We start from the raw sequence: 57671 nt of genomic DNA, 5'->3' as shown, positions 1-57671 counted from the left end.
TAAAGATGGTTACCACACCAGAATCCCAAAATGGTTTGAAGAAGGGAAACGTTTTGCTACAGCTAAGGATACGGTGCAGCTCTTCAACCTTAAAGACGATATTGGTCAAACCACAAATTTAGCAAGTCAATTTCCAAAGAAAGTCAAGGAATTGGCAACAGCATTGCACAAGGAACAAAAAACAGAAACGTTTAAAAATTAATTCTACAATGAGCATAAATCCAATAAAACACATTGTGTTAGGTGTCGTTCTTATGACAATGTTTTCATGCAACAACACTAAAAAAGAAGTTGTAGCAGCGAAAGAAGCTATAAAAAAAGAAGATTCAAGACCAAACATCATTTTTATTTTTGCAGATGATTGGGGTTATGGTGATCTAGGTGTTTATGGAAACACGGAGGTCGTCACGCCAAACATTGATAAAATGGCAGCTGAAGGGACACGCTATACGCAGTTTCATGTGACTAGCGGTGTGTGTTCACCAAGTCGAGCTTCGGTCTTAACAGGACATTTTCCAGCAAGGCATCAAGTTCATGCCCATTTTGCAGGTAACGAAGTGAATGCAAGACGCAATATGCCAAACTATTTAAATGATTCCTTACCTGTGTATTTACCGCAAACCATGCAAAAAGCAGGCTATAAAACCGCTCATTTTGGTAAATGGCATTTAGGAGGTGGTGGTAAACCGCATGGCGATCCTTCTGCACCAGAACCTAAAACATATGGTTATGATGAAACTAGAGTTTGGAACGGCAACGGACCAACTTGGAAAGGCGATCAAAAATGGCCAACCACACGATTTATGGATACAGATACCTTATGGGTACAAAGTTCTAGTAAAATTGCTGTAGATGAAACAATTGATTTTATTAAAGAAAATAAGGGTAAACAACCTATGTTTGTCAATCTATGGTTAAAAGATCCGCATACCCCTTTATGGCCTTCAGAGGAGCAACGTGAAGATTTTAAAGGCTTATCACCAAGTAAGGAAACCTATTATGCGGTTTTAAAAGATGCCGATTTTCATGTGGGACGCTTATTAGAGTTCATTTCAGAAATGGGATTAGATGACAATACTTTAATTATATTTTCAAGCGATAATGGCCCTGCAGGATGGGGACCTTCTAAAGAGGCCGGTTCTACAGCAGGTCTAAGAGGAAGAAAAGTAGATATTCTTCAAGGTGGTGTTGTGGTGCCTTTTATTGTAAAATGGAAAAATCATGTACAGGAAGGTAAAGTAGATTCTACCAGTGTATTATCTACAGTAGATTTATTGCCAACCTTTGCAGACTTAGCAGAAACAGAATTACCAAAAGACTATAGTATTGATGGAGAAAATATAACATCAATCTTAGAGAACAAAAGTTTTGAACGGACAAAACCGTTGTTTTGGGAATGGCGTTTTCCAAAAGTAAAAACAGATCATTGGGCTGAAGGTGCGGTTAGAGATGGCGATTGGAAACTCTTATTTAATGAAGACATTAATAAAGTAGAACTCTACAATATTTCTAAAGATCCGTTTGAGAAAAATAATGTAGCAGAAAGCAATAAGCAAGTGGTCAGTGAACTTAAAGGCTTGTGGAACGATTGGAAAAAAGAATTACCTAAATAGATTAGCATCAATAAATAACATTAAAATGAATAGAAAAATAATTGTATTAATGGCCCTTATGGGACTGACTTTTTCATGTACGTCTCAATCAACAAAGACATCTGAAACTAAAAAAACAGAACAACCTAATGTCATTGTTATTATAACAGATGACCAAGGTTATGGGGATTTAGGTGCTCATGGTAACACCTTAGTTAAAACGCCTGCTTTGGACGAACTTCATGACGAATCTGTACGATTAACAGATTTTCATGTGGGTCCAACCTGTGCGCCTTCAAGATCGGGTTTAATGACCGGACGATATGCGAATAGAGTTGGGGTTTGGCATACCATCGGTGGTGTGTCTATTTTAAGGGATGATGAAGTGACTATGGCTGATGTGTTTCAAGAAAACGGCTATGAAACCGCTATGTTTGGTAAATGGCATTTAGGAGATACTTATCCTTCTAGACCACAAGATAAAGGGTTTAAATACACTATTATGCATGGTGGAGGAGGTGTTGGACAAACACCAGATTATTGGGATAATGATTATTTTGATGATACCTATTTTAAAAATGGTGTGCCTACAAAGTTTGAGGGCTATTGTACTGATGTTTGGTTTGATGAAGCTATAAAATATATTGAAGATAAAAAGGATGAGCCGTTTTTCGCTTATATTTCTGCAAACGCACCGCACCTTCCATTCAACGTTCCTGAAGACTATTATAATCAATATAAAGATTTAGACATTCCTGAATTTCAAAAGATATTTTATGGAATGATTACCAATGTAGATGACAACGTTGCAAAACTTCAACAGAAATTGGAAGATTTAAATATTGCAGATAATACCATTGTAATTTTTATGACTGATAACGGAACGGCTTCAGGATATAAGAAAGTAGGAGGTGAACTTTACGGTTTTAATGCAGGAATGAAAGGCACCAAAAATAGTGAATATGAAGGTGGACACCGTGTGCCATTTTTCATTAAGTATCCAGGGAAAAATATTGAAGGTGGTAGAGATGTAACAGATTTAACAGCACATTTAGATATTTTACCAACCTTAGCAACCTTATGTAATTTAGAATTACCGGAAGGACAAAAAGAAATGGATGGTTCAGATATTTCGTCATTGATTTTAGGTGAAGAAGAAACCATTGGTAGAGATTATCTTATTACCGATTCTCAGCGTGTACAAAGTCCTATAAAATGGAGAAAAAGTGCCGTGATGTCAGACAAGATGCGATTGGTTAATGGTAAAGAATTATATGATATTTCTAAAGATCCAGGTCAAGAAAATGACTTAGCTGCTCAGTTCCCTGAAAAAGTAGAACAAATGCGTGGCTATTATAACGAATGGTGGAGTTCGGTCTCTACGGAGTTTAATCAGTTTCCTATTATCGTTTTAGGGTCAGATCAGCAAAACCCAATAGAGTTAACTTGCCATGATACACATGTGCACGATTCTAAAATTCCATGGAATCAGAATTTCATTAGAGAAGCAAAAAAGAACCCTGTTGGAGGCGAATTTACCGTAGCCTTTGAACAATCTGGAACGTATACAATTGAATTAAGCAGATGGCCTTTTGAATCTAATTTAGCCATTAATGCAGCTGTAGAAGGCAAAGAAGGTACCATTTCTACCGAAGCTATTGCTGAAGGTAGAACCATGAATTTTAAATCTGGTGGTGTAAAAATTGGAGCATGGGAACAAACTAAGACTGTAGACAAAGATGCTAAAGTGATAAGCTTTACAGGTAACTTTACTGAAGGCGAAACCGATATGAGTGCTTGGTTTACGACCAAGGATAATGAAGATTGGGGAGCGTTTTATATTAGAGTAACGAGAGTATCAACAGACTTCTCTTTGATAGACTAAGCGTTATAGAGATGACGCTTTACAGACACGTATTGCAAATCAGTTTATGATCTAAAAAAAGGGAACGCCAACGTTCCCTTTTTTTAGTTGTATATGTGAAAGATTAGGCTACTCTTTCGAGGCTAACATCTCTGGCGTAGCAACCGTTCTAAAGCCCATATGATCGGATCCAGAATCTACAGAAACGCCCATTTTAGCCGATATTCTAAAACTAGCACAATATGAGGCATGACATAAAAATGAACCACCTTTCATCACGTGTTCTACTTGATACGGATTATTAGGATTAAAATGCTTTTCAGCCCCTTTAGGATTAACAATTGGCTTAGAGGTATCTAATTCACTGTAATAATTCACATTAAAAAAATCACTGGTTATTTCCCATACATTTCCAGCCATATCGTAAAGTCCAATACTATTTGGAGGATACGATTTTACAGGAGAAATAAATTCAAACCCATCTTGAGACTCATTTTTAGTAGGAAAAACGCCTTGCCATGTATTGGCATTTGCATCTAATTTTGCCGCATCATTTCCCCAAGTAAAAATAGTATTTGTATTATTTCCTTGAGCTGCAGATTCCCATTCTGCTTCTGTTGGTAAACGTCTGTTTGCCCATTCACAATACGCTAAAGCATCTTGGTAAGCCACATGAACAACTGGATAATCATCTTTACCTTCAATAGTTGATTGAGGGCCATCAGGATGTCTCCAATTCGCTCCAGTTTTCCATGTCCACCATTGTCCATAATTCTGCATGTTTACAACGGCATTAACATCTTTATTAAAAATTAAACTGCCAGGTTGAAGAATGGAGTCGTGAGGCTTCGGTGTGTTTGGAGGCAATTCTTTTTTCATGTCTTCCCAATCAATCTCACGTTCTGCGATAGTAACGTAGTTGGTTGCTTCTACAAAGGCTTTAAACTGTCTATTAGTAACTACAGTAGCATCCATAAAAAAACCATCAACAGTCACCTTATGCGCTGGCTTTTCTCTTGGCATTGCGTATTGATCTGTATCTTTGGCACCTTGTAAAAACGTTTTCTTCTCTACCCAAACCATGCCTTCAGGAGCATCAGGTATTGCAGGTGTTTCTACAGGATTAATTTTATCCGTTTTGGTAGTGTCTTGCTTTACTTCATTTTTACAACTGAAAATTGCTGTAAGTATCAATAGTAAGGCAATATTTTGAGCAAATGGTCTTTTCATAAATTTTAGATACAAATTGATTTTGTTTAAATATAGTGCTTTGTTTGTCTGCATTGTAATAACATATTAAATATAAATAGCATAAGCAAAATAACTGTCATCAATTCTCAATAAAAGAAAAAACCGTAATATGAACAAGATATTGCGGTTTTTCTTTGATGTACTTAGTTTTAAAATTAGAAGTCTATCCTATTTTAATTTATTATAATTTTTTGAGTTCGGTGTTGCGTATTACTTGTTAACTCTACAATGTAAACCCCTGTTTTTATATTGCCAACATCAATAGTATTTGAAATGTTCGATGTATTTAATACATTTTGTAATACCATTCGACCTTGCATGTCATATAATTTAGCTGTAGTTTCGGAATTTAATTGTCCTTTAACCACTACTGTTTTTGATGATTGGTTTGAATAGATATGTAAACCATTTAACAAATTATCATCTACGGATAGCACATTTGTTGAGTAATGTATATAGAATCGTCCTGCTCCATTTAAATTGTCAGAAGGTGTAAATACATAATCTCCAGTATTTAATAAGGTCCATGTATTCGTTTCATTATCTTCAAGGTAAACATTAGCATTGGAAGGAATAGTAGCCGTAGTTGCATTTAAACCTATAGTTAATTGCGTGCCAGCTTCACCTGTAATACCAAGAGGTACCACTACATTATTGAAATCATTATAAGGCAATGCTTGAATTGCAAATTTTATGTCTTCATTATTATTTACAAGATACGTATATATTGGACTAGGAGAACCTGAAAAAGCAGCAGCATCATAACCTGAATCTAAATCACGTGTTTGATTTTCGGCAAAATAGATTTTAGTTGAATAACTAGATGATCCACTAGATAAAAATAACTCAGATAATACAAAGTTAGGTGTCGATGTTCTATTAGCAATAAAGTCATCGGAAGCACCAATGGTTCTCATATCAGGATTAAAAGTTACGTTCCCTCCATTTATCTTAGATCTAACAAAGAAACCTTGTCCTGGAGCAAGTTTATCAGAATTATTAAACCAATTCCAAATTGTGAAATTACTACCATCAGAATCGTCGCCATCATAACCATAAATAGCTTGGTAAGCTCCTGTATCAAATTCATCTGAGTTCTCAGTAAAGAAGGCACCGAAATCTAAATATGAAGGATAAGGATTGCCAATTAAGTTCCATCTTTTGTAATTTCCTGTACCTGTAGCTGTCTCATCTGTTATTGCAATGCCTACAGACTCAGTTTCAACAGCTCCATTAAACCTTACTGGGTCTCCGCTAATAGTTGCGGCTCTGTACCCTTTGCCAGAAATTAATTCAGTTTCATCATTATTATCGCCAGCATTATTTGAACTTTCGGTTAAGTAATTAACATAGGCACCAGTAGCATTATCGAAAGGTCCAAAAGCATATTCTAAAGGATCACTAGGATTAATAAGTATTCTATTTTCGTTTTGAGCAGCTGTAGAAAAATCACCAAATTCTAGTCCTGTTACAGGTGGAGAAACTAGGTCGTTTGTAGAAGATGACGCAACAAATCTATCATAAATAATATCGTTGTCAATAGTTCCATTTACAATTAAACTACTAAAGGCACTAGAATCTGAATTTAAAACGAAGTTATTACCAGCAATATTAGTTATATTATTAGCTGTTAAAGATTTTCCTGCGGCAATATTTATTCTCTCTGTTACACCAGCCTCCTTAAATAAAATATTGTTTACCACGACATCAGTAGTTATTTCAATGTTACCTTGTATTATTACATCATTAATAGCTGTAGGCACAATTCCTCCTATCCAAGAAGAGCCATTATCCCACGTAGACGGATTCGTTGTTGAAGCAATCTTTGGAACTCTAATATAACCGGATGCATCTTGCGTAATAGTACCATCAGCAGGTTCTACACCATCAATAAGCCATGTATCTAATATTGTTTGGGATACTTCAGTAGCTGTGGTTCCTATTCTAAGAACACCAGATGCGTAGTTTTTTAAGTCTACCTCACCTTCCGTACCTGAGGTTTCATATCCTGAAAAAATCACTACTGTTGCATCCACACCAAAGTCTAAAGCCAATTGCTCTGTTGCTACTGCAAGGCTACCCATGTTATCTTGGCTAGCGTTGAAAGTTACTGTACTAATTAAATCAGTTCCTCTAAAATTTCTGATAATATTACCTTCAAACGTATTGGCTACATTAATGGTAAATGACCCTGTATTTCTAAGTTGTACATTACTACCAATTATAGAGCTGGTGTTTGAAATGATTGGGTTATCAGTAGTGACAAAAGTACCTGAATAGCCTGAAAGATCTGAAGAAGCGCCAAAAATCATGCCGCCATTATTCCCCACACTTTCAACGAGAAAATTTCCAGATCCAGTTACGATTCCATTAAGTTCTAAAAGATTAGGTGAGGCGTTATATACATCCACCCTGTTGCTTCCTAAATCAAGGGTGTTTCCAGCAGCAAAAATAAGTTTAGAGTTGTTGGAGCCTCTTACTAGAAATTGCTTAGCGTTAGCATTCACAGCAACATTACAGTCAAACGTTGTTCCTTGACCAGCCCATTGTCTTATGATTTCATCATCAGCAGAACCATTAAGTATTAAAGTACCGTTAGAAATTGTACGTGCAGCATTATTAGTATCGATATTAATCTTCCCTACATTAACCGTACCGTCATCTAAAGATACGTCACTTTCTATTAATGCAATACCATTTGCATCTGCTATTATGCTCCCTGTCCAGTTAGTTTCTGTAGTCCATAAGCCATTTCCTGTGTTATTTTCATTTGTATAAGTGCCATCGGTCTGGGCATTTAATTGCAACAAACTGCCTAAGCCAAGAAAAGCTAGTAGTATAAGTAATTGTAATTGTTTAGTCATGATGTTAGTAGATTTTTTAAGTAGATTAAAAATATTCTGATAAAATTAAGTGTATACAGTATATATACGTTGCTTAATTCACCCAAAAACATACTCATTTCATGTAGAATACGCTGTACATAGCTATAAAGAAGTATATTATATTTTTAATTAGAATATGCTAAATAAATAGAAACAGAAAAAGTAGTTAGAAATGATAATCTTACTAATGTATGAATTCTAGGTTAAACGGTGAAGCACTAATTATGAGTAGTACTATTGTATTTTTTTGAACAAAAAAAAGAAGATGCCCTTTTAGTCAGCGTCTTTTATATTTTAAATAAAAAAAAGAATTAGGTTACTGTTCTTTTAAAAATCAAAGCCCATTCCGAAGGAGACTCTAACACCATCCTCAGAATTAAATACCCCTAAATTTGCAGATAATACATCCACGGCATTTATAAAAAAACCACCACCATAAGAATTGTGCCATTTTTCAGAAGTATCGTCTTCTAACCATATTCGTCCATAATCAAAGCCACCATAAAGCCCTAATTTAATTGGAATTAATTGTGTTTTAACACGGTTAAAACTATATCTCAAATCTGTATTTTGATAAAAGGCATTTTTTCCGGTAAAGCGTTGATTTCTATAACCTCTTAAACCATCAGTGCCACCAATTGATGCGGCTTGATAGAACTCAAACCCATCTCCAAAATTTAAATGGCTCTTAAATTTCGTTGCAAAAACTAATCGTCCGGATGGATTTAATTGTCTTGCAAAACCTATATCAGAAATTAAATAACCAAAATTACGATCGCTAACTTCTAGATTGTTTTTATACCCTGTTTCAATGGAAATATTCATACCATTGGTTGGGTAGGCGTTATTATCGTAATTTGAATAGTCATATTTTGCGTTTATACCACCGAAATGCTCTTCGTCAAATATATTTTCGGGTAATAAGTTGTTGTCCGAAACAAAGCGATTATCAGTATTGTGAATTTCATTGACTTCATAACTAACACCAAAATGTATAAGGCTTCCACGTCTAGAATTCCAAATAAGTTGTGGACTTATGCGAAAAATTCTAGTTTTAACTCTGTTGTAATCTAAACCGAAATCATCATCAAAATTTCCAGTTTCATTGCCGTAGCCAAAGAAGTTGACACTATAATTTGGACTTTGGAAATGCGCTTGGAATCCAAAATTTAAACCACCAATAACATTGGCGAACTCACCTTTATAACCTAATTCATAGCCATCAGTGGCAAAATAATATGCGGCTTTAATTTTATGTTGTGATGTAAACGGATTGCGTTCAAATCCATACGTTGTATAGGTGTCAGTAAAACCTAACTTTAGACCATCGTCTGGGTTAGCACCTAGTATAGGGATGATTTGATTAACATTATTTCTTATCTTTCTATAATTATACACATTGGTATTATAGTCATCCGTTAATTTAATTCGAGCTTTTTTAGCTTCTTTTAGGTCATTTTTCTTTGATTTGTAATCATAGATAACAATGTTTTTACCGTTTTCTACTTCGTAATCATCGTTGTTTTGTCCACCAATAAGACGTACTTTAATTTTAGAAATTTTTCCTTCAATTTTAAAACTATCTTTATCATCTAAACCATAAATCCAGATTTCTTTTGTGCTTTTTGGTTCGTAGATTTTATGATGAAAACGATCTTTAATGGTGTCATCTTTTTTGCGATATAGTGCTACTTCAACCTTACCATGTTCTAAAGCTTTCACACTTATATAGTCATCTTTATTTGTTCCTGTGATAACGGCATATTTGTTAACTAACTTCAAATAGCGATCAGAAATTTTTTGAAGATTAGCACGACGTTCTTTTAGAATTGTTTTTATGGCAGCAATGTTATCGGCATCTACTTCTTTAGGTGTATTACTAAAAGCGCGGTCGATAACATCATCCGTTATTTGAGATTGAATAAATTGTACTTGTTCATCCCAATCTAGCTTATTGGCTTCTGAAATAAAAGCGACATCCAATGCAAACCCCGAAATATTAAAACCCTTTACATCTTTTAAATCTGCTTCGTATTTTCTAAATTTCCTTGCCATAGGAATAAGTGTTACACCAGCACCAAACAAAAGGCCATCAGAGACTTTAGAAAAAGCAAAGTCTCTATCTCTTGGCAAAGGCTTGTAAATTGTGGTTCCGTCGTTTTCAAATACTAACCAACGCCATTGATCTTGATGTCTGTCAGCATCACCTATAAGCATATCGAATAAGCGTGCTTTTATAAATTCTTTTTCATCTATTATTTTAGATTCATCACTTAACACGTCTTGTAGCATATCTACAGTGCTTTCAATTTCTCCTGTAAAATTTCCTGTTCCTAATGCTGTATGACCGTCAGAAGGGTGTTCTTCAAATAGGTAAAGTTCATTTCCATAATCGTCATTATATGAATTTAAAGCTTCCTGTTTAGGAATATAATATAGTTTAGGATTTAAATGTGGAAGATTAATAGCTTCCGAGAGTGCTGCTAAAGTAAAAGGAGCATATGGGTAGGCACCTGCAAAAATATCTTCTAATAAGTCTTCGGTAGCGGTGTCTGTAAATTGCCCTTCTACATATTGATCTTTAAAAATGGCTGCTTGCATAAATTGATCCGCTTGCTTTTTCATAGCACGCATTACATAACGTTTACCATCTGCATCCTTTAAATGTAGTGTTTTTGATTGTGTGCCTCCACCTTTTCTAAATGGCTTTAGGCCACCCATTAAAGTGTCTAAGTAGGCCACTTTTGCTTTAACTTTAGTACTATAATCGTCGCGATACCGTTCGCCCCAAAGAAATTTATAAAAACCAGATTTTTTAGTGTCTTCTTTAGGATAGATTGAAGCACTTACTGAATCTAAAAGGACCTTAGGATAATTGAGTTCTGAAACCGGCTCAGGTTGTTTTATTTGTTTATAAAATTCAATTTCGCCAGCTTCAGTATTGAAGAACTGAACATCAACCGACTTATCATTTCCTATATTTAAAACGGCATAACCAGGAACGGAATGGCCATAATTATTAGGGTTTCGCATTCTTAATGGCGTACTTTTAGAACCTGAGCCACTAACAATTTGAGTAATATTGTCTGTTTCTAAATATTGCAAATTATGCTCGTGACCAGAAAGAAAAATCACATTATCATTTTGTTGTGCAGCAACCACAAGGTTTTTTCGGAGGTCGTTGTAAAATTGATTTGATAAGTCCGCATTTACGATTCCGGTAGAAGTTCTTAAAATATTTTTTATAGTACCAAGAATTGGTAGTGGCTTCATGTTTTCTTTTACACCATAACGTCCATTATGTGGCCCATTACTATACATGGGATGGTGAATAGCTACTAAAGTCGTTTTTCCTCGTGCTTTTTTTATTTCACTTCTAAATTCGTCTAAAAAGTCAGCTCGCGATTTTATTTCGCAATCATCATTGATGGTAGGATGATTATTCCAATTGGTAATATACCAGTGCGAATCTACCATGAGCATAACAATATCGTCGCTAAGGTTTATTTTTTCAATGGGACAGCCATTTTCTGGTTGAAAAGTGTTTTTCCCTAAGGCGTCTTCAACCATTTTCTCTTGTCGCTTTAAGCCTTTTAAACCGCTGTACCAATCGTGATTTCCGGGCAAGAAATAAACATGGCCAGGGAATGTTTTAGCGGCTTCTAGTTGAAGATTTAAGGCATGTTCAGCATCTTTTATGGCTTTATCATTTTTTAAAGGAATCCCTTTAGGATAAATGTTATCTCCTAGAAATAAAAGCACGTCGTTTTTGTCTGCGTTACCAAATTGACGTTGTAACTTTAGTAAAGATTTTGGTGCTGAGCCATCGGCTTCAGGTTTTCCGACATCACCAATTAAAAAAACATTGGTCGTCTTGTTGTCGATGCCCTTAAGTTCATCATAATTAGAATTGACATTGTAGGGCTTATAAGTGGCGCAACCACTCATAAGAAATCCAGTAATAATAAACCCAAATAGTAGTTTTGCTTTCATAACATCGTCTGTTTTTACACGTTTTGTAAATCTTCTATAGTAAAAATATCTGATACTTTTTGAAGCTTTCTGTTTATATCTACTCTAATAGCTTTTATGCCACTAGCGCCTTGAAGTTCTTCTAACTCTACAATTTCGATAGTATTTCCGATGTAATTTTTCGCTTGCAAAAATTCGAAATAAGCTAAATATTCTTTTTCCATCACATTGCTTGAGTACACAACAGACAGTTTATGTGGTTGTGTTAAACGTTCATTGGTGTTTTTTATGTGCGCTTTATCGATACGCTTTTTTATCATTTCGTAGCGCACATTATAAGCGCCATCGACATCAAATTGCTTCTCATCAATGCGATAACGAATGGTAATCGGTACATCGTAAGCGAGTATTAAAGAGGCTACCTCTAATTGCAATGGAAACTCTTTTTGTTTTTCGTAGTACATCGCTTCCATCTCACAAGCCACTTGTAGTTGCCATAATCGTAAGTTGTATAAAACCGTTGGATGATAATTTAAATGCTTTGTAATGGATTGGCCAATATAAAGGTTGTGTTCTATACCATCTGTTTTAAATTTTTCAAAATAATGCGGAAATATATCTTGCGCCTTTAGTTGTTGTTGGTCTAAAAATGAAGACAAGGCATTATTACCCATTTCAATAGTAATATCATATGCTTTTCTGGCATCGTATAAACTACTAGTGGTCTTATCGATGGTTCTTAAAAATTCGTCTACATCTTTACTGTTGTTAGAATTAGTTTGAAAATGCTCAAATAAAGGAAACAATTGTTTTTCAAAAAAGATATTAATTTCTTGTTCTGAATTGGTGTGGAAATTTTGCTTTAATTCTATTAAGTACTTATCAATTTGAAAAATTAACTGTTCGTAAAACGGTAAATTTATTTTAATTCTATTTCTAAGTAGTTCCTTACTTTTTTCCAATTGTCGTTCTAAGTCAGCTATGATAGCTTCATTTCTAGCGTTTGAAGACCCAACGACATCAATTTGACCAAAAAGCGGTACTACATCTTTAAAAACAATCTCTTCAAATACAGGATCTTCACCATAGTTTCTCTCCTGAATATATTTGCTAGCTTCTTCCTCAAATCGCCATTGAACAGACGGATGTATTGCCGTACACTCTTGTTGTATAATGGCACTTATTTCGTTCTGATGTTCTGAAAACGTCCGTTTAGAATAGCTTAAAATAAAAGGTAATATAGAGTCTAACTTCACCATATTAATGGCATTAAGCTGATTAGTTTTAAAGGCAGCTAATTCTATTATAAAACCTAATTCTCCATTGATAGGCACAGGAATAAGCGCCGCACTTTTCAATCCTTTATCTAATAATGTTTGGCTTAGTCTATTGCCTTTGGTCTGTTTATGATAGGTTTCTACATTTGAAATAATAATAGGTTTAGCGTCTCTAAAAAGCTGGCAGTTAATGTGTTCGCATGCATATTCATTAATGCTAACATCTTCGTCTTGTACTAAAGTTAACATATTAAAATTTCGATCAAACGGTGAAATAATTTTATTATGTTCTACGCTATAACTTCCGAGTTGTAAATCTGGAATATTAAATATGCGCCTAATATCGTGAATTAAATAATCAAAACTTTCGCTATTAGGTTGAATTAAATGCGTTTTAAAGTCATCGATACGTTCGTCTAATGAGGTGTCTATGAGGTTTACAATTCCGAAACCTTCAATAGTCCAAGAATCTTTTGGGAAGTATTTTTTCCAAATATCTATTGTATTGGCATTGCTTAATAACTCGTCTAAAATATCCTCAGTAATTTCAATGGCGTTTTCATTTGGATAGATGTCTAAAAAATCGGCATTAAAAGCTACACGATAACGCTTCTTTTCTCCGTTTTCATCAGTAATAGAGAGTGTTTTCGGTCGTTCAAAATCGACATTAAATTTATAATAAGCATTTAGTATTATAGCGTAAGTAAGTAAATCGAAAGAGTCTTCGTAATCCTTATACAGGTCATTAAAAACGTTATCACTTTTTTTGTGATTAGTAATGATGTTCTCTAATCTTGAACTACAATAAAATATATCATTAGAGTAGGGAGTAACTGCTGCTTTAATCTCATTTTCTGTAAGCGTTGGCGGAAAGAGTAAAGACATTAACTGATCTATAACAGGTTTGTTGGTTAAAAAATCGTCAATAGAATCGGTTCCCTTCTCTAATACAGGATGATTGTCAAATATTTTTAATGCTTCTTTTGCTTGGGACTGAACAGTGCTATTTTTTGATTGTAACAAACCTTCAAACTTCTCTTTTAACAAACGTAAAGAGATAATTACTTTAAAAGGGCCTGTAGTTCTGTTATTCATAGTGTTTAAATTAAAATTATAAAGGCATATTTATATAATAACTATATACAAATGCCGCTGCCGATATAATAATTCCGAACATAAAAACGGTATAAGTGATGCGTAGTAATTTATATTTTCTATTAAGCACCAAACCTAAATAATACAAATCTTTAGTCAGTGAATTGTATAATGTTTCTTCGTTGTCCATTAAGTAGTCGACTCCCCATTCAAAATCTTGCAAATTCATCTTATGAAAATTTCCAAAAAAGAGAATATTTGTTTTTTTCTCTTTAATCATTTCTTTCGTAATAGCGACATTAGAAATCTTAGGTCGTGTAGATAATACTGACAGTACCACAGATGCCACACTAAAAAGCATTAAAATTAATGTAGGATACACCAAAAATAAATTCGATGGATTATCGAGCTTAGGAACTAAATTAGATAGCGCAACAGAAATAATAATAGCATTTACAGAGAGTAAAATGTTGGCTTTGGTATCTGCAATGGCGCTTAATTCTATATGATTTTTTAATTGTACACGATACATGGTTTCTACACCTCTTCCAAACTTAGTGTTTTTGTCTTTTTTGTTCTCTTTAGCCGTTAGTTTGTGTAACTTATTTTGTATTTCTAATACATTAAGTTCCTTTTTAGGTTGCCAAATTTGTTTCGCCGAATCAGAAAAAAACGAATGGTTTTTAAGGAAGATTAGATTCTGTTCCATCCATTCAATTTCAGAAAGCTCTTCGTCGTTTTTAGCATTTAATTCTTTTAATAAGTTTTCTGAAATATCTAAATAGTCTTCAGATGCGATATGACCGCAATCGGCATCTTTAATAATGGCTTCGAGGTTATTAGTTGGTTTTGATCCTGTTTTTGTGACCAAAATTAATTGCTCAACTTGGTTTAGAGTCTCTTGAGGTAGATTCTGTTCTTTTAAATAAGAACGTGCAATTTTAACGCTTTCTTCTTCATGACCAGTGTCTAAAAAAATATAGCCTGTATCATGAAACCATGCAGCCAATAGCAATACCAAAGTGTCCTGTTCTGTACAGTTTTCCTTAGCTGCTAATTCTGTAATATCCGCAACAACTCTTCTTGTATGAATGCCATTGTGATAATAGTTTGTTGGACTGAGCTGTTTAGTTAACAGTTCGGCAACGTAGATTTCTACATCGCGTAAAAGCTTTTCTTCCATATTACAAATTTACGTAGTTTTTAAGACATGAAATTATTTAATTAAAATGAAGACCTCATTTATTTAGAATATATAGTCTTAGAGGTACAGCGAATTTTATAATACCGTTTCGTAGAAAATCAATTAATAGGGTTTATTATCGATATGCTGTGATACTGCTAAAGGCTTACTTTTTAGGTTTTTTAAAAACCTTAAATGTTTCTTAATTTATGGTTTTAGCTTCAGTTTTCTTATTTGTACCCATTCTAAATTGTTATATTTGTTTTTTGAAAAACAGAGATAAAATGAAGAAACAATTATTTGCTTTGGCAGCTTTTGCTTTATTAGTTGCCTGTGGAAACGATAACAAGAAGAAGGATAATTCTGAATTAGTAGAAACAGCTAAAGATCAGGTGGTCAACGTTTATACACATCGCCATTATGAGCCAGACCAGAATATTTTTAAAATGTTTGAAGACAAAACGGGTATCGAAGTCAAAGTGATTAATGCGAGTGCAGATGAGTTAATTCAGAAAATGAAAATGGAAGGCAAACAATCGCCTGCCGATGTATTAATAACGGTTGATGCCGGACGATTAAGTCGGGCAAAAAACCAAGGCTTGTTGCAACCAATTGAATCTGAAATTTTAGAAAAAGCCATTCCGGCGCATTTACAAGATAGCGATAACCAATGGTTTGGTTTAACAAAACGCGCACGAATTATAGCATACGCTAAAGATAGAGTGTCACCTGAAGACTTATCAACTTATGAGAATTTAGTTGAGGACAAATGGAAAGGTAAAATCTTGGTACGATCGTCTTCTAATATTTATAACCAATCCTTAATGGCATCAATCATAGCTAACAATGGTGAAGAAGCTGCTAAGAGTTGGGCTGAAGGCATGGTAGCAAATATGGCACGCTCGCCAAAAGGTTCCGATAGAGATCAAGTAAAAGCTGTAGTGGCTGGAGAAGGTGATTTGGCAATTGTAAATTCATACTATATTGGTAAAATGTTAAATTCACCAGATGCAGAAGAAGTAAAAGTAGCTAAACAAATAGGCTTGTATTTCCCAAATCAAGAAAATAGAGGAACACACATCAATGTAAGTGGTGCTGGTGTAGCCAAATATGCACCAAATAAAGAGAATGCGATTCGGTTTATTGAGTTTTTAATTAGTGAAGAAGCACAGCAAGTATTCACGGAAGCTAATTATGAATATCCAGTTTTAGAGGGTGTTGAACCTGTTCAAGATATTAAGACTTGGGGTGATTTTAAAGAAGATAATTTAGAGCTGAATGCTTTAGGAGAAAATAATAAAAAAGCCGTTTTGATTTTTGATGAAACAGGATGGAAATAATAGCAACCCTTTTTCCTTAAAAACAAGGCTACAAAGGTTAAAAAGAGATAGTAACAGATGGTCAGTACTTACACTGACCATTGTTATTTTCTTGGCACTGCCTATTATATTTATTGGTGTAGAGCTGTTTTCTGGACCTGGTGAAACTTGGAGTCATATAGTGACGTATTTATTACCAGAGTATATTTGGAATTCATTGTATCTCGTCCTTTTTTGTAGTATACTTGTTTTGCTTTTAGGAGTTTCTTCTGCGTGGTTGGTATCCCGTTTCGATTTCTTATTTCGAAAACAAATGGAGTGGTTATTAATCTTACCACTCGCTATTCCTTCCTATATAGTAGGTTATGCCTATGCTGGGATTTTCGATTATGGAGGAAGCCTAGATTTGCTATTGAGACAGTTAAATCTCGATTTTATACGAATCGATATTATGAATAGAGCAGGACTCGCTTTTGTGTTGAGTATTTCACTATTTCCGTATGTTTATGTAAGCGCAAGAGCTTTTTTTCTTAACCAAGCTAACAATCTTTTAGAGGCGTCAAAAGTGTTGGGTGTTGGAGAACGTAAAACTTTTTTTAGACTGATGTTACCATTGGCAAGACCAGCTATTGTTGCAGGTTTAGTTTTAGTGTTAATGGAAGTGCTCAACGATTATGGTGCAGCAAGTTATTACGGTGTAAATACCTTTACCACCGGAATATTTAGATCTTGGTTTTCCCTGGAAGAGCCAGAGACAGCCGTGTATTTATCCGCATTGTTAATCGTGATTGTTTTTGCCTTAATTCTGTTTGAAAAATGGCAAGTACGAAAACTAAAGTTTACATCGTCAAAAACAAACAGTAAACAAATGCAACGAAAAACGCCGAAGCGGTCTGTACAATGGTTGCTATTTTCAATTGTATTTTTACCCGTGCTTTTAGGGTTTCTTTTACCAGTAGGACAATTATTATATTGGGCCTTTTTAACCGCATCTACGGTTTTTGATATGCAGTTCCTTATGATTTCATTACAAAGTTTTGGCATCGCTATTTCCTCTGCAGTTCTTACTGTTTTCTTTGCGCTTTTATTGATTTATTTTTCAAAATGGAGCAACATTCGTTCTATTAAGAATATCGCTAGAATTGGTGTTTTGGGGTATGCAATTCCTGGTGCTGTAATTGCGATTGGAATTATGATTCCAACCTTAGCTTTAGACAAATGGTTGATTGGTGTTTTGGGTAACTTCGGAATTGATTCTGGACTAATCATCAACGGCACTTTAATGGTATTGCTATATGCTTATGCGGTGCGCTTTTTAGCTGTAGCGTATAATCCTATAGAATCCACAGCCTTGAAAGTTGATAATTCCATTCCGGATTCTTCAAAAGTGTTAGGTGTCGGAAACTTAAAAACGTTTTTTAAAATTGAATTCCCATTAATTAAAACAGGTGTATTTAGTGCTGTAATTTTAGTGTTTATTGATGTGATGAAAGAGCTACCCTTAACCTTAATTTTAAAACCCTATCATATAGATACACTCGCTGTAAAAGCATTTGAATATGCCAGTGATGAAATGGTTATGGAAGCAGCAATACCATCTCTTTTCATTATCTTTACTGCTATGATTCCGGTCATATTTTTAAATAAATTATTAATTAAAAAATAAGAATGCTAACAATAGATGCACTTTCCAAAAGCTTTGATAAAGGTAAAAATTACGCTTTAGATAACGTGACTTTTAATTTAAAAGCGGGAGATGTCTGTGCTATTGTTGGTGAAAGCGGCAGTGGAAAAACAACCTTGGTTCGTTTAATTGCCGGACTCGAACGTCCTGACAATGGGAGTATTTTATTAGATGATAAAGTAATTGCTTCGGTTAATAAATTTGTTCAGCCTGAAAAAAGAAAGATAGGTTTGGTCTTTCAGGAGTATGCTCTTTTTCCGCATTTAACTATTTTCGATAATATCTTATACGGTATTTCAAAACTAAAAAACAAGAAAGTCCGAGCTCAAGACATGTTAGATTTGGTGGGTTTAAGCGGTATGGAAAAACGCTATCCGCATCAACTTTCTGGCGGACAGCAACAACGAGTCGCCTTGGCACGAGCCTTGGCACCAGAGCCTTCATTGTTAATTTTAGATGAACCCTTTAGCAACCTCGATGCTATGTTGCGAACACAATTACGTAACGAAGTATTCGAAATCATTAAAAAAACAGAAGTCACAGTCTTGTTCGTTACTCACGACACGCAAGATGCACTTTCTGTAGCAGATGAAATATTGATTTTACAAAAGGGGAAAGTGGTTCAAAAAGATGCTGCGGCAAATTTATATGTGAAGCCAAATAACTTATATGTAGCGTCCTTATTTGGAAGTACAATTCATATCAATAAAAACATTCAGAATGCGTTTCAGTGTCCCTTAAAAGAAACCTGTTGCCATGCCATCCGAAATGAAAAAATTAAAGTAAATCCATCTTCTAATAATTTTGATTGCGAATACATCACCACAGCTGAGGTCATTAAAAAAATTGAACTCGGTGACTCCGTTCAGTTACTTTTAAAACTTGAATCTGGTGAGCAATTAACGGTTATGACACAGGCTACCAATATTGAAGATGTTATTCATATTGGTTTTAACTCTAAAGATATTTTAGAGTTTAATGAGGACGCGGTTTAATAATATTTTTAAAGCAAAACATCATTATTAATAATTGATGTTTCGCTTTATTATTTAATTAAATGCTTTGGCAAGTCTTCAACCCGTTCGCAACATACTTGTTCCATGACTTGTTGAAATTCCCGCTTCATTAAAGAAATGGTATGATTACCACCTTCCTTACCTAAAGCACCAACACCATACATAAAACTTCGACCCATAAACGTAAAATCTGCACCACTTGCTATCGACCTTGCAATATCTGGTCCTCCTCGTAAACCTGAGTCGACCATTATTGTTATTTGATCCTTGTATTTTTGAGCCAAATTCGTCATTGGTACAATAGTAGACTGCCCAGCATCTAATTGACGTCCTCCATGATTTGAAACGATTAAACCATCGACACCCAAATCGATTGCTTTTACGGTGTCTTCTTCGCTAACAACTCCTTTTATAACTAGTTTTCCTTTCCATTGATCTCTCAATGAAGCGATTCTATCTGTGTTGAGGCGTCCTGTGAAAGTTTCATCCATAAATTCGCCTAGCTTTTTCAGATTTAAACCTTTTGGCATATATTTCTCCATGGTTTTAAAACTTGGTTGTCCATGAATTAACGTTTGAATTGCCCAATCTGGTTTCGTAAACACCTCTAAAATATTTTTAACGCTCATCGTTGGTGGCATTGCTAAACCGTTTCTAACATCTCTAGGTCTGTAACCAAATGTTGGAACATCTGCCAAAATAACTAACACGTCATTACCAGCATTTGCTGCGCGATCTAACAAATCTCTTTTTATTTTTTCATCTGTTGGATGATACAGTTGAAACCAGTTTTTTCCTTCTGTTATTTCTGCAATGCGCTCTATACTAGACGTCGTAACCGTACTTAAAATAAAAGGAATATTATGGTCAAAAGCTGATTTTGCTAAGATTTCTGGAGCATTTGGCCACATTAATCCTTGTAAGCCAACAGGAGCGATACCAAAAGGAGCATCATAAGTATGTCCAAACAACTCTGTTTTTAAATTAGATTTATCAAATTTTGATAAGTATTGAGGCATTAACTCAACTTTCTGTATATCTGTACGGTTTTTATCTAAATTAATATCTTCATTACAGCCTCCATCTAGGTATTCAAATGCAAATTTTGGCATTTTTACCATAGCTCTTTGTCGTAAATCAGTAACCGAAGGGTATTTTGGATTTATCTTTATTTCCATAATTGTATAATTTACTTATAAACTTTTAAAGTTCTATAACCATAAAACGCGATAAAACAAAAGCATATAAAAGGTAGGATAAATGAAAAGTTAACACCAGAAAACGGGCCAATACTTTCCATATCTATCATAAGTCCTTGTAAGATTGGCATTAATGCTCCACCAACAATCGCCATCACTAAACCAGCAGCTCCTAATGCTGAATCTTCTTCGCTTAATCCATTTAATGCAATACCGTAAATAGTAGGAAACATTAAGGACATAAACGCTGAGGTAGCTACTAATAAATATAAGCCAATGATGCCATCAATTAAAATAACTCCCGAAATTGTTGCCATAGCACCAAAGGCAAAAATCATGAGTAGTTTTCTTGAGTTGACATACTTCATTAAAAACGTACTGATAAAGCGACTTACCAAAAATATGGACATGGCCACAATATTGTAGTTTTGCGCTTCTGCTTTTGGTATGCCTAAATTACCAGCATATTGAATAATAAACGTCCAACACATAATTTGTGCCGCTACATAAAACAATTGTGCTAAGACGCCTTCTTTGTATTTACCATTTTTAAATAGTCTTTTAAATGAAGCTGATGCACTTGTTTTATTTTCATTCTTAAGTCGTTTTGGCATTTTTGTTAATCCTATAACCACTAGCATCGCGATGACTACAAATCCAAGAATGACATAAGGGTTTCTAATAATACCTAAATCATGAGTTCTAATTACAGCTTTTTGAGCTTCATCTAAACTTGTAAAAACAAGTTCGCCCATTTCATTTCTAATATCAGAATCTAAAGCAATAAGAATAAATTTTGATGCTACGAACATCCCTAAAAGAGATCCAATAGGATTGAAAGCTTGTGCTAAGTTTAAACGCTGCGTTGCTGTGCGCTCGTCGCCCATAGATAATATAAACGGATTCGCTGTGGTTTCTAAAAAAGCAAGCCCGAACGTTAGAATATAAAGTGATCCTAAAAAGAAACCAAATACTTCAAATTTAGCAGCTGGATAAAATAATAAAGCTCCAGTAGCATATAGTGCCAAACCAAGCATTATGCCTTTTTTGTAACTATGTTTTCTAACAAATAATGCTGCTGGTATTGCCATTGTGGCATAACCACCATAAAATGCTAATTGAACCAAAGCGGCTTTTGCCGTTGAGATTTCCATAACAGTTCCAAAGGCAGCAACCATAGGATTTGTGATGTCGTTTGCAAATCCCCAAAGCGCAAATAAAGACGTAATGAGTATAAATGGGATAAGAACCTCCTTAGAAACTACTGGTACTTTTGTTGTATTAGTCATTGCGAAATGAATTTTATTTCAATTATAAAAAAAGCACCATTCAAATTGATTTATAAAAATGAATAGTGCTAATCTAACTTGCTATTAATTTCTATCTATATTGCGCGTAAACGACTTTAGTTTGAAGGTACTCTTCCATACCATGCTTTCCGTCAGCTCCACCAATTCCAGATTTTTTCCATCCAGCATGGAAACCTTGAATAGCTTCAAAATGTTCTCTGTTTATATAGGTTTCGCCATATTCTAACTCTTCAGCTGCGTGCATAACTTTGTTAAAGTTTTCTGAGAAAATTGATGATGTTAAACCATACTCAGAATCATTAGCTAAAGCAATAGCTTCATCTAAAGTGCTAAATTTCATTACTGGTAAAACTGGTCCAAAAACTTCTTCTTGGATAATTTGCATATCTTGTTTTACATTGGTTAATAATGTAGGTTGGTAAAAATAGCCTTTGTCAAACTGGCTAGACTTATTTCCACCAAGTAAAACTTCTGCACCTTCTTTTTTAGCAAACTCAACCATTTCTGCTACTTTATCTAACTGATCTTTAGAAACCATAGCGCTCATATCAGGATTGTTAGAAGAAAAAGCGTCTTCTACTTTTAAGGCTTTCATTTTAGCAGTAGTCATTTCTAAAAACTGATCGTGAATAGACTCTTCTACGTAAACACGTTCTGCACAATTACAAACTTGTCCGCTATAAATGATTCTAGAACCAACAACGGCGTTTACAGCTAATTCTAAATTAGCATCAGCACAAACAATTGCAGGAGCTTTTCCTCCCAGTTCTAAAGATACTTTTGTAATGTTCTGAGATGCTGCTTCCATAACTTTTTGACCAGCAAAAACACTACCTGTTAAACTAATAATGCCTGTCGTTGGACTTTTACTAAGTGCATTACCTACAACAGGTCCTGAACCACAAACAAAATTTAATACACCAGCTGGTAAGTCTATTTTTTGAATTAAATCTACCCATTCCATAATGGTATTAGGTGCAACACAACTAGGCTTAATTACACATGTATTTCCTGTAATTAATGAAGCAGCAACTTTTCTTGCCATAACAAAGAATGGGAAATTCCAAGGCAAAATACCTACAGCAACACCTATAGGTGCTTTGTGTAAAAAGATACGTTCTTTCTGACGGTCACTTTGTATAATTTCTCCTTCTATACGTCTTGCAAAACCTGCATAATAATCAAAATAATCTGCAGTAACATCTATTTCTACTTGTGCTAATCCCATTACTTTAGCTTGCTCTGCAGCTAAGGTTTCTGCTAAAAACACGCGGTTCTCACGTATAACACTAGCCATTTTATTCAAATAACCAGCACGTTCAATTGCAGTTAAAGATTTCCAAGCATGCTGTGATTCTTTTGCTGCTTCTAATGCATTATTAGCATCCTCAACAGAACCATGTGGTATCTCTGACAATACTTCTTCTGTACAAGGGTTAAGTACTTTTGTTACTTCTGAAGATGTTGATTTTACAAACTTTCCGTTTATAAATTGATTAAATTGTTTCATGACTGTTTATGTTTAGTTTATGATATTTGTAATAATTTCAAGGTTTTAATAGTAATTGAATAAAATCTCGAACTGTTTTGTGAAAATGCGGTTAACAAACTTATGTTATAATGTGGTTTTAGTATTTATCCATATTAATCAATAATATGTACAATTTAAACATGGCGGGTTTTTAAAGTTTGTTTTTTTTATCTTAAATGGTAATAAAAAGGGACGCCATATTAAAAATTAAAATTGCTAATAAAAGCTCTAACTAACTTTGGTTAAGCTGTTAATTTTAGCAAATAACTAAAAAAATATAGAGTGTAGGTTTCTCAAATCCACCAATTGCTTGCTCAAAATATTCATAAGGGTTTATTTCAGAATTAAACCATTTTTAATAAACCGATATCCTATTAAAAGAGAATTAAAATTAGGTGTATTTTCCAGATTTGTAAGATGCTGGAGTTAATCCAGTAACAGATTTAAATACACGAGAAAAGTGGTAACGATCCGAAAATCCTAAATTAAAAGAGACTTCCTCTATAGATTTGTTGGTGTGCTCAAACAATTCGCACGATTTAGCAATTTTTCTATTCTGAATAAATTGATGTAGCGTCACATTCATTTCTTCTTTAAACAATCTAGCAAAAGAATTTGGTGCCATATTAACGAGCGATGATAGTTCTGCATTACTTAATTTTTTATTGATATGAACTTCAACATACCGAATGACCTTTAAAACGCGTTCATCAATATTAATGGTTTTCCATAATTCTGGACCAATATTAGTTAAAGCTTCTTTTATAAAAGCTTGTAGTTTTAGATTAAAAGTAAGTTTAAAATCTTTGTTTTCAATCTTTAAACGGCTTGTTAAATACTGTAATCGATCTTTTAGATAATCCGTTAATTCAATTTTTAAAATACCAGGATAGACACTATCAAACGGAACCCCTAAATTAAAATGAACGAAGAAGTGAATCAAAAACATATTTTCTAAGTCGTCTTCATTGTAATTAGTATTTAGTTGTTTTCCTGCAACATGAACACCGTCGTTATAAATATGATTTTTGGTATAGCGCGAAGAGAACGACGTAAAAGGGGGAATAATATAGAGGTGATTTGTGTCCATTTCAAACACATTATCCTGATGTATTAATTGGCCGCCTGTGTTTTTATTCCAATATAGCCTCCAAAACGGAAAAACCATTTCGTGACAATCCCATAATTCTAACAACCAATATCTGCAGCATAAAAGCTTTAATTTCAGGTCAATAAAATTTTGATGGTTAGATGAAGGATCTCCTAATTCTATGTCTTTTACAAACTTCATGATGTGTCGATGTTTGAATTAGATACAAAAATACGGATTTTGAATATTTAATATTGTTATTCGTGGATGTAAATTTGTTCCAATTAAAATTCAAAGTAGATGAAAACGATAAAACTTCCAAATCAAGTAGAAGCAGAATTAAAAAAGGTATCAGAAGTCGCTGGTTATTTATGGCAACGTGAATGGGCAGAACGAAATGCAGGAAATATTTCGATGAATTTGACCTCGTTCTTTAAAAAAGAAGAAGTTCAAGGTATTGGCGAAGAAGTGCCTTTCGATTTTCCAAAAGGAGCAGCAGGTTTTGTGATTTATATTACAGGAACAGGTTGTTACTTAAGAGATTTAGTAGATAAGTTAGATGAAGTATCATGTATTCTTTACATTAATGAAGATGCAACAGCATATTCTATTGTTTGGGGAGGAAAACGTGACAACTTCGGTCCAACTTGTGAGTTAATTTCGCACTCAAGCATCCACCTTTTTAACTCTATTCACCATCCAGAAAACCTAGCGGTTGTCCACACGCACCCATTAGAATTAATTTGTATGAGTCATCACGAATTGTTTGATAACGAAGAGGAATTAAACAGACAAATTTGGATGATGTGTCCTGAGGTAAAAGTATTTGTACCAAAAGGAATTCACTGTACACCTTATGCGTTATCGAGTACTGCTGCGCTTGCAGAAGTCACTATGGAAGCGTTTAAAACAAGAAATGTATCCTTATGGGAAAAGCACGGAGCAACAGCGACAGCGCCAGATGTAATGCAAGCTTGGGATTTCTTAGACGTCGCAAATAAAGGAGCTAAAATGTTAATGATGTGTTGGGCAGCAGGTTTTAAACCAGCAGGATTATCTAACGAGCAGCTAACAGAATTAGAACAATTTACATAGAATAAAAAAGTATTATAAAGATGAGTAGATTAATAGGTAGATTACCAAAAGTAGGCATTCGTCCAGTAATTGATGGACGTGAATTAGGAGTAAGAGAATCTTTAGAAGTTCAAACCATGGATATGGCGAAAGCCGCAGCCAAATTAATAGAAGATACCTTACGATTTCCTAGTGGAGAACAAGTAGAATGCGTTATTGCAGACACAACTATTGGTGGTGTAGCAGATGCAGCAGCGTGTGCAGATAAATTTAAAAGAGAAGGTGTTGACGTATCGTTAACAGTAACACCATGTTGGTGCTACGGAACAGAAGTTATGGATACCGATCCATTAACTCCAAAAGCAGTTTGGGGTTTTAATGGAACAGAACGACCTGGAGCGGTTTATTTAGCAGCAGCATTGGCAGGTTATTCTCAAAAAGGATTGCCAGCGTTTGGAATTTATGGAAAAGAAGTTCAGGATGAAGGCGATCAAACCATTCCTCAAGATGTGTCTGAGAAAATTTTACGTTTCGTAAAAGGAGCTTTAGCAGTCGCTCAAATGAAAGGAAAATCGTATTTATCTATCGGTTACAGTTCAATGGGAATTGCTGGTTCTATGGTCGATGTGAATTTCTTACAAGACTATTTAGGTGTTAGAGCTGAGTTTGTAGAATCTGTTGAGCTTTTAAGACGAATCGATAAAGGAATTTACGATAAAGACGAGTACGAAAAAGCACTAGCTTGGACTAAAGAAAACTGTGTAGAAGGTAAAGATTATAACACACCAGAAACGCAAAAATCTGCTGAAGAAAAAGAGAAAGAATGGGAGAAAGTTGTGAAAATGACTTTAATCTGTAAAGATTTAATGAACGGAAACCCAAAGTTGAAGGAGATGGGCTTCGGTGAAGAATCTAAAGGTAGAAATGCCATAATGGGAGGCTTTCAAGGGCAACGTCAATGGACAGACTACCAGCCAAATGCAGATTTTACAGAATCAATTTTGAACTCGTCATTTGACTGGAACGGTATTCGTCAAGCATACACATTTGCAACTGAAAACGATTGTTTAAATGCTATTTCAATGTTATTTGGTCATTTATTAACCAATACAGCACAGTTGTTCTCAGACGTAAGAACGTATTGGAGTCCAGAATCAGTAGAACGTGTAACGGGAAAGAAATTAACAGGAATTGCCGAAAATGGTATCATTCACTTAATAAATTCTGGTTCTACAACCTTAGATGCCACAGCACAACAAACCGATGCTGATGGTAATCCAACGATGAAACCATTCTGGGATATTACAGAAGAAGAAGTTCAAAAATGTTTAGATAACACCAAATGGCCAGCTGCTATTTTCGAATACTTTAGAGGTGGTGGATTTTCTTCACAATTTAAAACTAAAGGATCGATGCCAATCACTATGTGTCGTTTGAATTTAGTAAAAGGCATAGGGCCAGTTTTACAAATCGCCGAAGGTTGGAGTGTAGAGTTACCAGAAGATGTTCATTATGTTTTAGATGAAAGAACCAACCCAACTTGGCCAACAACTTGGTTTGTTCCAAGAACAACTGGTAAAGGTGCTTTTAAAGATGTTTATACGGTAATGGCAAAATGGGGAGCAAACCATGGAGCAATTTCTCATGGACATATTGGTGCCGATTTAATTTCATTAGCTGCCATGTTACGTATTCCAGTAAACATGCATAATGTAGATGAAAATGATGTGTTTAGACCAAGTGCATGGTCTGCTTTTGGCGAAGAGCTAGAAGGAGCAGATTACAGAGCTTGTGAGAATTATGGCCCATTATACGGTTTCAAACATTAATATTTCAATTATAAGGAATAGGGTATATTTAGCTTGCGTTAGTTTTTACCCATCCTTCCACATATGATAATGAAGCTTATCCTTGTCGTAGTTTTTATAACTATTGTAACAGGAAAGCTTCGTTATCATTATATAGTTCCAAATCAATTCACTAAGCATAAGTCTTTCTGAGTGTATCAGAAAAGGCGACATGTAAACTATCTAAAGTGTTCAAATACTAATTTGGATACGCACGATTAAATCTAAGACACATGAAAAAAGTTATAGCCGTTATAGATATAGGAAAAACGAATAAGAAGATTTTTTTATTTGACGAATCGTTTAAAGTAGTGTCACAAAATGCCATTCAATTCAAAGAAATAATGGATGAAGATGGATTTGCTTGTGATGATATTGAATCGATAGAAAATTGGATTAAAAGTGAAATAAAAAAAGTCCAAGATTTAGGCCAATTTGAAATAAAAGCTATTAATTTTTCAACTCATGGAGCATCGTTAATCTACTTAGATAAAGACGGCAAACGTATGGCGCCATTATATAACTATTTAAAGCCATTAGATGTCGAGGATTTTAATGATTTTTATGAATCACAAGGTGGAGTAGAAGAGTTCTCAAGAAAAACGGCATCACCAGCTTATGGCATGTTAAATACAGGTTTACAGATGTTATGGTTTAAAAACTCTAAGCCAGAACAGTGGAAACAAGTCGATGCTATTTTACACTATCCACAATACCTAAGTTATCTATTTACAAATAAAATTACAGCCGATTTCACCTCAGTTGGTGCACATACAGCCACTTGGGATTTTGATAACATGCAATACCATAATTGGCTTAAAGATGAAAACATTCAGTTACCAGAACCTTGTAAAGGTAATGAAGCTGTAATTTCTGAAATTAATGGTGATCAAATTGCAGTTGGCACAGGATTGCACGATAGTTCATCATCTATAATTCCAATTTTAGAAAACGAAAATGATTTTGTTTTACTTTCCACAGGAACATGGATTATTGCCATGAATCCGTTTAGCAAGGAAACACTTACACAGCATCAACTTCAAAATAACTGCTTGTGTTTTATGACACCCGAAAAACAACAGGTAAAATCATCCATGCAGTTTTTAGGTCGTATCCACGAAGTATATATCAAAGCCTTGAGCGACTATTTTAAAGTAGATGTCAACACCCATTTAGATTTAGTTTTAAACACAACACTGTGCAAAGAATTAATAGATCAGGATACTCGTGTGTTTTTATCGGAAGGTATTGATACCGATTTTGAAGCACATCCTGAGTTTTTACAGAAATTCTTGTCCTACGAAACAGCCTATTATCAGTTGATATACGAAATCAGTAAAAAAGTAATTACAGGCATTGATTTAATATCTGATAAAAACTCAAAAATCACAGATGTGTATATTTCTGGTGGATTCAATAAAAATGAAGTCTTTATTAAGTTCCTAAAATGTTTGAAAGACGATATTGAAATAAAAATTTCAGACTGTAAAAATGAAAGTGCTTTAGGTGCTGCTTTGTTAATGAAATCGTATTTGTAAATAAGGTCTATTGAATAACTAAAAATTAGAACGTTCCTGTTTTAAGATCTGTTAAACAATTACCCATAAAACAGAACCTATCAATTATTGTTTTACAAATAAAGGAGCTCAATTGAGCTCCTTTATTTATTTAAGTATTTATGTATTCAGTTGATTACTATAGCTTCACCAACTTAGATGTTAAAGTTTGATTAGTATCATTTTGAACTTTCACCATATAAATTCCAGAATTTAAAGATGAAATATCAAAAGCATCAGTTCTTGTAAAAGCGCCTTTAAAAGACTTAACTAATTTTCCTGTTAAGTCGTAAATTTCAACATTTGAAACATTAACATTTATACTTAATGCCGATTGTGACGGATTAGGATAAATACTAAAACCTAACATGGTTTCGTCTTTAACACTTAGCACCTCTGATGATGTGTTACCTAATATTCTAAACTGACCTGCAGGTATTGTAATTGCTGAGGTTGAATTACTCACTGTTGTGTTTCCTGTAGCATCCATAAGATCATACCATGTCGTTGTAACACCAGCTGGGAAATAGGTATCGATACTTCGTGTAACGACATCAAAATTGGCAAGTATAATCACATTTTTCAATTCTGAAGATGGCATTGAATTATCAAATATATCAATTCGAGGAGTTAAATTTCCTGAAGTGATTGTGTAATCACCTTTAAAAACCGGTTCTTCAATTTTAAGTTTATGAAGTTTAGACCAGTCCTCGTAAATTTGACCTCTGAGGGCATCAGTTAGCCATTCATTGTCCCATTGTGGCTGTGGTTTCGTTGCGAGTTTACAACCATCGTTTTCAATACTTCCATCAGGGCAAGTGAAAATAGAGTTTTCCATACCTAGCTCCCCAAAATGCCAAATCATTTTTGGTCCTGGAACCATTACAGAAACAGCTCCTAAAGCCGACATTCTAGACAATGCCGTATTTAAATCTTGTACATTATGACTTCCATTACTTGTATTTCCTAAAGCTATATTCTTGTACATTAAACGCTCTTCATCATGACTCTCGGCATAACCAACAACTCTTGGCCCATTGAAACCACCATGCGCTTTATGCCCCATTCTGTCAATGTTTTTATTACCATCTTCTCCCATGGTCAATTCTCCATACGGTGAGTTCATTATGCCCCACATCATAATTCCTTTACCTTCATCTAAACGGTAATTTGCCCATTCTTTTTCTTCGTTATCGGATCCTAAATGTTCAAAAATTACATAATGATCTGGGTCTACTGACCATGAGTGATCGGCATATTCTTTTAAAACATCCACACGATCTTGTTGGTAACCGCCAGTACATCCTTCGTCACCACTAAGTGTTCCATTTCCACAATTTTGTGTAAACCCTTTGGTTAAATCCCAACGAAATCCATCAATGTTATATTCTTCAATCCAATAACTAACCACTTGTTTTACATAATCTCTTGTGTAATCTGAACTGTGATTAAAATCGTTACCAACACTATATGAGTGCATAGGAAATGCATTAAAGTATGGGTTGTCTGAAGAAGGGCCTCCCCAACCATCTCCATCTGGATCGTCCATCCACATTCTCACCATAGGATTTCGTCCGTAGGCATGATTAAAAGCAATATCTAAAATAACAGCAATACCATTTTGATGACAAATGTCTACAAGTTCTTTAAATTTTTCTGGTGTGCCATAAAATTTATCAATTGCCATATGAAATGCGGTATTATAACCCCAACTTTCATTGCCTTCAAATTCCATAATAGGCATTAACTCAATAGCGTTTATATTTAAGTTTTTGAAGTAATCAATTTTATCAATGATATCTTGAAAGTTTCGGTCTGCATCAAAATCTCTAATTAACACTTCATAAATAACTAAGTCTTCTTCAACTGGTTTTTCGAAATCAGTGACTTGCCAGTCGTATGGAGTTTGACCTGTTTGTAAAACCGTAACCTCACGTTCTTGTCCTGCTGGATAAGCTGGCATATTTGGATATGTTGAAGCAGGAATATAAGCGTCATCAAAAGGTGATAAAACTAAGGATGAATAGGGGTCAGCTACTTTAACTATAGACGGTGAATTGGCAACAGGATTGGTGTCAAAAACCCAATATTGGTAAGTTTCAATGGCTCCAGGTGTTAAACCTGATAGCTCTAACCAATATTTTCCTGTTGAAGGATCACGTTTCATTACGTCAGAAGCAGACGGTGAATAGTTGTTCCAACTACCAGCAACTTGAATAAATTCTTTGCCAGGTGCTGTTAAGACTAAAGTGGCTTTACTTGGATCTGTATGATAGTTAATACCATCTATCATATTTGCTGGTAATGCTTGTTCTACTACTGCTGGCACAACAATAACATCAAAACTTGCTTCTCCAGTCTCCGTAGAGCCAGGAGGTGTACCTACAAATTTTACCGTACCACTTTCTGTAACATTAGTAAGTGTTGCATTACATGCAGGAAATCCACAATTACCTGTAGCTACAGAAACATTATTATAAAATATTTCGAAACTGCCCTGAACCGTTGTAGATCCTTGAAATGTAATTGTTGCACTTAAAGATAAATCATTGCCAGAATTTAAAACTACAATTTCATTAGTTGGTTGCGTGATGTTGATAATCACTTTTCCTACTGGAAAAATAAAATCTTCACAACCATCATCTTTTAATTCTTGGGAGCCATCTTCATTTCTAAAAACCATACCTATCTGTGAAGCGGTATCAGCTTGTGCTTGGGTAATGCCATAATACGTTTGTGGAGTAATAGTAATACTAAACGTGCCATCACCATTATTGGTCATTTCGCCAACTCCATCATCAAATCCCCAATTACCAACAACACCATATCCAAAGGCATCAGAATTGTTCCCAATTCCTGAATGCATATATACTTTTGTCGGGTTATTTAGGCCATTACAATTACTGTCTGTACTGTTGGCATCAATTGTTATAGTAACTGGTTGGTCAACTTCTATTGCACTAACACTAAGACTAACTTGTGCATAAGCAAAGAATGAAAAGACTATAAAAAGGGTGGATAAAGTTTTTTTCATAGTTATGAGGTTTTAAAAAAAAAGCTATGTTTTAAACATAGCTTTTTAAGATTATTAAAATAATTTAATTCAATGTGATTGTTAAATTAACTGTATCTACAGTAAGTGTATAAGTACCAGGTGTGCCATCAAAAGAGAAATTGAAATCACCATCCATAGCATTACTAAAGTTACTATCAATGGTGTATCCTTGATCTTCATAGGTTGGATAGTTAGAACCTGAGTCCCAATCAGCATTTACGGTAAAAAACCTAAAGGCATCATTAGTAAACTCTACTTCTCCAGAATAGATTCCTACACCTGTACATGTTAAAGCTACTGGGTTTGCCCAGTCCCATCCGGTACCAACAATACCAGCGCCGACCAACCAAAGTTGTTCGTATTCGCATAGTAATTGTTCAGGTTCTAATGTAATGGTCTTGTTGATATCATCTACGGTTAAGAAATACGTTCCAGGAGTACCATCAAAAGAGAAATTTAGATCACCATCCATAGCATTACTAAAGTTACTATCAATGGTGTATCCTTGATCTTCATACGTTGGGTAGTTAGAACCTGAGTCCCAATCTCCATTGACGTTGAAGAATCTAAATGAATCGTTTGTAAATGTTACATTTCCTGAGTAGGTACCATTTCCAGTACAAGGTAAAGCAACAGGTGTGTCCCATGCCCAACCAGCATCAGGGACACCAGCACCAACTAACCATAATTGATCATAGTTACAGTTTGGTCCAACAACTGCAGGGCCTAATGTTATTGTTTTAGCTGCGGTATCTACTTCTATAAAATATTCGCCTGGTGTGCCTGTAAATTGGAAATTACTATCTCCATCTAATGCGTTTACTAAGTTAGCGTCAATAGTATAACCAACGGCTTCATAATAAGGGTAGTTTAAACCTGAATCCCAATCTGCAGCTACTGTAAAGAATCTAAAGGCATCGTTAGTTAAGTTAATGTTACCAGAGTACGTAGTACCTTGTAAAGGTAATTCTACTGGTGTTGCCCAGTCCCATCCTGCATCTACGGCACCTGCACCAACAACATATAATACTGGTGCTAGTTCTACATTAAACGGAGTAACGCTTATGGTAATAGGCTCAGAAAAACGTTCCATATTTCCACCTGGCATTTCAATTGTAGCTTTAATTCTAATATCTAAACTACCAACTTCTTCAGCTGTAAGACCTGCGCTAAGTGCAGTTTCATTAAAGGCTTCGTGAGTACTTGTATAAGTCATTCCTTCTGTACCTTCAGTTATTGCACTGGTAAAATCAGTTCCAGCTTGCGCAAATTGAATTTCATAATTTACAGATACTGTGGTGTTTTCTCCAAAGTCTGGGTCTTCCCAAGATACTGCAATAGCGTCATCATTTGGTGATGTTTCAAGTAAAACAAGTTCAAAGGTATTATCAGGACTCGTAATTACAGGAATAGCTTCTGAATACGACGACACACTAAAGCTTACACTATTAGTTATGTTAGATCCTGAAGTTACTCTCATAAAAACAGTGAATGGCTCAAAAGCATCTGCTCCAGCATCTAACAGCGTATTGTTAAACTCAGCAACTGTCATTGTAAATCGATCTGTAGAAGACGATCCAATAACCGTTGGGTTTTCAAATAACACATCTGGTGATAATTCAACCATATAACTTTCTCCAGAATTTAATTGGTCATTCCACACAATGGTGAATGCTTCATTATCTGGAAGGTTATAATTTAAATTAATATTAGATATCGCTGGCTCCAAGAGTTTAAATGAAGCATCTGGCGTAGTAATATCAATACTTTCTTCTGTTTCGCACGCCACAAAAACTAAGAATAGACTTAATATAAGCGCACTAATTTTATTGATTTTCATAGTGTTATTTTTTATAAGTTAAGTGGGATTAATATATAATCTCCAGTTAAGTCGTTAAACCAAACCTCATAATCATCTTGAACGATGACAGGAATTGATCCGCCTCCGTCAGTCGCAACACCAGAGAACGAAGTGTCTCCTCCCCAAGTAGATCCTGTATTGGTTACAAATTGTAAATCGCCGGTCTGAAGGTTGACGTTAGTTATATTCCAAATATGTGGATCTGCGTTAGATTGTGTCATTTCTACATTTTCTCCAGATAAAGCATCTCCTTCTATAGCTATGCTTGTATAATCTGTTGCACCACTCACGTCAAAGCTTGAAAACGTATAATGAGGTGCATCAGTTGGCATAGAGAAATTAATGGTAAACGTATAATAACCATCGGTCTCTACTCCAAATCGTCCCGGATCACCATCTTGTGTCGTTGGGTTTCCTGCAATACTTCCAGACTCTTGTTTAGTGTCGCTACCTTCATTATCCGTAACTCCCCATTGTGGTTGCCATTGTCCTCGCTCTTCTAAAATTTTAAAACGCCCCTGGTCAAAACCTCCACTTCCGGTACCGAAATATCCAGTGTAAGTATATAAATTAGTGTTAATTGCATTCCTAAATAGTGGTGGGTTATTACTGTTATTGTTCCAATCTGGGTCTTCCCAAACACCGTTACCGTCTATATCTAAAGCATTTCCAACGATATAAAAATCTTTTAAGGTATAGTTGTAGAACGGTTGAATTTGAAAACTAATAATATTTGAACTCACAGGAAGTCCATTTTGAGTTCCTATTGAACTTTCTACCTTAGCATACAAAGTATTAAACATAAAAGGTGGTAAACCTGCAGCACTAGCCGAAGAATTTAATTCGTTAACCGATAGGGTTGCCGATGTAGATCCGGTAATAGTCGTAGCGACCACAGGGTTTGTAAATGCATCATCAGTCGCAAAAATGACAGCATAATTTTCTGATGCTTGTTGTCCGTAATCTGCTTCATTCCAATTAAATGTTATTGCAGGATTGCCAGGATTTGTATCATCTAATTCTATCACTGTAATAGGAAGCTCGGCAAGTGTGATGGCTTCCGTTTCTGTAGCTGTAAATACTGAAGTGTCATCTTCACAAGAATTCACAAGGAATCCGAGTGTAAACACCGTTAATAGTACAACTTTAAATTTTAATATGTTTTTCATTGCTTTATTTTTTAGTATCCAGGGTTTTGAGTAAGGTTAGGATTAGAAGACATACTTAAATTTGGTATTGGAAAAAGGTTTAAATGTGACGGTATAGCAATACCATTACTACCGTTTCCTTTCCATGCCCAATTATAATTTCCACCAGTAAATAATCCGAAACGAATTAAATCTTGTCTTCTGTGTGCTTCCCAATGTAATTCTCTAGATCTTTCATCTAATATAAATGGTAGCGTTAATTCTCCTGCAGAAATGGTATTAGGATTATTAGCACGAGCTCTTAAATCGTTAACTAAGTTAACCGCTTCAGAGATTGTTCCGCCGCCACCTCTAAGATGTGCTTCGGCATACATTAAATGTACATCAGCTAATCTAAATAAAGGAAAATCGGTATCGACAAATGTTTGGTCTGCACCAGGAACACCATCAGAGCTTAAATTTGAATATTTTTGAATAATGTAACCTTGACTTTGGTCAGATATATCTGTTATACCAATAGGTCTATCAGCAGAAATGATTGTGTTTCTGTCATCATCGATAAAATCTCCACCTTCCCATAGTTGCGCAAATTCTTTTCTAACTCTAATAGCTCCTCCCCAAGCAGCTTCTGATACACCAACTTCGGCACCATTAACTTCAAGGCTTCCAACTGAACCATTAATCATAACAGTTGTAGGACCGTAGTTTTGAATTGTTACACCATCTGAAATAATAGGGAAAATAATTTCTCCGTTTGCAGAATTTAGGTTGTTATCAGCTTGAAAATTATTTTTGTATTCTGAAGCTAATACATAACCAGAATTTAATAATTGTTGGCAGTAATTTAAACAATCTGAATATCTTGGTGTACCTGTATAAACTTCAGCATTTAGATATATTTTAGCAAGAATCATGTAAGCCACACCTTTATCTGCTCTACCGTATTGGTTCTGACCAGCATCTACTAAATCAGATTCGATATCTAATAATTCACTCTCAATAAATTGAAAAAGCTCAGCGCGTTCTACAACAGGTAAAACCGTGTTTATGGCATCTGCTTCTGTTCCAAAGTTAGCTTTTCCGAAGAGATCCATCATATAATAGTAAGATAATGCTCTTAATAATCTCGCTTCTGCACGGTATTCTACGATATCTGCACGTACACTTTCTGAGACACTTCTAGCGTCTAATTTATCTGCTGTTGTTTCTCTTAAAAAGTTATTGGCAAGTGAAATCGTTAAATGTGTTCTACTGTACATTCCTAAAATCATAGGATTTTGAGCGGTCCAAATATTACGTTGAAGCTCTCTAGTTCCTGGATCGTTTTCGTAAGACCAAATCATTTGGTCTGCTGTTAATGTTTGCAGATATAATAATACACGTCCAAACTGACTAGTACCAGCATCAATACCTTCAATGTTAGAAGATTCTGGACCAAAAGTTCCCGTTAAGGCAAGGTTTGCGTATACACCAGCAATTACACGTTCGTAAGCCGCTTCATCTTCGTAAAGATCAGCACCTAATAATGTGTCGTCGTCATTTGGTGTAATATTTAAGTCGTCGGTACAAGACGTCAATGTAAACACCATTAATACAGCAATGACACTAATGTTTTTAATTATTCTTTTCATAGTTGTTAAAATTTAAAATTAGCACCAATTAATATGTTTCTTGGTCTAGGGTAAATTGTATTATCAATTCCGTTAAATACTTCTGGGTCTAAACCACTGTATTCTGTAATAGTAAATACATTTTGAATACCTCCCCAAAGTCTTACTGATTTTATAAATTTTGATAAGTCTTTAAATGTATATCCTAACGTAATGTTATCCATTTTTAAGAATGATGCATTTTCAATATAAACATCAGAAAGGATGACATCAGATGTGGTTTGAAAATTAGTATCTAAAACGGATGTTGGAATATTTCCTAATACAGCATCACTACGTAATAAATCAAATTGTGCACGAGCAGAATTTACATTGTTATAAACGTAGTTTCCGATGTTAGCTCTTAAGTTAAATGAAAAATCAAAACCTTTGTATTCTAAATTCGTTTGAAATCCAAAGATAACATCTGCATCTGGGTTTTCTTTAAGGTAACGATCTTCATCATTTATGATGTTATCTCCATTTAAATCTACGTAAGCACCTTCAATATAATTGCCCTGTGTATCTCTTAATTGTTTAAACACGTAGAAAGAGTTTGGTGATTCACCTTCTCTAAATAATTGAATAAAGTTTCCTGTTCCACCTGCAATACCTCCAGTTGTAACATCTTGGCCAAAGGCTAATTCTGTGATTTCTCGGTCTAGAAGTGTAGCATTGAAGTTGAAATTTAAGTTAAAATCTTCTTTTCTTATCACATCTGTATTAAGTGTAAATTCCAAACCTTGAATTCTAAGGTTTCCAATATTTTGAACAATACTGTTAGAGAAGTTACTACCATCTGGTACAGGTGCGTTAAATAATAAGTCTTCTGAATCTTTCTGGAAAACGTTTAAACTACCAGTAACATACTCATCGAATAAGCCATAGTCAATACCGACTTCTAAGGTTTTTGTCTCTTCCCACTTTAAATCAGGATTAATTTCTGAAGGAATTAAAGACGATACAACACCATTTCCAAATTGATATTGAGAATTATTTGAACCGGCTTGGTAACGACTTAAAAATAAATCGCGTTCACCAATCTCTTGCTGACCTGTAATACCATAACCAACTCTTAATTTTAAGTTCGATATTGTTTTAGAATCTTTAAGGAAATCTTCATCGCTTAACTTCCATGCAAAAGCACCAGCGTAGAAATCTCCCCATCTGTTGTCTTCACTAAATCGCGATGTTCCATCTCTTCTGTACGTTAGTGTCATTAAGTATTTTTCGGCAACCGTAAGATTCGCTCTTCCAAAAAATCCGATTAACACAATGTCTGGATCTGCAAACGTATCACCAAAACTATTTGGATCTCTTTGGTTTCCTGTGAAATGACCTTCATTAGTAAATCTTTGGTAAGAATAACCTGCAGTTAAATCAGTATTAATAGTACCAAACTTCTTATTATAATTTAAGAAACCATCTAAAGATTGGTTAGTTCTTTCTTGGAAACTAAATGATCTATTGCCTTTAATAGGATCATTTGTTGCATATATAGAGTTGTTACGAGAAACACCTTCAGTTTTATCATACCCTAAGTTTAATACAAATTTCATCTCTGGTAAGAAATGGAATTTATAGTCAAAATTAATATTACCATAGAAACGTTCAGAATCTCCAATGTTATTAGTTTGTAACAATGCTGCTACAGGATTTGAACCTCCTAATAAAAGTGTATTACCATTTCTGTGTTGGTAAAAACCTCCGAAAGGTGATGAAGGATCATAAACCGGTTGTGTTGGGTCGTACCTCAATGCAGCTCCAATTTGTCCGGAATCACCAAATCTATTATCCTCGTAAGATAGGTTTGTGTTTAAGTTCACTTTAAGGTGATTATCAAAAAATGTTGGATTTAATGATAACGACAAGTTTCGTCTATCAAATTCAGACGTTAATATTGCACCTTCTTGCTCTGTAACTCCAAAAGAGAAACGTGCTGGTATAGCATTAAATAATGAACCTCTTACAGTAACATTGTGATTTACTGAAACTGTTTTTCTGAAAATTTCATCTTGCCAATCCGTGTTGGCATCTCCTAATTGAGAGATGAAATTATTTGGTAAATTTTGAGCGATTACTTGTGCTCTAAATTCATCTGCAGAAAATACTTCAATTTGCTCGTCAATATCTCCTAAGGTGTATTGTACATCATAATCTACACTGAATTCCGATCGACCTTTTTTAGTGACAATAATAATGACACCATTAGAGGCTCTTGAACCGTAAATAGCAGTTGCTGAAGCATCTTTTAAAACGGTAAAAGAATCAATGTCGTTAGGATTAATACTTGCTAAAACACCTCTAGAACCTCCTACGTTATCATTTGTAATAGGCAATCCATCAATTACTATTAACGGATTATTAGATGCATTTATTGAAGAACCACCTCTAATTTTAATTTCTGATCCAGATCCTGGAGCACCACTTGTATTAACGGTTACACCGGCAACACGACCACTTAATAAGTTCTCAGGTGTTACAATGTTTCCACGTGTAAAATCTTTCGATGTTACGGCGTCCACAGAACCTGTCGCATCTTTTTTAGTGGTTGTACCATAACCAATAAGGATAACTTCCTCTAATTGAGAAGCATCTTCCTCTATGGCAACATCTATATTAGATTGACCGGTAAACTCAATTTCTTGTGGTGTATAACCAACATAAGAGTAAACAATAATTTCACCTTGATTTACTTCTAATGAATATTTGCCATCGAAATCTGTAGCGGTTCCTCTGGCAGTCCCTTTAATAATAACATTTACACCAGGTAAAGGCATGGCGTTTGCTTTGTCTGTAACAGTACCAGTAACGGTAGATTGTGCCATCAAGGTCGTTGGCAAAATAATGAGACAGAATAGTAAAGCATTTAAAATTGTTTTCATACAAATTATTTAAGTTAATTGCTTAGTTATTTGATTTATATTTTCACTTCTCGGGTTAAATCTATGTAAAATTAACTTGATTTAACGTTATATTTACATGACGAAAGTCACGCAAACGTTTTCGTGTTAAGAACTTTTTAATTATTGGTAGAATTATCAGTATAATTATGAAAATCTGTGCTTTTTTCAATAAATATGAGAGAAAATTATGAAGTCCTAAATTTTGAATCTAAATATTCACTTATATTCGTTCCATATTTGCATCAATTATGAAGAGAAAAATTACCTTAAAACAAATTGCTAGAGAACTCGATGTATCTATTTCTACAGTATCTAAAGCATTGCGAAATAGTGCTGAAATTAGTGATGATACAAAACAAAAAATCCAAGCTTTTGCAAAACTCTATAACTATAGGCCTAATAATATTGCATTAAGTCTAAAAAACCGACGAACGAATACTATTGGTATTATTATACCAGAAATTGTTCATCACTTTTTCTCAGAAGTGATACGAGGTGCAGAGTTGGTAGCTAATAAAAGAGGGTATAATGTTATTATTGGTCTCTCTAACGAGTCCTTTTCTAAAGAGGTGATTAATATGGAAATGCTTGCTAATGGTAGTATAGATGGATTTATATTATCTATGTCTAAAGAAACACTGCAACAACAAGATTACCATCATTTTAATGAAACGATGAGTCAAGGGATGCCCGTTGTTATGTTTGATAGAGTAGTTTCGGAAATTAAATGCGATAAAGTTATCGTAGATGACTTTAATGGGGCAAAAAATGCCGTTGAAAAATTAATTGAAAATAAATGTAAATCCATTGCTTTAATAAGTACACCAGACTATGTGAGTGTTGGTAAATTAAGAACTCAAGGGTATCTTGAAGCACTAAATGAAAATAACATTTTAGCAGAGTCTAAACTAATACTAAAAATAGATGATACCGTAGATTATGAGGTTCATTTAGACGCGTTAGAAGCTGAAATAGAACAGCTTTTTAAAGCGAATAAAAAAATTGATGGTGTATTTGCAGTGAACGAGTTGTACGCCTTAACAGCTATGAAAGTCGCTAGGAAATTAGGGTTAAATGTGCCTAATGATGTACAGGTCATTGGCTTCACAGATGGAGTTTTGTCAAAGCATGCAACACCAAGCCTAACTACGGTTAGCCAGCATGCACAACAAATGGGGGAGAAAGCAGCGCAACTATTAATAGACAAATTAGAGAGCGAAGTTAATCCTGCAGACGAAGAATTTCATACTGTGGTTATTGCCACCGATTTAGTTGAGCGAGAATCCACTAAATAAAAAAATATTATTGTCGTTTTAAAATCTTTTATATCTTTACGCCATATTCAAAACTTATATTTTCACTTCTCACATAAGTTTTGATAAGCTAAGCTTGTCAGAATAGTATTAACTCTAATATACTATTTAATGGAAAAGCGTAGAATGAGTTTCTGGCAAATCTGGAACATGAGTTTTGGATTTCTGGGAATACAGATGGGTTTCGCCCTTCAAAATGCCAACGCAAGTAGAATTCTTCAAATTTTTGGAGCAGATGTTCACGAACTTTCATGGTTTTGGATTATTGCACCCTTGATGGGTTTAATTGTTCAACCAATTGTTGGTTACTATAGTGATAAAACTTGGGGGAAGTTAGGTCGAAGAAAACCTTATTTCTTAGTTGGTGCAATTTTAGCATCAATAGGTTTAGTGCTTATGCCACAGGCAGATATGTTTATTGCATTTTTACCAGCACTTTGGGTTGGAGCAGGAATGCTAATGATAATGGATGCCTCTTTTAATATTGCTATGGAACCTTTTCGTGCTTTAGTTGGCGACAACTTAAGAACAGATCAGCGTACCGCAGGATTTAGTATACAAACGGCATTAATAGGTTTTGGTGCTGTAATTGGCTCGTGGTTACCTTATGCATTAACCAATTGGTTTGGTGTTTCAAATGAAACCGTTGCAGGTGTTGTTCCAATGAATTTGATTCTATCTTTTATTATTGGAGCCGTTATTTTAGTTATTTCAATTTTAGTAACCGTTGCCACCACAAAAGAGTACTCACCTGAGGAATTAGATAGTTTTGAAGATCATCAAGAAAACAATGACTCTTCGTCTTTAGAAGTCGAAAAATCAAGCCTTTTAGATATTTTCGAAGACTTTAAAAAAATGCCAGCAACAATGCGCCAATTAAGTTGGGTGCAATTCTTTTCTTGGTTTGGACTTTTTGGTATGTGGGTTTTTGCGACTCCAGCGATCGCACAACATATCTACGGCTTACCGCATACAGATAGTAGTAGTTCTACATACCAAGACGCAGGTGATTGGGTTGGTATCCTATTTGGTGTTTATAATTTAGTGTCAGCATTTTATGCTTTTGCATTACCTTATATCGCTAAAAAAATAGGACGAAAACGTACCCATTCTATCTCATTAATTATCGGTGGACTTGGATTGCTTTCTATTTACATCATGCCAAATGAAAACTGGCTTATCGTTTCTATGATAGGTATTGGTATTGCATGGGCAAGTATTTTAGCTATGCCTTATGCTATTTTAGCTGGTTCCATTACACCAAGAAAGATGGGAGTTTACATGGGAATTTTCAACTTTTTCATAGTAATTCCTCAAATAATTAATGCACTAATTGGTGGACCGTTAGTAAAGTATGCGTATAGTGATCAAGCCATTTATGCTTTAGTAATGAGTGGTGTTAGTTTCTTAATTGCTGCAGCATTAGTATCAAAAGTAAAAGACGTTGACGACGTCATCCAAAATTAAAAAAATGAACAAAAAAGGATTCATATTCGATCTCGATGGTGTCATTGTAGATACCGCAAAATATCACTTTTTAGCATGGCAACAGCTTGCTAAAAGTTTAGATATCAATTTTACCGAAGAAGAAAACGAACAACTCAAAGGCGTTAGCCGCGTTCGTTCATTAGAAAAAATATTGGCTTGGGGAAATAAAACCATTAGCCAAGATCTTTTTGATAAACTCATGGGCGATAAAAACGAAGAGTATTTAAGCTATATCGCAGAAATGGATGAGAGTGAAATCTTGCCAGACGTGCCAAGAGTTTTAAACCTGTTGGAAGCATTAGATCAGCCAATTAGCTTAGGTTCTGCAAGTAAAAATGCGAGAACCATTTTAGAACGTGTTAATCTAAAATCTAATTTCCATGCGATTGTAGATGGTAATGATGTCTCAAAAGCAAAACCAGACCCAGAAGTGTTTTTAATAGCGGCTGACCAAATTAACATAAAACCAGAAGACTGTATTGTTTTTGAAGATTCAGTAGCTGGAGTAACTGCAGCTAATACGGCTCATATGATTTCTATAGGAATCGGAAGCAAAGACGTATTAGGACATGCAAACTACGTATTCAATGATTTTACAGAAATCTCAGACGATTTTATAAAATCTTTAATTAATAATTAGAAACAATTTGTCACATTGAGCGCAGTCGAAATGTCTTAGATATTAGACTGTTTGAAATTAAATTATAAAAAATAATAAGATTAATAGAAAGACACTTAGGTCTAACAACGTAGTGGTCTTTATTCTATTTTCTAACATCTAAAAATATATGAACCTAGATTACATCATCCCAAACAATTGGTCAATTTTAGAAGAAGGTTTCGACCCCAATCAGGTTAAAGCTTCAGAAAGTTTGTTCAGCATCGGAAATGGTGCCATGGGACAACGTGCAAATTTTGAAGAACAGTATTCAGGACCAACCTTTCAAGGTAGCTATATCGCTGGAGTATACTATCCAGATAAAACCAGAGTAGGTTGGTGGAAAAATGGCTATCCAGAATATTTTGCGAAAGTATTAAATGCACCAAGTTGGATTGGCATCGATATAAAAATTAACAATGAAACTCTCGATTTATTCGCAAGTAAAAAAGTAGAAAACTTTAGAAGAGAGTTGAACATGAAAGAAGGTTGGCTGTCTAGAAGTTTTAAAATAACACTTCAACACGATGTGGAATTACAAGTGGAAACCAAACGTTTTTTGAGCTTAGATTTAGATGAAGTTGGAGCCATAGAATATTCGGTTACACCTCTAAATTCTAATGCAGACCTTGTCATTACACCATATATTGATGCTGGTATTACCAATGAAGACTCTAATTGGGATGATGCGTTTTGGAATATTTCAAACGTAACAGTAGAAAACAATCAGGCATTCATAGAGGCACAAACCATGAAAACTAATTTTCATACCTGTACGTTTATGCAATCGGAGTGTTTTGTGAATGATAAAAAATTAGAGTTGCAACCAGAAGCTGTTAAAACGGATAGTAAAATCAGTTTTACTTACAAGCAGTCTATCAAACAAAATGAAACATTTACAATACATAAGTTTGGTGGTTATACAGTAGACCGATCTCATGATAAAAATAAATTAGTTGCAGCAGCAAAAACAGCATTACACACAGCAACAACAGCTGGATTCACTCAGCTTTTAGAAGATCAGAAGCAGGCTTGGGCTCAAATTTGGGACATGGCAGATATCACTATTGAAGGTGATGTAAAAGCACAACAAGGTATCCGCTTTAATATTTTTCACCTTAATCAAACCTATTTAGGAACCGATGAAACATTAAATATTGGTCCAAAAGGATTTACGGGTGAAAAATACGGAGGAAGTACATATTGGGATACAGAAGCCTATTGTATTCCGTTTTATATGGCCACCAAAGATCAGAGTGTCGCTAGAAAGCTATTAGCTTACAGACATAATCACTTACAAAAAGCCATTGAAAATGCCGAAAAATTAGGTTTTACAAATGGAGCTGCATTGTATCCTATGGTAACCATGAATGGTGAAGAATGCCATAACGAATGGGAAATTACTTTTGAGGAAATCCATAGAAATGGAGCTATTGCCTTTGCTATTTTTAATTATTACAGATATACAGGCGACTTTAGTTACATTCCAGAAATGGGTCTCGAAGTTTTAATTGGTATTGCACGTTTTTGGCATCAAAGAGCTAACTTTTCAACCCAACAAAATAAGTATGTTATTTTAGGTGTTACAGGGCCAAATGAATACGAAAACAACATCAACAATAATTGGTACACTAACTATATTGCTAAATGGTGTATTAACTACACGTTGGAAACCATAGAAAAAGTAAAAGAAGGACATAGTGATGATTTTGCAAGAATTTCTGGTAAAACAAAAATTACAGACGATGAATTAGTACTTTGGAAAGAGGTAGCTGATAATATGTATTTCCCATATTCTGAAGCGCATAATGTATATCTTCAACAAGATGGATTTTTAGATAAGGAATTAATTACGGTTGAAGATTTAGACAAGTTGCAACGCCCAATTAATCAAAAATGGTCTTGGGATAGAATCTTACGTTCACCATATATTAAGCAAGCCGATTTATTGCAAGGCATGTATTTCTTCGAAGATCAATTTACAAACGAAGAATTAGAGCGCCATTTCGATTTTTACGAACCTTTTACAGTTCACGAAAGTTCGTTGTCGCCTTGTGTACACAGTATTCAAGCAGCTAAGTTAGACCGAATGGATCAGGCTTATACCTTTTACTTAAGAACATCACGTTTAGATTTAGATGACTATAATCACGAAGTGCACGAAGGTTTACATATTACTTCTATGGCTGGAACTTGGATGAGTATTGTGGAAGGTTTTGGTGGTATGCGTGTTAAAAACGACACCTTATCTTTTGAACCTAAAATTCCTGAACAATGGGAAGGCTATTCATTTAAAGTGAACTTTAGACATCAGATTATTAAAGTGAGTGTCAACCAAAATGAAACGCGATTTGAATTAGAAGGCGATAAAGATTTAGAGATTTTAGTAAATGGTAAATCGGTTATGATTAGTCCTACTGATTTGATTACCGTTTAATTGAATATAGATTTTCTTGTCAGGTTTTTAAAACCTGACAGGTTTTTCAAAAAAAAGACCGAGCAGGTTTCTAAAACCTACTAGGTCTAAAAAAAACTATTAAAAGCACGATGAAAACACTAAAACAAATCTTTTTAATTCTAATGGTTGTCAGTGTGTTTTCATGTAAAGAAACCACTTTAGTAGAGAAAATAGTTCCTGAAACTATTACAGAAATCAGAAATGATATTGAAAAAGTAGAGCCACCAAATTGGTGGATTGGTTTCAAAAATCAAGACGTACAATTACTAGTAAAGCATCCTAATATTGGGAAAGCGACAGCAAAAATTTCATACGCAGGAGTTAGCTTAAAAAAATCGCATCAAGCAGACAGTCCTAATTATCTCTTTTTAGATGTCGTAATTTCTGAAACAGCAAAAGCAGGACAATTTAATATTACATTTCAGCTAGAAGACGGTTCAGAGTTACTTCAAACTTACGAGTTAAAGTCAAGAGAAAAATCTGCAGAAGACTATATTGGTTTCGATAGTTCAGATGCTATTTACCTTATTACACCAGATCGTTTTGCAAATGCCAATCCTGATAATGATGAGGTAGAAGGCTTATTGCAACAAGGCATTGATAGAACAGACGATTACGCGCGTCATGGTGGAGATATACAAGGCATCATTGAAAATCTAGATTATATAGAAGACTTGGGCTTTACAACGGTTTGGCCATGTCCTGTTTTAATTAATGATATGCCAAGCGGTTCGTATCATGGTTACGCCATGACCGATTTTTATAAAGTGGATCCTCGATTTGGGACGATAGATGAATATAAAGAATTAGCTGATGATTTAAGGTCTCGCAACATGAAACTCATCATGGATCAAGTAGCTAATCATTGTGGTTTGTACCATTGGTGGATGGAAGATTTACCGTTTAATGATTGGGTTAACGACCAAGAGAATTATGAAGAAAATATAGATAATTGGGATTGGAAGGTGACTAAAACATCAAACCATAGACGGACTACAAACCAAGATCCTTACACGTCTAAAATAGATAATAAAGAAATGGCAGATGGCTGGTTTGTGTCTAGTATGCCAGATTTAAATCAGCGTAACCCATTTATGGCCAACTATATTATTCAAAATAGTATTTGGTGGGTAGAAACCTTAGGTTTAGGAGGTATTCGTCAAGATACATATCCATATCCTGATAAAGCATTTATGAGCAATTGGGCAGGTGCGATTATGAATGAATACCCTAATTTTTCTATAGTAGGAGAAGAGTGGAGTTATAACCCGTTGCTCATTGGCTATTGGCAAGACGGTAAAAAAAATAAAGATGGTTACGATTCTAATTTAAAATCAACTATGGATTTTGCCATGCAAAAGCATATCGTTGATGCACTAAATGAAGAAGAATCGTGGGACCAAGGCCTCGTAAAAATGTACGAAGGTTTAGCCAATGATTTCGCATACACATCGCCAAAAGGTATTATGGCATTTTTAGATAACCATGATAAGAGTCGTGTGTTTACAGAATTTAATGGTGATGTTACAAACACCAAAATGGCTTTAAGTTATTTACTGATGCTACCAAGAATTCCACAAATATATTACGGCACAGAAATCTTGATGGATGATTTTGACAATCCTGGAGATCATGGATTAATCCGAACCGATTTTCCAGGTGGTTGGCAAGGAGATACTGTAAATACATTTACAGGAGAAGGTTTAACTGCAGATCAAAAAGACATGCAGTCTTATCTTAAAAAATTGTTGAATTACAGAAAGAATAGTAAAGCCATTCACGCTGGTAAAACTATTCACTTTGCACCCCAAGATGGTATTTATATATTAGCAAGGATAGGAGGAAATGAAACCGTTGTTCACATCATCAATAAAAACGAAAACCCTCTTGAACTAGATTTAGAGCGGTTTGAAGAATTAGAGTTAAATGGAAAAACGTTAAAAAATATCATTTCTGATGAAACACTAATTTGGAATTCGAGTATTACATTAGATGAAAAAGGAAGTGTGATTTTAACAACAAAAATTAATTAGGATGAGAATTGTAATATCATTTTTACTGTGTTGTTTATTTGTAGTATCATGCAAGGATGATACAAAAACAATTGAGATTACTAACACAGAATCCGAAATTGTAGCAACCGCACCAACACCAAATTTTATACACCTAAAAAGTGCAACCCTTTTTAAAGGGGATATTTTGCGTGTCGATAGTTTTCCTTCAAAATATATTCAATCTAGAGCAGTAGATATTTGGATTCCAGAAAGCTATGTTGAAACTAAAAAATATGCTGTACTCTATATGCACGATGGTCAGAATTTATTCGATTCATTAACCACTTGGAACAAACAAGAGTGGAAAGTGGATGAATGGGCTTCAAAATTAATGGCAGAAGAAAAAGTTGAAGATTTTATAGTTGTTGGCATTCATAACATTCCAAAAATTCGTTGGCAAGATTTGTTTCCTGAAAAGGCCTTTAAAATGTTAGATGAATCCGTCCAAGAAAACTTATTAAAAGAAGCTATTAATGCCGACGTGGATTCAAATTTTAATGGTGATAATTATTTGAAGTTTATCGTTGAAGAATTAAAACCTGTTATTGATAAATCTTATGCCGTGGCTAAAGACAAGGAAAATACCTTTATAATGGGTTCTAGTATGGGCGGTTTAATGTCTATGTATGCTATAAGTGAATATCCAGATGTGTTTGGAGGTGCAGCGTGTTTGTCAACACATTGGGTCGGTGCAGGACCAAGAGAAAATAACCCTTTGCCTGATGCGATTTTTAAGTATATGGAAACCAATTTACCAGAAGCTGGTTCGCATAAATTGTATTTCGATTACGGCAATAAAACCTTAGATGAACACTATCCGCAATATGCACCAAGAGTTGATGCGATTTTAAAAGCAAAAGGTTATACAAATTCTGATTCTAAAAACTTATTTTTTGAAGGTACAGATCATTCTGAAAATTCATGGAATAAACGCTTAGATCAGCCCTTAACATTTTTATTAGGAAAGTAAAATCTAATAAAGCAGACCTTGCAGGTTTTTTAAACCTAGCAGGTCTAAATGCCCCAATTAAAACAATCCTGCAAGTTCCGATAGCTATCGGAATCAAAAGCCTTGTAGGTATAAAAACTAAATATGAAAAAAAATATTTTCTTAATCATAAGTCTATTATTCACGGTTTCAATAACGGCTCAAAATGTAGAGCGTATTTTTAAAAGTATTGAAGATAAAAATACCCATTTTGAAATAAACGTAAATGACGGTAAATATATAATTTCACGTTATTCTTCTGAAATCATAGAAACAACCTTTATTCCAAAAAATGAAGTTGAAAACTCTAATTCTCATGCCGTAGTTTTAGAATCTAATATTGAATATTCATTGTTAGATGAAGATGAACAATCTGCTACGATTCGTACCGATGACTTAAAAGTTAAAATCACCAAAAGCCCATTCCAAATAGCCTACTACTACAAAGACCAACTCATCACATCCGAAAAACGAGGCTATTATAAAAGTGAACACCAACCCATGGAAATGGTAAATGGCAACATTGTAGCTGATTCCACCGAAAAAATAGAATTCAATGTCACTAAAGACGAAATACTGTATGGAGGAGGAGCCAGAGCTTTGGGTATGAATCGAAGAGGAAACCGTTTGCCATTGTACAACAGAGCTCATTACGGTTACGAAACGCATAGTGAATTAATGAATTATACGATGCCAATAGTCTTGTCGTCTCATAAATACATGATTCATTTTGATAATGCACCAATCGGCTACTTGGACTTAGACAGCAAAGGCGATAATACTTTAACCTATGAAACAGTGTCAGGAAGAAAAACCTATCAAGTGATTGTTGGTGATTCTTGGATGGATATGATGGATAATTACACCGATTTAACAGGAAAACAACCCATGTTACCACGTTGGGCTTTGGGTAATTTTTCAAGTCGTTTTGGGTATCATTCTCAAGAAGAAGTAGAAATGACGATTGATAAATTCAAAGACGAAGACATTCCTGTTGATGCGATTATTCTCGATTTATATTGGTTTGGAAAAGACCTAAAAGGCACCATGGGAAATTTGGAAGTCTTTAGAGATTCTTTTCCAGATTTTGAAGGCATGGTAGAACGTCTCAATACTAAAGGTGTAAAAACCATCACTATTACCGAACCTTTTGTTTTAACAACGTCTAAAAAATGGGATGAAGCTGTAGAAAAAGACGTATTAGCTAAGGACTCTATTGGAAATCCAGCCAAATACGATTTCTATTTTGGCAACACCGGACTCATAGATATTTACAAACCGGAAGGCGAAAAATGGTTTTGGGACATCTACAAAGGATTAGCTAACAAAGGCGTTGCAGGATTTTGGGGAGATTTAGGAGAGCCGGAAGTACATCCAAATTGGGTACAGCATCACACAGGTTCGGCCAATGAAGTCCATAATACTTACGGTCACGATTGGGCAAGATTAGTCTATGAAGGTTATGAACGCGATTTTCCAAATACAAGACCCTTCATTTTAATGCGAGCAGGTTGTTCTGGTTCACAACGTTACGGCATGATTCCTTGGTCTGGCGATGTTAACAGAACTTGGGGAGGCTTACAAAGTCAACCTGAAATTGCCCTACAAATGGGCATGCAAGGTTTAGCATATATGCATTCTGATTTAGGAGGATTCGCAGGAGATAATCTCGATGATGAACTCTATGTACGCTGGTTACAATACGGTGTTTTTAACCCAATATTTAGGCCACACGCACAAGAAGATGTACCAAGTGAACCTATTTTTAGAAGCGAAAAAGCAAAAGCGTTAGCTAAAGAAGCTATTGAATTACGTTACAAATTATTGCCCTATAATTACAATTTGGTTTATGAAAATAACCAATTTGGAAAACCTTTAATGCGACCATTGTTTTTTGAGGAATCTGATAATCCTGAATTGTTTACGTATTCAAAAACCTATTTATGGGGAAATGACATTTTGGTGTCACCAGTTTTAGAAGCAGGTATAACAGAACAAGAGGTTTATTTTCCAAAGGATAATGTGTGGTTCGATTTATACACGCATGAACGAATTGAAGGCGGACAAACTAAAACGGTTCAATTAAAAGAAAATTCAATTCCAACGTATGTGAGAGCAGGTGCTTTTATTCCGGAAGCAGAGTTGGTCCAAACCTTCGTTAATTATAAGGACACGCATTACCATGTACATTATTACTATGATGATTCTATAACAACAAGTTCAGCTCAAATTTATACCGACAATGGGATGTCTTCAAATCCAATTCAAAATGAAAATTATGAATTGCTTTCATTTGATATGACAAAGAAAGGAAGACATTTAGAATTTCATATCAACGATACTATAGGTGAAAATCTTGAAACAAAAGGTCGAGTGTTTTATTTGCTAATCCATGGACTCAATGAAAAACCCAAAAGTGTGATTGTTGGTCCAAGTCGTCAATTTGTATGGGATGAAGATTCAAAATTACTGAAAATTGCTATAGAACGTAATCCAAGTGAAAATTCAAAAATCAAAATCAAACTAAAAAGATAATGTTGTTGTCATTTCGACAGAGTGAAGCATGAACGACGAGAAATCTCATATTTATAAAAAAATGAAAAACTATAAAATACTCATAATTGCATTAGTAACATTTACTATATTATCTTGCAAAAACGAATCGAATGAAACGGTCACTGAGCACATTCGAAGTGAAGAAATAAAACAAAACATGAAGAAAAAGGAAGTCGTTTATCAAGTCTTTACACGTTTATTCGGAAATACGAATACCACTAATAAACCTTGGGGAACTCTGGAAGAAAATGGAGTTGGAAAATTTAACGATTTTACGGATAAAGCCTTAAACGAAATCAAGGATTTAGGTGTGACGCATATTTGGTATACAGGAGTGCCACATCACGATGTCATTACAGATTATACCGAATTTGGGATTTCAAACGATGATCCAGACATCGTAAAAGGTCGGGCTGGTTCACCATACGCGGTTAAGGATTATTATAACGTAAATCCAGATTTAGCTGTAAATGTCGAGAATCGATTACAAGAATTTGAAGCGTTAATTGAGCGTTCGCATAAAGCCGGATTAAAAGTGATTATTGATATCGTTCCAAATCACGTTGCCCGAAATTATCAAAGTTTAACCAACCCTGAAGGTACGTCAGATTTTGGAGCTGAAGATGATAAAACAAAAACCTACGACGTTAATAATAATTTCTATTACAATCCAGGAGAGGCTTTTGTAGTTCCTGAATGGAAACATGGTTATCAGCCTTTAGGAGGAGAACAACACCCTATGGCAGATAGTAAGTTTGAAGAAATTCCAGCAAAATGGACAGGAAATGGTTCAAGAGCATCGCAACCCGATATTAATGATTGGTATGAAACTGTTAAAGTGAATTATGGTGTTTCACCAGAGGGTAGAAAAGATTTTGATGAATTGCCAAACGGTTTTGAGAACGAAGATTATAAGAAACATTATGAGTTTTGGAAAGATAAAACCGTTCCAAGCTCTTGGGTGAAATTTAAAGATATTGCCTTGTACTGGACCGAAAAAGGCGTCGATGGGTTCCGTTATGATATGGCAGAAATGGTACCTGTTGAGTTTTGGAGTTATATGAATTCGCATGTGAAAATGGAAAATCCAGAGGCGTTTTTATTAGCTGAGGTTTACAATCCGAGTTTATATAGAGATTATATCAAAAGAGGAAAAATGGACTATCTGTATGACAAAGTACAGTTATATGACACCTTAAAACACGTCATGCAAGGTCATGGAAGTACAGACAACATTCCACCAATTTTAGCTGATTTAGGTGATATTGAACATCACATGCTTCACTTTTTAGAGAACCATGATGAACAACGTATTGCGAGTCCAGATTTTGCAGGAAGTGCAGCTAAAGGAAAACCTGCTATGGTGGTTTCGGCAACATCATCAACAGCACCAACCATGATTTATTTCGGACAAGAATTCGGAGAGCCAGGTGCAGAAGATTTAGGTTTTGGAGATCCAACGCGGACGTCAATTTTCGATTACGGAAGTGTGCCAAGTCAAGTGCGTTGGGTAAACGATAAAAAGTTTGACGGTGGTCAATCCACAGAAGCAGAAAAAGACCTTCGTGATTTTTACAAACGCCTTTTAAATTTCACGATTAATAGTTCGGCATTAATGGGCGACTATCAAGATATTCAGCATTATAATCATCAACATACGGAATGGTACAATGATAAGGTATTGTCTTTTGTTCGTTGGAGTGACGATGAAAAACTGATAATTATTTCAAATTTCAATGCAGAAAACACCTATGGTTTCGAGTTGCAGTTACCAGAGGATTTAGTCGAAAAACTGAAACTTGAAGATGGAGAATACAAGGTAAAAGACCAATTGTATAAATCATATTCGTCCACTTTAAAAGTAGAAAATGGTAAGGCTGAAGTTAGAATTGATATCAAACCATTGGAGTCGTTTATTTTAAAAATTGAAAAATAAAGTTGAATAGTTCAAGACCTTGCAGATTTTATAAACCTAGCAGGTCATAAAATAATAAATAATCGTCACTTCGAGTGAATTTGTGAAGCATGAACAAATTTGTATCGAGAAGTAATAATAAAAACACATGAAAAAACTAATTTTATTAACCCTAATCCTAATCACTTTGAGCTGCAAAAATAAGGACACGGAAAACAAAATTGCTGCTGTAGAAACAGCGCAGCCTATAGAAACACCTTTTATATGGGAAGGTGCAAATCTCTACTTTTTACTAACAGATAGATTCAACAGTGGCAAATCTGAAAATGACGTTAATTATAATCGAACAAAAGAACCTGGGAAATTAAGAGGGTTTCAAGGTGGTGATATAAAAGGCATAACACAGAAAGTAAAAGAAGGGTATTTTACAGATTTAGGTATTAATGCTATCTGGATGACACCAATAGTTGAGCAAATCCATGGTGCAACCGATGAAGGTACAGGTTTAAGTTACGGGTTTCATGGCTATTGGACCAAAGACTGGACTAACATCGACCCAAATTTTGGAACCAAAGAAGATTTACACGAGCTGGTAAAAGAAGCTCATGCCAAAGGTATTAGAATTGTGTTGGATGCGGTTATTAACCATACAGGACCAGTAACAGAAAAAGATCCTGTTTGGCCAGAAGAATGGGTTCGTACTGACCAACAATGTACTTATGATAATTATGAAAATACAGTTAGTTGTACCTTAGTGGCCAATCTTCCAGACATTAGAACAGAAAGTAATGACGATGTTGACTTACCTCCACAATTGGTAGAAAAATGGAAAGCAGAAGGACGTTACGAAACAGAAGTTAAAGAGCTCGACGAATTTTTCAAGCGTACAGGTCATCCTAGAGCACCTCGTTTTTACATTATGAAATGGCTTACGGATTACATCACAGAATTTGGTGTTGATGGTTATCGCGTGGATACTGTAAAACATACAGAAGAAAATGTTTGGGTAGAGTTTAAAGTTGAGTGTGATTATGCTTTTGCAGAATTCAAAAAGAATAATCCTGAACTAGTTTTAGATGATAACAATTTCTATCTGCTTGGTGAAGTCTACAACTATGGAGTAAGCACAGGTCAGGAGTTTGATTTCGGAGACAGAAAAGTTAATTATTTTGATCCGCCAAGTTTTCAAAGTTTGATCAATTTTGAGTTCAAATACAATTCAAAAGACAAAAGTTACGAAGACTTATTTACGCATTACAATGCTATTCTACATGATGAATTGAAAGGATTCGGAACCGTGAATTATCTAAGTTCACATGATGATGGTCAACCTTTTGATGCTCAAAGAAAAAAACCATTTGAAACTGCCAATAAATTATTGTTATCACCAGGAACATCCCAAGTGTATTATGGTGATGAATCTGCAAGATCTTTAGTTATTGAAGGTACAGAAGGCGATGCCACCTTACGCTCATTTATGAATTGGGATTCTATAGCCAAACGAAAAAGAACAAAAGAAGTGTTGACGCATTGGCAAAAATTAGGTCAATTTAGAGCTAAGCATCCTTCAATTGGTGCAGGAACGCATCAAATGATAACTGAAGAACCGTATTACTTTTATAGAAGCTACGAAAACGAAGATTTTAAAGATAAAGTTGTTATAGGTTTAGATCTTGAAAAAGGTAAAAAAGTAATTGATGTCTCTAACGTTTTTCAAGAAAGAGTAATGCTTCGTGATACGTATTCAGGGGAAACAGCAACCGTAGAAAATGGAACTGTAACTATAAATTCCAATTTTGAAGTTGTATTATTGGAGAAAGAATAAATTAATTACAGACCTTTGGTCTCGCAGGTTTAGAAAACCTCGCAGGTACCGAAAGTTGAATGAAGACCCTAATGAACTACGCTCGGTATCATCATGAAAGTATATTCTCATTTTGTTAATCATCAAGTGGACAATGGACTAAGATGAATCGAAAGATTGTCCCCTTGAGGGGACTTTAGGGGTGTAAATTTTAATAGTAAAATAAATGATTATGAAGAAGTCAAAATATATAATACTCGCAATTGCATTGTCATTATTCTCATGCAATTCAGAAAAACAACAAATCACAGAAATTAAATCACCAGATGAAAAAGTGGTGATTGATTTCAATATCAATAATGAAGGACGACCTTTTTATACAGTGAAATTCAACAACAAAACCGTTGTTGATACCTCTTATTTAGGTTTTGATTTTAAAGATGCTGCGGCGTTTAATAAAAACTTTATAATTAAAAACACGAGCACATCAACCTTTAATGAAACTTGGCAAATGCCCTGGGGAGAACAGTTAGATGTGGTTAATAATTATAACGAGTTAAAGATTGAACTTCAGGAAAAAACGAGTCCAGAACGGTTTTTAAATATTGTTTTTAAAGCTTATGATGACGGCATTGGGTTTAGATACGAATTCCCAGAGCAAGACCAATTAAAAGGCGATGTTTTTATAACCGAAGAACACACGGAATTCAACTTAATAGAAGATTATAACACCTTTTGGATTCCTGGGGATTGGGATATTTACGAGCATTTGTATAATACCACAAAGCTATCTGAAATTGATGCTTTACAATTCGCTAATCACGAGAATTTAGCCCAAACTTATATTCCAGAAAACGCCGTAAACACACCAGTCACTATGGTTGGAAGCGATGGAACACATTTAAGTTTTCATGAAGCAGCTTTAGTCGATTATTCAGGAATGACATTGAAAGTTGATACTGAAAATTTGAACCTGAAAAGTAATTTAGTCGGTTCAGAAAATACGGATTACAAAGTGAAACGAACCATGCCGTTTCATACACCATGGAGAACCATTCAAATAACAGATAATGCCCCAGATTTAATTGAATCTAAGTTGATCGTTAATTTAAACGAACCAAATAAACTTGGAGATGTATCTTGGTTTAAACCAATGAAATATACGGGGATTTGGTGGGAAATGCACTTAGGGAAATCCTCTTGGGATTACGGAATGACACAAGATATGAGTACGTGGACTGATGGCGGACAATCAAACGGTACTCATGGAGCAACCACAGAAAACGTAAAGAATTTTATTGATTTTTCAGCTAAAAACAACATCGGTGGTGTTTTGGTGGAAGGTTGGAATACCGGTTGGGAACATTGGATTGGTTTTGAAGATCGTGAAGGTGTATTTGATTTTGTAACCACCTATCCAGATTATGATATTGATGAAGTAGTCCGTTACGGAAAAGAAAAAGGTGTTGATATTATTATGCATCATGAAACGTCTGCAGCAACAGAAACGTACACCAAACAACAAGATACAGCCTTCGCATTAATGCAGAAATATGGTATGCATACGGTGAAAACAGGCTACGTAGGAAAGATTCTTCCAAAAGGAGAATACCACCATGGTCAATATATGGTGAACCATTATAATAACACGGTTGAAAAAGCCGCCAAATATGAAGTCGCGATTAACGCGCACGAACCTATTAAAGGCACCGGATTAAGACGAACGTATCCAAATACAATTTCTCGTGAAGGCTTAAGAGGACAAGAATTTAATGCTTGGGCTACCGATGGTGGTAATCCTCCAGAGCATTTGCCAATTGTGGCTTTTACAAGAATGTTATCTGGACCTATAGATTTTACACCAGGTATTTTCAATATTAAATTTGATGAATATAAAAAAGACAATCAAGTCAATACTACAATTGCGCAACAATTAGCATTGTATGTGGTGATTTATAGTCCGGTGCAAATGGCAGCCGATTTAGTAGAACATTACGAAGCGAATCCGGAGCCACTTCAGTTTATAAAAGATGTTGGTGTGGATTGGGAAACGACTAAAGTTTTAAATGGAGTTGTTGGCGATTATGTCACCATTGCCAGAAAAGAGAGAGAAACAGGAAATTGGTTTGTCGGAGGAATCACAGATGAAAACGCTAGAACGGTAGACTTAAATTTTGATTTTTTAGAAGACAATCAAGATTACGAAGTTATAATTTATAAAGATGGCGACAATGCACATTGGGACGATAATCCATTAGATATTACTATTGAAGGAGTATCAATTAAAAAGGATTCTAAGTTAAGTGTCAAATTAGCCGAAGGTGGTGGATTTGCAATGAGTTTTATTAAAAAGTAACTGCAAACTAGAGATAAAATTTTAAAAAAGTGTGAATTACAGAAGAGCCTCGTAAACGGTTTTAACTAAGGTTCAGAATTTAACCGCAATGTCAGGTTGAGCTCAGTCGAAACCTACTCTTAGTGTATTAATAGTTTAAAATTCACTAAAAAAGAAAAACGCAACCAGTTTAAGAAGTAAGCCAGCCCAATATCATCGGTTTAAGATATAAGGGCTGGCTTATTTTGATTAGTGGCTATTGCTTAAATAATTATAGTCTGCTATCAATTGTCTGGCATATGAGTTAAAATGAAATTGTATATTTATAAACAATTGTAATAATAAATGGTTTATTACAGTGCTAATATGATACCTCGATAATAACGACTCAAATGCCTGATTAAATCAATGCAGCTAAACATAAAAAACACATTTAATACGGAACTACCATCAGATGCTAATACCGAAAATAACAGGCGGCAAGTATCTGAAGCCACGCATTCTTATGTGAATCCCAGAATTCCATCTAGCCCAAAATTAGTTCATGCTTCAAAGGAAATGGTAAATGCCATTGGTTTAGATGACGAGGCTATAAAATCAAACGATTTTTTAGAGATTTTTTCTGGTTCTAAAATTTACCCTAAAACAAAACCATATGCCATGGCTTATGCAGGTCATCAGTTTGGGAATTGGGCCGGACAATTAGGCGACGGAAGAGCAATAAATCTATTCGAGGTT

General features: G+C 34.8%; 34 protein-coding genes (2 of these 34 cut by a window edge). 20 read left to right on the top strand and 14 right to left on the bottom strand.

Going from position 1 to position 57671, the window contains the following annotated elements; all coding sequences use genetic code 11:
• The 3 genes in view from ITJ86_RS02390 to ITJ86_RS02380 are tightly spaced (at most 25 nt apart) and all read left to right on the top strand, a layout consistent with a single transcriptional unit that may run on beyond the window.
• Window positions 1-202, top strand: the end of a protein-coding gene (locus ITJ86_RS02390) for a sulfatase family protein (protein WP_317190615.1). 1313 nt of this gene lie to the left of the window's left edge; the window shows 202 of its 1515 coding nt (coding positions 1314-1515); the start codon falls outside the window, past its left edge; its stop codon occupies window positions 200-202.
• Between the two features lie 7 nt (window positions 203-209).
• Window positions 210-1613 (top strand): sulfatase family protein, encoded by a 1404-nt coding sequence (locus tag ITJ86_RS02385; RefSeq protein WP_195869998.1) that lies wholly within the window; start codon window positions 210-212, stop codon window positions 1611-1613.
• A gap of 25 nt (window positions 1614-1638) precedes the next feature.
• Window positions 1639-3477: an arylsulfatase gene (locus ITJ86_RS02380; RefSeq protein WP_195869997.1), complete on the top strand. Its 1839-nt coding sequence runs from the start codon at window positions 1639-1641 to the stop codon at window positions 3475-3477.
• Between the two features lie 108 nt (window positions 3478-3585).
• Here ITJ86_RS02380 and ITJ86_RS02375 read toward each other — a convergent pair whose 3' ends face one another.
• The 5 genes from ITJ86_RS02375 to ITJ86_RS02355 all read right to left on the bottom strand — a co-directional run bounded on the left by ITJ86_RS02375 (window position 3586) and on the right by ITJ86_RS02355 (window position 15119).
• Complete coding sequence (locus ITJ86_RS02375) at window positions 3586-4686, bottom strand: formylglycine-generating enzyme family protein (protein ID WP_195869996.1); 1101 nt, start codon at window positions 4684-4686, stop codon at window positions 3586-3588.
• 194 nt (window positions 4687-4880) lie between these two features.
• A complete protein-coding gene (locus ITJ86_RS02370; RefSeq protein ID WP_195869995.1) occupies window positions 4881-7571 on the bottom strand; it encodes a T9SS type A sorting domain-containing protein in 2691 nt (896 codons plus the stop codon).
• Between the two features lie 348 nt (window positions 7572-7919).
• A complete protein-coding gene (locus ITJ86_RS02365) occupies window positions 7920-11585 on the bottom strand; it encodes a metallophosphoesterase (protein ID WP_195869994.1) in 3666 nt (1221 codons plus the stop codon).
• 14 nt (window positions 11586-11599) lie between these two features.
• Window positions 11600-13936, bottom strand: coding sequence for a hypothetical protein (locus ITJ86_RS02360; protein ID WP_230080186.1), 2337 nt, complete (start codon window positions 13934-13936; stop codon window positions 11600-11602).
• Between the two features lie 16 nt (window positions 13937-13952).
• Window positions 13953-15119 (bottom strand): Pycsar system effector family protein, encoded by a 1167-nt coding sequence (locus ITJ86_RS02355; protein WP_195869993.1) that lies wholly within the window; start codon window positions 15117-15119, stop codon window positions 13953-13955.
• Window positions 15120-15403: 284 nt separating this feature from the next.
• Here ITJ86_RS02355 and ITJ86_RS02350 point away from each other — a divergent pair, with 284 nt between their 5' ends.
• Genes ITJ86_RS02350 through ITJ86_RS02340 form a run of 3 tightly spaced genes read left to right on the top strand, consistent with a single transcriptional unit; the run spans window position 15404 to window position 19117 of the window.
• Window positions 15404-16459: a Fe(3+) ABC transporter substrate-binding protein gene (locus ITJ86_RS02350; RefSeq protein ID WP_195869992.1), complete on the top strand. Its 1056-nt coding sequence runs from the start codon at window positions 15404-15406 to the stop codon at window positions 16457-16459.
• Window positions 16440-18104 (top strand): ABC transporter permease, encoded by a 1665-nt coding sequence (locus ITJ86_RS02345; RefSeq protein ID WP_195869991.1) that lies wholly within the window; start codon window positions 16440-16442, stop codon window positions 18102-18104. Before ITJ86_RS02350 ends, ITJ86_RS02345 begins: the two co-directional genes overlap by 20 nt.
• Before the next feature lie 2 nt (window positions 18105-18106).
• Window positions 18107-19117, top strand: coding sequence for an ABC transporter ATP-binding protein (locus tag ITJ86_RS02340; protein ID WP_195869990.1), 1011 nt, complete (start codon window positions 18107-18109; stop codon window positions 19115-19117).
• 50 nt (window positions 19118-19167) lie between these two features.
• On the opposite strand, the gene ITJ86_RS02335 is transcribed toward ITJ86_RS02340, so the two are convergent.
• The 4 genes from ITJ86_RS02335 to ITJ86_RS02320 all read right to left on the bottom strand — a co-directional run bounded on the left by ITJ86_RS02335 (window position 19168) and on the right by ITJ86_RS02320 (window position 24469).
• On the bottom strand, window positions 19168-20316 hold the full coding sequence (locus ITJ86_RS02335) for an alpha-hydroxy acid oxidase (RefSeq protein WP_195869989.1): 1149 nt from the start codon (window positions 20314-20316) through the stop codon (window positions 19168-19170).
• An 11-nt stretch (window positions 20317-20327) separates the two neighbouring features.
• Complete coding sequence (fucP, locus tag ITJ86_RS02330) at window positions 20328-21626, bottom strand: L-fucose:H+ symporter permease (protein ID WP_195869988.1); 1299 nt, start codon at window positions 21624-21626, stop codon at window positions 20328-20330.
• A 91-nt stretch (window positions 21627-21717) separates the two neighbouring features.
• On the bottom strand, window positions 21718-23157 hold the full coding sequence (aldA, locus tag ITJ86_RS02325) for an aldehyde dehydrogenase (RefSeq protein WP_195869987.1): 1440 nt from the start codon (window positions 23155-23157) through the stop codon (window positions 21718-21720).
• Window positions 23158-23569: 412 nt separating this feature from the next.
• Window positions 23570-24469: a helix-turn-helix domain-containing protein gene (locus tag ITJ86_RS02320; protein WP_195869986.1), complete on the bottom strand. Its 900-nt coding sequence runs from the start codon at window positions 24467-24469 to the stop codon at window positions 23570-23572.
• 99 nt (window positions 24470-24568) lie between these two features.
• Between ITJ86_RS02320 and rhaD the strand changes: the two genes are divergently transcribed.
• The 3 genes from rhaD to ITJ86_RS02305 all read left to right on the top strand — a co-directional run bounded on the left by rhaD (window position 24569) and on the right by ITJ86_RS02305 (window position 28727).
• The gene (gene rhaD, locus ITJ86_RS02315; RefSeq protein ID WP_195869985.1) at window positions 24569-25363 is read left to right on the top strand and encodes a rhamnulose-1-phosphate aldolase; all 795 of its coding nucleotides are present in this window, start codon (window positions 24569-24571) and stop codon (window positions 25361-25363) included.
• 20 nt (window positions 25364-25383) lie between these two features.
• Window positions 25384-27171, top strand: a complete 1788-nt coding sequence (locus ITJ86_RS02310) for an L-fucose isomerase (protein ID WP_195869984.1) — start codon at window positions 25384-25386, stop codon at window positions 27169-27171.
• A gap of 251 nt (window positions 27172-27422) precedes the next feature.
• Window positions 27423-28727: an FGGY family carbohydrate kinase gene (locus ITJ86_RS02305; RefSeq protein WP_195869983.1), complete on the top strand. Its 1305-nt coding sequence runs from the start codon at window positions 27423-27425 to the stop codon at window positions 28725-28727.
• Window positions 28728-28884: 157 nt separating this feature from the next.
• Here the strand turns inward: ITJ86_RS02305 and ITJ86_RS02300 are convergent, their stop codons facing one another.
• From ITJ86_RS02300 to ITJ86_RS02280, 5 genes are all read right to left on the bottom strand, one after another.
• Entirely contained in the window at window positions 28885-31779 is a 2895-nt protein-coding gene (locus tag ITJ86_RS02300; RefSeq protein ID WP_195869982.1) for an alpha-amylase family glycosyl hydrolase, read from the bottom strand.
• Between the two features lie 64 nt (window positions 31780-31843).
• A complete protein-coding gene (locus tag ITJ86_RS02295) occupies window positions 31844-33640 on the bottom strand; it encodes a SusE domain-containing protein (protein WP_195869981.1) in 1797 nt (598 codons plus the stop codon).
• A gap of 11 nt (window positions 33641-33651) precedes the next feature.
• Window positions 33652-34830 (bottom strand): SusE domain-containing protein, encoded by a 1179-nt coding sequence (locus ITJ86_RS02290; RefSeq protein ID WP_195869980.1) that lies wholly within the window; start codon window positions 34828-34830, stop codon window positions 33652-33654.
• Between the two features lie 11 nt (window positions 34831-34841).
• Window positions 34842-36440 (bottom strand): RagB/SusD family nutrient uptake outer membrane protein, encoded by a 1599-nt coding sequence (locus ITJ86_RS02285; protein WP_195869979.1) that lies wholly within the window; start codon window positions 36438-36440, stop codon window positions 34842-34844.
• Between the two features lie 5 nt (window positions 36441-36445).
• Window positions 36446-39343, bottom strand: coding sequence for a SusC/RagA family TonB-linked outer membrane protein (locus ITJ86_RS02280; protein WP_195869978.1), 2898 nt, complete (start codon window positions 39341-39343; stop codon window positions 36446-36448).
• A 269-nt stretch (window positions 39344-39612) separates the two neighbouring features.
• On the opposite strand from ITJ86_RS02280, the gene ITJ86_RS02275 reads away from it, so the two are divergent.
• The 11 genes from ITJ86_RS02275 to ITJ86_RS02225 all read left to right on the top strand — a co-directional run.
• Window positions 39613-40659 (top strand): LacI family DNA-binding transcriptional regulator, encoded by a 1047-nt coding sequence (locus ITJ86_RS02275; RefSeq protein WP_195869977.1) that lies wholly within the window; start codon window positions 39613-39615, stop codon window positions 40657-40659.
• A gap of 129 nt (window positions 40660-40788) precedes the next feature.
• A complete protein-coding gene (locus ITJ86_RS02270; RefSeq protein ID WP_195869976.1) occupies window positions 40789-42144 on the top strand; it encodes an MFS transporter in 1356 nt (451 codons plus the stop codon).
• A 4-nt stretch (window positions 42145-42148) separates the two neighbouring features.
• Window positions 42149-42805, top strand: coding sequence for a beta-phosphoglucomutase (gene pgmB / locus ITJ86_RS02265; RefSeq protein WP_195869975.1), 657 nt, complete (start codon window positions 42149-42151; stop codon window positions 42803-42805).
• Window positions 42806-42953: 148 nt separating this feature from the next.
• Window positions 42954-45260: a glycoside hydrolase family 65 protein gene (locus tag ITJ86_RS02260; RefSeq protein WP_195869974.1), complete on the top strand. Its 2307-nt coding sequence runs from the start codon at window positions 42954-42956 to the stop codon at window positions 45258-45260.
• A gap of 110 nt (window positions 45261-45370) precedes the next feature.
• Window positions 45371-47314 carry a glycoside hydrolase family 13 protein gene (locus tag ITJ86_RS02255; RefSeq protein ID WP_195869973.1) on the top strand — a complete coding sequence of 648 codons (1944 nt, stop codon included), beginning with the start codon at window positions 45371-45373 and terminating at the stop codon, window positions 47312-47314.
• A gap of 1 nt (window position 47315) precedes the next feature.
• The gene (locus ITJ86_RS02250; protein ID WP_195869972.1) at window positions 47316-48305 is read left to right on the top strand and encodes an alpha/beta hydrolase; all 990 of its coding nucleotides are present in this window, start codon (window positions 47316-47318) and stop codon (window positions 48303-48305) included.
• Window positions 48306-48428: 123 nt separating this feature from the next.
• Entirely contained in the window at window positions 48429-50858 is a 2430-nt protein-coding gene (locus ITJ86_RS02245; protein WP_195869971.1) for a TIM-barrel domain-containing protein, read from the top strand.
• A 61-nt stretch (window positions 50859-50919) separates the two neighbouring features.
• Window positions 50920-52815 carry an alpha-amylase family glycosyl hydrolase gene (locus ITJ86_RS02240; RefSeq protein ID WP_195870168.1) on the top strand — a complete coding sequence of 632 codons (1896 nt, stop codon included), beginning with the start codon at window positions 50920-50922 and terminating at the stop codon, window positions 52813-52815.
• Window positions 52816-52942: 127 nt separating this feature from the next.
• On the top strand, window positions 52943-54619 hold the full coding sequence (locus ITJ86_RS02235; protein ID WP_195869970.1) for an alpha-amylase family glycosyl hydrolase: 1677 nt from the start codon (window positions 52943-52945) through the stop codon (window positions 54617-54619).
• A 211-nt stretch (window positions 54620-54830) separates the two neighbouring features.
• On the top strand, window positions 54831-56954 hold the full coding sequence (locus ITJ86_RS02230) for a glycoside hydrolase family 97 protein (RefSeq protein ID WP_195869969.1): 2124 nt from the start codon (window positions 54831-54833) through the stop codon (window positions 56952-56954).
• A gap of 387 nt (window positions 56955-57341) precedes the next feature.
• Window positions 57342-57671: the beginning of a protein adenylyltransferase SelO gene (locus ITJ86_RS02225; RefSeq protein ID WP_195869968.1), read on the top strand. The gene runs 1233 nt beyond the window's last position; only the first 330 of its 1563 coding nucleotides appear in the window; its start codon is at window positions 57342-57344; its stop codon lies beyond the right edge, outside the window.

The sequence above is a fragment of the Winogradskyella marina genome (genome assembly GCF_015645385.1).
In the GTDB taxonomy this organism is placed as follows: domain Bacteria; phylum Bacteroidota; class Bacteroidia; order Flavobacteriales; family Flavobacteriaceae; genus Winogradskyella; species Winogradskyella marina.
This window is presented reverse-complemented; position numbering and strand designations above follow the sequence as displayed.

What these genes read in the sequence shown, in the direction of transcription:
- ITJ86_RS02385 (WP_195869998.1), top strand. Translation starts at nt 210, where the DNA reads ATGAGCATAAATCCAATAAAACACATTGTGTTAGGTGTCGTTCTTATG.
- ITJ86_RS02380 (WP_195869997.1), top strand. Translation starts at nt 1,639, where the DNA reads ATGAATAGAAAAATAATTGTATTAATGGCCCTTATGGGACTGACTTTT.
- ITJ86_RS02375 (WP_195869996.1), bottom strand. Translation starts at nt 4,686, where the DNA reads ATGAAAAGACCATTTGCTCAAAATATTGCCTTACTATTGATACTTACA.
- ITJ86_RS02370 (WP_195869995.1), bottom strand. Translation starts at nt 7,571, where the DNA reads ATGACTAAACAATTACAATTACTTATACTACTAGCTTTTCTTGGCTTA.
- ITJ86_RS02365 (WP_195869994.1), bottom strand. Translation starts at nt 11,585, where the DNA reads ATGAAAGCAAAACTACTATTTGGGTTTATTATTACTGGATTTCTTATG.
- ITJ86_RS02360 (WP_230080186.1), bottom strand. Translation starts at nt 13,936, where the DNA reads ATGAATAACAGAACTACAGGCCCTTTTAAAGTAATTATCTCTTTACGT.
- ITJ86_RS02355 (WP_195869993.1), bottom strand. Translation starts at nt 15,119, where the DNA reads ATGGAAGAAAAGCTTTTACGCGATGTAGAAATCTACGTTGCCGAACTG.
- ITJ86_RS02350 (WP_195869992.1), top strand. Translation starts at nt 15,404, where the DNA reads ATGAAGAAACAATTATTTGCTTTGGCAGCTTTTGCTTTATTAGTTGCC.
- ITJ86_RS02345 (WP_195869991.1), top strand. Translation starts at nt 16,440, where the DNA reads ATGAAACAGGATGGAAATAATAGCAACCCTTTTTCCTTAAAAACAAGG.
- ITJ86_RS02340 (WP_195869990.1), top strand. Translation starts at nt 18,107, where the DNA reads ATGCTAACAATAGATGCACTTTCCAAAAGCTTTGATAAAGGTAAAAAT.
- ITJ86_RS02335 (WP_195869989.1), bottom strand. Translation starts at nt 20,316, where the DNA reads ATGGAAATAAAGATAAATCCAAAATACCCTTCGGTTACTGATTTACGA.
- fucP (WP_195869988.1), bottom strand. Translation starts at nt 21,626, where the DNA reads ATGACTAATACAACAAAAGTACCAGTAGTTTCTAAGGAGGTTCTTATC.
- aldA (WP_195869987.1), bottom strand. Translation starts at nt 23,157, where the DNA reads ATGAAACAATTTAATCAATTTATAAACGGAAAGTTTGTAAAATCAACA.
- ITJ86_RS02320 (WP_195869986.1), bottom strand. Translation starts at nt 24,469, where the DNA reads ATGAAGTTTGTAAAAGACATAGAATTAGGAGATCCTTCATCTAACCAT.
- rhaD (WP_195869985.1), top strand. Translation starts at nt 24,569, where the DNA reads ATGAAAACGATAAAACTTCCAAATCAAGTAGAAGCAGAATTAAAAAAG.
- ITJ86_RS02310 (WP_195869984.1), top strand. Translation starts at nt 25,384, where the DNA reads ATGAGTAGATTAATAGGTAGATTACCAAAAGTAGGCATTCGTCCAGTA.
- ITJ86_RS02305 (WP_195869983.1), top strand. Translation starts at nt 27,423, where the DNA reads ATGAAAAAAGTTATAGCCGTTATAGATATAGGAAAAACGAATAAGAAG.
- ITJ86_RS02300 (WP_195869982.1), bottom strand. Translation starts at nt 31,779, where the DNA reads ATGAAAAAAACTTTATCCACCCTTTTTATAGTCTTTTCATTCTTTGCT.
- ITJ86_RS02295 (WP_195869981.1), bottom strand. Translation starts at nt 33,640, where the DNA reads ATGAAAATCAATAAAATTAGTGCGCTTATATTAAGTCTATTCTTAGTT.
- ITJ86_RS02290 (WP_195869980.1), bottom strand. Translation starts at nt 34,830, where the DNA reads ATGAAAAACATATTAAAATTTAAAGTTGTACTATTAACGGTGTTTACA.
- ITJ86_RS02285 (WP_195869979.1), bottom strand. Translation starts at nt 36,440, where the DNA reads ATGAAAAGAATAATTAAAAACATTAGTGTCATTGCTGTATTAATGGTG.
- ITJ86_RS02280 (WP_195869978.1), bottom strand. Translation starts at nt 39,343, where the DNA reads ATGAAAACAATTTTAAATGCTTTACTATTCTGTCTCATTATTTTGCCA.
- ITJ86_RS02275 (WP_195869977.1), top strand. Translation starts at nt 39,613, where the DNA reads ATGAAGAGAAAAATTACCTTAAAACAAATTGCTAGAGAACTCGATGTA.
- ITJ86_RS02270 (WP_195869976.1), top strand. Translation starts at nt 40,789, where the DNA reads ATGGAAAAGCGTAGAATGAGTTTCTGGCAAATCTGGAACATGAGTTTT.
- pgmB (WP_195869975.1), top strand. Translation starts at nt 42,149, where the DNA reads ATGAACAAAAAAGGATTCATATTCGATCTCGATGGTGTCATTGTAGAT.
- ITJ86_RS02260 (WP_195869974.1), top strand. Translation starts at nt 42,954, where the DNA reads ATGAACCTAGATTACATCATCCCAAACAATTGGTCAATTTTAGAAGAA.
- ITJ86_RS02255 (WP_195869973.1), top strand. Translation starts at nt 45,371, where the DNA reads ATGAAAACACTAAAACAAATCTTTTTAATTCTAATGGTTGTCAGTGTG.
- ITJ86_RS02250 (WP_195869972.1), top strand. Translation starts at nt 47,316, where the DNA reads ATGAGAATTGTAATATCATTTTTACTGTGTTGTTTATTTGTAGTATCA.
- ITJ86_RS02245 (WP_195869971.1), top strand. Translation starts at nt 48,429, where the DNA reads ATGAAAAAAAATATTTTCTTAATCATAAGTCTATTATTCACGGTTTCA.
- ITJ86_RS02240 (WP_195870168.1), top strand. Translation starts at nt 50,920, where the DNA reads ATGAAAAACTATAAAATACTCATAATTGCATTAGTAACATTTACTATA.
- ITJ86_RS02235 (WP_195869970.1), top strand. Translation starts at nt 52,943, where the DNA reads ATGAAAAAACTAATTTTATTAACCCTAATCCTAATCACTTTGAGCTGC.
- ITJ86_RS02230 (WP_195869969.1), top strand. Translation starts at nt 54,831, where the DNA reads ATGAAGAAGTCAAAATATATAATACTCGCAATTGCATTGTCATTATTC.